At 73.2% G+C, this 57,497-nt stretch carries 52 protein-coding genes (2 of these 52 only partly in view); 37 read left to right on the top strand and 15 right to left on the bottom strand.

The features are described from left to right. The 4 genes from macS to ABD979_RS12535 form a co-directional block, all read left to right on the top strand. Window positions 1–583: the end of a MacS family sensor histidine kinase gene (gene macS, locus ABD979_RS12550; RefSeq protein ID WP_345507815.1), read on the top strand. Its footprint begins 641 nt before the window's first position; only the last 583 of its 1,224 coding nucleotides appear in the window; its start codon lies beyond the left edge, outside the window; the stop codon is at window positions 581–583. A 17-nt stretch (window positions 584–600) separates the two neighbouring features. Then, on the top strand, window positions 601–1,368 hold the full coding sequence (locus ABD979_RS12545) for a response regulator (RefSeq protein ID WP_345507814.1): 768 nt from the start codon (window positions 601–603) through the stop codon (window positions 1,366–1,368). Between the two features lie 106 nt (window positions 1,369–1,474). Beyond that, entirely contained in the window at window positions 1,475–2,830 is a 1,356-nt protein-coding gene (locus ABD979_RS12540; protein WP_345507915.1) for a class II 3-deoxy-7-phosphoheptulonate synthase, read from the top strand. Window positions 2,831–2,832: 2 nt separating this feature from the next. Next, complete coding sequence (locus tag ABD979_RS12535) at window positions 2,833–3,897, top strand: threonine aldolase family protein (protein WP_345507813.1); 1,065 nt, start codon at window positions 2,833–2,835, stop codon at window positions 3,895–3,897. A gap of 18 nt (window positions 3,898–3,915) precedes the next feature. On the opposite strand, the gene ABD979_RS12530 is transcribed toward ABD979_RS12535, so the two are convergent. The 3 genes from ABD979_RS12530 to ABD979_RS12520 all read right to left on the bottom strand — a co-directional run bounded on the left by ABD979_RS12530 (window position 3,916) and on the right by ABD979_RS12520 (window position 8,062). Beyond that, window positions 3,916–4,815, bottom strand: coding sequence for a DMT family transporter (locus tag ABD979_RS12530; protein WP_345507812.1), 900 nt, complete (start codon window positions 4,813–4,815; stop codon window positions 3,916–3,918). Between the two features lie 9 nt (window positions 4,816–4,824). Further along, window positions 4,825–6,855 (bottom strand): Stk1 family PASTA domain-containing Ser/Thr kinase, encoded by a 2,031-nt coding sequence (pknB, locus tag ABD979_RS12525; RefSeq protein ID WP_345507811.1) that lies wholly within the window; start codon window positions 6,853–6,855, stop codon window positions 4,825–4,827. Between the two features lie 94 nt (window positions 6,856–6,949). Beyond that, window positions 6,950–8,062 carry a LysM peptidoglycan-binding domain-containing protein gene (locus tag ABD979_RS12520; protein WP_345507810.1) on the bottom strand — a complete coding sequence of 371 codons (1,113 nt, stop codon included), beginning with the start codon at window positions 8,060–8,062 and terminating at the stop codon, window positions 6,950–6,952. 452 nt (window positions 8,063–8,514) lie between these two features. Between ABD979_RS12520 and ABD979_RS12515 the strand changes: the two genes are divergently transcribed. Continuing rightward, window positions 8,515–8,883, top strand: coding sequence for an Rv2175c family DNA-binding protein (locus tag ABD979_RS12515; protein WP_345507914.1), 369 nt, complete (start codon window positions 8,515–8,517; stop codon window positions 8,881–8,883). Between the two features lie 50 nt (window positions 8,884–8,933). Here ABD979_RS12515 and ABD979_RS12510 read toward each other — a convergent pair whose 3' ends face one another. Next, a complete protein-coding gene (locus tag ABD979_RS12510) occupies window positions 8,934–10,040 on the bottom strand; it encodes a polyprenyl synthetase family protein (protein ID WP_425583970.1) in 1,107 nt (368 codons plus the stop codon). A gap of 105 nt (window positions 10,041–10,145) precedes the next feature. Here ABD979_RS12510 and ABD979_RS12505 point away from each other — a divergent pair, with 105 nt between their 5' ends. Further along, complete coding sequence (locus ABD979_RS12505; RefSeq protein WP_345507808.1) at window positions 10,146–11,054, top strand: methylenetetrahydrofolate reductase; 909 nt, start codon at window positions 10,146–10,148, stop codon at window positions 11,052–11,054. Between the two features lie 51 nt (window positions 11,055–11,105). Here the strand turns inward: ABD979_RS12505 and ABD979_RS12500 are convergent, their stop codons facing one another. After that, entirely contained in the window at window positions 11,106–11,669 is a 564-nt protein-coding gene (locus ABD979_RS12500) for a hypothetical protein (RefSeq protein WP_345507807.1), read from the bottom strand. A 126-nt stretch (window positions 11,670–11,795) separates the two neighbouring features. Then, window positions 11,796–12,563 carry a DUF4126 domain-containing protein gene (locus ABD979_RS12495; protein ID WP_345507806.1) on the bottom strand — a complete coding sequence of 256 codons (768 nt, stop codon included), beginning with the start codon at window positions 12,561–12,563 and terminating at the stop codon, window positions 11,796–11,798. 554 nt (window positions 12,564–13,117) lie between these two features. Between ABD979_RS12495 and ABD979_RS12490 the strand changes: the two genes are divergently transcribed. The 6 genes from ABD979_RS12490 (at window position 13,118) to ABD979_RS12465 (ending at window position 21,026) form a co-directional block, all read left to right on the top strand. Further along, a complete protein-coding gene (locus ABD979_RS12490) occupies window positions 13,118–13,708 on the top strand; it encodes a DUF6504 family protein (protein WP_345507805.1) in 591 nt (196 codons plus the stop codon). Window positions 13,709–13,861: 153 nt separating this feature from the next. Next, on the top strand, window positions 13,862–14,323 hold the full coding sequence (locus tag ABD979_RS12485; RefSeq protein ID WP_345507804.1) for an SAV_6107 family HEPN domain-containing protein: 462 nt from the start codon (window positions 13,862–13,864) through the stop codon (window positions 14,321–14,323). 137 nt (window positions 14,324–14,460) lie between these two features. Further along, complete coding sequence (locus ABD979_RS12480; RefSeq protein ID WP_345507803.1) at window positions 14,461–18,348, top strand: DNA polymerase III subunit alpha; 3,888 nt, start codon at window positions 14,461–14,463, stop codon at window positions 18,346–18,348. A gap of 129 nt (window positions 18,349–18,477) precedes the next feature. Continuing rightward, window positions 18,478–19,242 (top strand): class I SAM-dependent methyltransferase, encoded by a 765-nt coding sequence (locus tag ABD979_RS12475; protein ID WP_345507802.1) that lies wholly within the window; start codon window positions 18,478–18,480, stop codon window positions 19,240–19,242. A 45-nt stretch (window positions 19,243–19,287) separates the two neighbouring features. After that, entirely contained in the window at window positions 19,288–20,547 is a 1,260-nt protein-coding gene (gene dinB, locus ABD979_RS12470) for a DNA polymerase IV (RefSeq protein WP_345507801.1), read from the top strand. A gap of 74 nt (window positions 20,548–20,621) precedes the next feature. Continuing rightward, window positions 20,622–21,026, top strand: coding sequence for a DUF3040 domain-containing protein (locus ABD979_RS12465; protein WP_345507800.1), 405 nt, complete (start codon window positions 20,622–20,624; stop codon window positions 21,024–21,026). A 217-nt stretch (window positions 21,027–21,243) separates the two neighbouring features. Here the strand turns inward: ABD979_RS12465 and ABD979_RS12460 are convergent, their stop codons facing one another. Then, window positions 21,244–21,618: a DUF456 family protein gene (locus ABD979_RS12460; protein ID WP_345507799.1), complete on the bottom strand. Its 375-nt coding sequence runs from the start codon at window positions 21,616–21,618 to the stop codon at window positions 21,244–21,246. A 71-nt stretch (window positions 21,619–21,689) separates the two neighbouring features. Next, entirely contained in the window at window positions 21,690–21,914 is a 225-nt protein-coding gene (locus ABD979_RS12455) for a DUF7455 domain-containing protein (RefSeq protein WP_345507798.1), read from the bottom strand. Window positions 21,915–22,285: 371 nt separating this feature from the next. Between ABD979_RS12455 and ABD979_RS12450 the strand changes: the two genes are divergently transcribed. The 7 genes from ABD979_RS12450 (at window position 22,286) to ABD979_RS12420 (ending at window position 29,960) form a co-directional block, all read left to right on the top strand. Then, the gene (locus tag ABD979_RS12450) at window positions 22,286–24,418 is read left to right on the top strand and encodes a DNA gyrase/topoisomerase IV subunit B (protein ID WP_345507797.1); all 2,133 of its coding nucleotides are present in this window, start codon (window positions 22,286–22,288) and stop codon (window positions 24,416–24,418) included. A 116-nt stretch (window positions 24,419–24,534) separates the two neighbouring features. Beyond that, window positions 24,535–25,728, top strand: coding sequence for an AAA family ATPase (locus ABD979_RS12445; RefSeq protein ID WP_345507796.1), 1,194 nt, complete (start codon window positions 24,535–24,537; stop codon window positions 25,726–25,728). A 22-nt stretch (window positions 25,729–25,750) separates the two neighbouring features. Next, window positions 25,751–26,635 (top strand): DUF58 domain-containing protein, encoded by an 885-nt coding sequence (locus ABD979_RS12440; RefSeq protein WP_345507795.1) that lies wholly within the window; start codon window positions 25,751–25,753, stop codon window positions 26,633–26,635. Further along, on the top strand, window positions 26,622–27,104 hold the full coding sequence (locus ABD979_RS12435) for a hypothetical protein (RefSeq protein WP_345507794.1): 483 nt from the start codon (window positions 26,622–26,624) through the stop codon (window positions 27,102–27,104). The genes ABD979_RS12440 and ABD979_RS12435 overlap by 14 nt, the downstream gene beginning before the upstream one ends. Next, complete coding sequence (locus tag ABD979_RS12430) at window positions 27,095–28,084, top strand: VWA domain-containing protein (RefSeq protein ID WP_345507793.1); 990 nt, start codon at window positions 27,095–27,097, stop codon at window positions 28,082–28,084. The genes ABD979_RS12435 and ABD979_RS12430 overlap by 10 nt, the downstream gene beginning before the upstream one ends. Further along, entirely contained in the window at window positions 28,081–29,091 is a 1,011-nt protein-coding gene (locus ABD979_RS12425; RefSeq protein WP_345507792.1) for a VWA domain-containing protein, read from the top strand. The genes ABD979_RS12430 and ABD979_RS12425 overlap by 4 nt, the downstream gene beginning before the upstream one ends. Then, complete coding sequence (locus ABD979_RS12420) at window positions 29,088–29,960, top strand: tetratricopeptide repeat protein (protein WP_345507791.1); 873 nt, start codon at window positions 29,088–29,090, stop codon at window positions 29,958–29,960. Before ABD979_RS12425 ends, ABD979_RS12420 begins: the two co-directional genes overlap by 4 nt. A 19-nt stretch (window positions 29,961–29,979) precedes the next feature. On the opposite strand, the gene ABD979_RS12415 is transcribed toward ABD979_RS12420, so the two are convergent. Genes ABD979_RS12415 through ABD979_RS12405 form a run of 3 tightly spaced genes read right to left on the bottom strand, consistent with a single transcriptional unit; the run spans window position 29,980 to window position 34,193 of the window. Continuing rightward, a complete protein-coding gene (locus tag ABD979_RS12415) occupies window positions 29,980–30,972 on the bottom strand; it encodes a ferredoxin family protein (RefSeq protein WP_345507790.1) in 993 nt (330 codons plus the stop codon). Next, window positions 30,969–33,518, bottom strand: coding sequence for a DNA gyrase/topoisomerase IV subunit A (locus ABD979_RS12410; protein WP_345507789.1), 2,550 nt, complete (start codon window positions 33,516–33,518; stop codon window positions 30,969–30,971). The genes ABD979_RS12415 and ABD979_RS12410 overlap by 4 nt, the downstream gene beginning before the upstream one ends. A 54-nt stretch (window positions 33,519–33,572) precedes the next feature. Continuing rightward, complete coding sequence (locus ABD979_RS12405) at window positions 33,573–34,193, bottom strand: nitroreductase family protein (protein ID WP_345507788.1); 621 nt, start codon at window positions 34,191–34,193, stop codon at window positions 33,573–33,575. 55 nt (window positions 34,194–34,248) lie between these two features. Here ABD979_RS12405 and ABD979_RS12400 point away from each other — a divergent pair, with 55 nt between their 5' ends. The 4 genes from ABD979_RS12400 to ABD979_RS12385 all read left to right on the top strand — a co-directional run bounded on the left by ABD979_RS12400 (window position 34,249) and on the right by ABD979_RS12385 (window position 39,506). Next, the gene (locus tag ABD979_RS12400) at window positions 34,249–36,948 is read left to right on the top strand and encodes a bifunctional acetate--CoA ligase family protein/GNAT family N-acetyltransferase (protein WP_345507787.1); all 2,700 of its coding nucleotides are present in this window, start codon (window positions 34,249–34,251) and stop codon (window positions 36,946–36,948) included. A 96-nt stretch (window positions 36,949–37,044) separates the two neighbouring features. Next, window positions 37,045–37,644: a DUF5998 family protein gene (locus ABD979_RS12395; RefSeq protein WP_345507786.1), complete on the top strand. Its 600-nt coding sequence runs from the start codon at window positions 37,045–37,047 to the stop codon at window positions 37,642–37,644. 3 nt (window positions 37,645–37,647) lie between these two features. After that, window positions 37,648–38,802, top strand: a complete 1,155-nt coding sequence (locus ABD979_RS12390; RefSeq protein WP_345507785.1) for an alkaline phosphatase family protein — start codon at window positions 37,648–37,650, stop codon at window positions 38,800–38,802. An 11-nt stretch (window positions 38,803–38,813) separates the two neighbouring features. Further along, entirely contained in the window at window positions 38,814–39,506 is a 693-nt protein-coding gene (locus ABD979_RS12385; RefSeq protein WP_345507784.1) for a thymidine kinase, read from the top strand. 67 nt (window positions 39,507–39,573) lie between these two features. On the opposite strand, the gene sepH is transcribed toward ABD979_RS12385, so the two are convergent. Continuing rightward, window positions 39,574–41,106 carry a septation protein SepH gene (gene sepH / locus ABD979_RS12380; protein WP_345507783.1) on the bottom strand — a complete coding sequence of 511 codons (1,533 nt, stop codon included), beginning with the start codon at window positions 41,104–41,106 and terminating at the stop codon, window positions 39,574–39,576. A gap of 161 nt (window positions 41,107–41,267) precedes the next feature. Between sepH and ABD979_RS12375 the strand changes: the two genes are divergently transcribed. The 3 genes from ABD979_RS12375 (at window position 41,268) to ABD979_RS12365 (ending at window position 44,026) form a co-directional block, all read left to right on the top strand. Then, the gene (locus ABD979_RS12375; RefSeq protein WP_345507782.1) at window positions 41,268–41,906 is read left to right on the top strand and encodes a trimeric intracellular cation channel family protein; all 639 of its coding nucleotides are present in this window, start codon (window positions 41,268–41,270) and stop codon (window positions 41,904–41,906) included. Between the two features lie 111 nt (window positions 41,907–42,017). Then, window positions 42,018–43,133, top strand: coding sequence for a ferrochelatase (locus ABD979_RS12370; RefSeq protein ID WP_345507781.1), 1,116 nt, complete (start codon window positions 42,018–42,020; stop codon window positions 43,131–43,133). 8 nt (window positions 43,134–43,141) lie between these two features. Further along, window positions 43,142–44,026 carry an inositol monophosphatase family protein gene (locus ABD979_RS12365; RefSeq protein ID WP_345507780.1) on the top strand — a complete coding sequence of 295 codons (885 nt, stop codon included), beginning with the start codon at window positions 43,142–43,144 and terminating at the stop codon, window positions 44,024–44,026. 21 nt (window positions 44,027–44,047) lie between these two features. On the opposite strand, the gene ABD979_RS12360 is transcribed toward ABD979_RS12365, so the two are convergent. Further along, complete coding sequence (locus tag ABD979_RS12360; RefSeq protein ID WP_345507779.1) at window positions 44,048–44,233, bottom strand: hypothetical protein; 186 nt, start codon at window positions 44,231–44,233, stop codon at window positions 44,048–44,050. Between the two features lie 343 nt (window positions 44,234–44,576). Here ABD979_RS12360 and ABD979_RS12355 point away from each other — a divergent pair, with 343 nt between their 5' ends. The 5 genes from ABD979_RS12355 (at window position 44,577) to ABD979_RS12335 (ending at window position 47,559) form a co-directional block, all read left to right on the top strand. Beyond that, window positions 44,577–44,876: a DUF4193 domain-containing protein gene (locus ABD979_RS12355; RefSeq protein WP_345507778.1), complete on the top strand. Its 300-nt coding sequence runs from the start codon at window positions 44,577–44,579 to the stop codon at window positions 44,874–44,876. 74 nt (window positions 44,877–44,950) lie between these two features. Next, a complete protein-coding gene (dut, locus tag ABD979_RS12350; RefSeq protein ID WP_345507777.1) occupies window positions 44,951–45,487 on the top strand; it encodes a dUTP diphosphatase in 537 nt (178 codons plus the stop codon). Window positions 45,488–45,583: 96 nt separating this feature from the next. Then, the gene (locus ABD979_RS12345) at window positions 45,584–46,363 is read left to right on the top strand and encodes a DUF3710 domain-containing protein (RefSeq protein ID WP_345507776.1); all 780 of its coding nucleotides are present in this window, start codon (window positions 45,584–45,586) and stop codon (window positions 46,361–46,363) included. A gap of 46 nt (window positions 46,364–46,409) precedes the next feature. After that, on the top strand, window positions 46,410–46,802 hold the full coding sequence (locus ABD979_RS12340) for an OB-fold nucleic acid binding domain-containing protein (protein ID WP_345507775.1): 393 nt from the start codon (window positions 46,410–46,412) through the stop codon (window positions 46,800–46,802). After that, the gene (locus ABD979_RS12335) at window positions 46,795–47,559 is read left to right on the top strand and encodes a DUF3159 domain-containing protein (RefSeq protein WP_345507774.1); all 765 of its coding nucleotides are present in this window, start codon (window positions 46,795–46,797) and stop codon (window positions 47,557–47,559) included. Before ABD979_RS12340 ends, ABD979_RS12335 begins: the two co-directional genes overlap by 8 nt. Before the next feature lie 31 nt (window positions 47,560–47,590). Here ABD979_RS12335 and ABD979_RS12330 read toward each other — a convergent pair whose 3' ends face one another. Then, window positions 47,591–48,274 carry a potassium channel family protein gene (locus ABD979_RS12330; protein WP_345507773.1) on the bottom strand — a complete coding sequence of 228 codons (684 nt, stop codon included), beginning with the start codon at window positions 48,272–48,274 and terminating at the stop codon, window positions 47,591–47,593. Window positions 48,275–48,300: 26 nt separating this feature from the next. Then, a complete protein-coding gene (locus ABD979_RS12325) occupies window positions 48,301–48,963 on the bottom strand; it encodes a potassium channel family protein (protein WP_345507772.1) in 663 nt (220 codons plus the stop codon). Between the two features lie 216 nt (window positions 48,964–49,179). Between ABD979_RS12325 and ABD979_RS12320 the strand changes: the two genes are divergently transcribed. From ABD979_RS12320 to acnA, 6 genes are all read left to right on the top strand, one after another. Further along, entirely contained in the window at window positions 49,180–51,141 is a 1,962-nt protein-coding gene (locus tag ABD979_RS12320; protein WP_345507913.1) for an APC family permease, read from the top strand. Further along, window positions 51,138–52,394: a class I SAM-dependent RNA methyltransferase gene (locus ABD979_RS12315; RefSeq protein ID WP_345507770.1), complete on the top strand. Its 1,257-nt coding sequence runs from the start codon at window positions 51,138–51,140 to the stop codon at window positions 52,392–52,394. Before ABD979_RS12320 ends, ABD979_RS12315 begins: the two co-directional genes overlap by 4 nt. A 109-nt stretch (window positions 52,395–52,503) precedes the next feature. Continuing rightward, entirely contained in the window at window positions 52,504–52,914 is a 411-nt protein-coding gene (locus ABD979_RS12310; protein ID WP_345507769.1) for an acyl-CoA thioesterase, read from the top strand. Window positions 52,915–52,984: 70 nt separating this feature from the next. Next, window positions 52,985–54,829, top strand: coding sequence for a DUF222 domain-containing protein (locus ABD979_RS12305; RefSeq protein ID WP_345507767.1), 1,845 nt, complete (start codon window positions 52,985–52,987; stop codon window positions 54,827–54,829). Between the two features lie 32 nt (window positions 54,830–54,861). Beyond that, window positions 54,862–55,332 (top strand): type VI secretion system tube protein Hcp, encoded by a 471-nt coding sequence (locus ABD979_RS12300; RefSeq protein WP_345507766.1) that lies wholly within the window; start codon window positions 54,862–54,864, stop codon window positions 55,330–55,332. A gap of 450 nt (window positions 55,333–55,782) precedes the next feature. Continuing rightward, on the top strand, window positions 55,783–57,497 hold the 5' portion of the coding sequence (gene acnA / locus ABD979_RS12295) for an aconitate hydratase AcnA (RefSeq protein ID WP_345507765.1). The gene runs 1,090 nt beyond the window's last position; the window shows 1,715 of its 2,805 coding nt (coding positions 1–1,715); the start codon lies at window positions 55,783–55,785; the stop codon falls past the right edge of the window.

Genomic DNA, 57,497 nt, shown 5'->3' with positions numbered 1-57,497 from the left:
CATCGGTGGCGAGACGGCCCGCCTCGGCGCCATGGCCGCCGAGCAGGAGCGCATCCTGCGCACCCTGGTCAGCCAGGCCGACCTCACCGAGGTCGACCACGCCGTGAGCGGCGAGACCGACCTGCGGGCGCTGCTGCGGCACGTCGAGGGCGCCGGCGTGCAGCTCGTGGCGCCGGCCGAGCCGGTGCTGCTGCCGCGGCGCGTCGCGGACGAGCTCGTCGCGGCCGTGGAGGCGGCGCTCGACAACGTGCGCCGCCACGCCGGCGAGGGGGCACGGGCCTGGGTGCTGCTCGACGACGCGGACGACGAGGTCGCCGTCACGATCCGCGACTCGGGCCGGGGGGTGCCGGCCGGCCGGCTCGAGGAGGCCGTGGGCCAGGGCCGGCTCGGGGTCTCGTCGAGCATCCGTGGACGGCTGGCCGACCTCGGCGGCAGCGCCAGCATCACCTCCGGCGCCGCCGGGGGCACCACCGTGGAGCTCAAGGTGCCGGCCGGACCGGCCGCGGGTGCGGCGCGGGAGCGCTCGAGCCACGACCATGGTTCCGAGGCCGTCTGGCGCCCCGGGCGCCGGCGGGCACCGTGACACAGGAGGAGGCGGCCATGCCGCAGCAGGGGAGCAGCGCGGGGACCGACGCGGGCCATGACGCCGGCGGTGGCGCGGGCGGTGGCGCGGGCAGCGGCTCGGAGGGCGCGCCGGCCGAGCACATCCGGGTCGTCGTCGCCGACGACCACCCGATGTGGCGCGACGCCGTGGCGCGCGACCTGGCCGACGCCGGATTCGAGGTCGTGGCGACGGCCGACGACGGGCGCTCCGCCCTGGCCCGCACCCGCGCGACGGTGCCGGACGTGCTCGTCGTCGACCTCAACCTGCCCGGCCTGAGCGGCGCCGAGGTGTGCGCCGCCCTCGCCGCGGCCGAGGTGCCGACGCGCATCCTCATCCTCTCGGCGAGTGGCGACCACCAGGACGTGCTCGAGGCCGTCAAGGCCGGGGCGCTCGGCTACCTCGTCAAGTCGGCCGGCCGCGAGGAGTTCCTCGCCGCCGTGCGCGCCACCGCCGCCGGTGAGCCGGTCTTCACCGCCGGGCTGGCCGGCCTCGTGCTGGGGGAGTTCCGCCGCGTCAAGGCCGCCGGTCGCGCCAACCCCACCCGCCCGGTGCCCGAGCTGACGGACCGCGAGACCGAGATCCTCAAGTACGTCGCGACCGGGATGGGCTACAAGGAGATCGCGGCGACGCTCTTCCTCTCGCACCGCACCGTGCAGAACCACGTGCAGAACATCTTCGGCAAGCTGCAGATGCACAACCGCGTCGAGCTCGTGCGCTTCGCGATGGAACGCGGGCTCGACCTCGCGGACCCGCCCGGGCCCTGAGCCGGCGCCGCGGCGGGGTTTCGGATCGCGGACCCGTGCAGGGGGCACCTCCACCGGCGTCTACGCTGGGCGGGTGAACACGAGGACCGTCACCGCCGATGCCGGCCTGGAACCCGAGGACGGGTCCGAGGCCCTCGCTGCCCTCACGGCAGCAGCCGCCGAGCTCGAGGCCAGCCAGCAGCCGAGCTGGCCCGACACGGCCGCGCTCGCCGAGGTGATCGAGACCCTCGCCACGTACCCGCCGCTCGTCTTCGCCGGCGAGTGCGACATCCTCACCGACCGGATGGCCCAGGCCGCCGTCGGCGAGGCGTTCGTGCTGCAGGGCGGCGACTGCGCCGAGACCTTCGCGTCGGCCACGGCCGACAACATCCGCGACCGCATCAAGACGATCCTGCAGATGGCGGCCGTGCTGACCTACGGCGCGTCCGTGCCGGTCGTCAAGATCGGGCGGATGGCCGGGCAGTACGCCAAGCCGCGCAGCTCGACCGTCGAGACCCGCGAGGGCGTCACCCTGCCCGCCTTCCGCGGCGACATGGTCAACGACTTCGCCTTCCACGAGAGCGCGCGCATCCCCGACCCGCAGCGCCTCGTCCGCGCCTACCACGCGAGCTCGGCGACGCTGAACCTCGTGCGCGCTTTCACGACAGGCGGATTCGCCGACCTGCGTCACGTGCACGACTGGAACCGCGGCTTCGTCGCGAACGCCGCCAACCAGCGCTACGAGAAGATCGCCAAGGACATCGACAAGGCGATGAAGTTCATGGCGGCCTGTGGTGCCGACTTCGACGCCATGCGCACCGTCGAGTTCTTCGCGGCCCACGAGGCGCTGCTGCTCGACTACGAGCGGCCGCTGACCCGCATCGACTCGCGCTCGGGACGGCTCTACGACACGTCCGGGCACTTCGTCTGGGTCGGCGAGCGCACCCGCCAGCTCGACGGCGCCCACGTCGACTTCGTCTCGCGCGTCAGCAACCCGATCGGCGTCAAGCTCGGCCCCAAGGCCGACATCGACGAGGTGCTGCGGCTCATCGACAAGGTCGACCCGAACCGCACGCCCGGCCGGCTCACCTTCATCACGCGGATGGGCGCGGGCACGATCCGTGACGCGCTGCCGGCCATCGTCGACAAGGTGACCGCGTCGGGCGCCACGGTGACGTGGATCTGCGACCCCATGCACGGCAACACCTTCGAGAGCCCGTCGGGCTACAAGACGCGCGACTTCGAGGACATCGTCGAGGAGGTGCGCGGCTTCTTCGAGGTGCACCAGTCGCTCGGGACCGTGCCCGGTGGCATCCACGTCGAGCTGACGGGCAACGACGTCACCGAGTGCCTCGGCGGCGCGGAGAAGATCATCGACTCCGACCTCGAGAAGCGCTACGAGTCGGTGTGCGACCCGCGCCTGAACCACCAGCAGTCGCTCGAGCTCGCCTTCCTCGTCGCCGAGATGCTCTCGCAGGCCTGAGGGTGACGACGACGCCCTACCGGGCCGACCTGCTGAGCGACACCCTGACCCGGCCGACCCCGGCCATGCGCGAGGCGATGGTGCGGGCCGAGGTCGGTGACGACGTCTTCGGCGAGGACCCGACCCTGCGGGCGCTCGAGGAGCGGGTGGCCGACCTGCTCGGCCACGAGGCGGCGCTCTTCACGCCGTCCGGGTCGATGGCGAACCAGCTCGGCGTGCGCCTGCACGTGCGCCCCGGCGAGGAGCTCGTCGGCGACTCGCTCGCGCACGTCGTGCGGGCCGAGCTCGGGGCGGCGGCGGTGCTCTCGGGCATCTCGTCGCGCACCTGGGTCTCCGCGCGCGGCCGCTTCCGGGCCGCCGACGCCGCCTCGCTCATGATCACCGGCGTCGGTCCGTACCAGGTGTGCACGTCGCTCGTGATCGTGGAGAACACGCACAACTTCGGGGGCGGCACCGTGCAGTCGCTCGACGAGATCCGTGCGGCGCGGGGGCTGACGCGCGAGCGCGGCGTCGCGATGCACCTCGACGGCGCGCGCCTCTTCAACGCCTCGATCGCCTCGGGTGTGCCGGTCGGCGACTACGGCCGTGAGTTCGACACGGTGTCGATCTGCCTGAGCAAGGGCCTCGGTGCTCCGGTCGGCAGCGTCCTCGTGGGGTCCGCCGATGCGATGGCGGAGTCACGGATCTGGCGCAAGCGCTTCGGCGGTGGCATGCGCCAGGCCGGGGTCCTCGCCGCCGCGGGGCTGTACGCGCTCGACCACCACGTCGACCGTCTCGCCGACGACCACGCCCGGGCGCGCCGCGCGGCGACGGCCATGGCCGAGGCCGCGCCCGGCTCGGTCGACCTCGACACGGTCGAGACGAACATCGTGCTCGTCGACGTCGCCGCCGCCGGGTGGACGTCGGCGGACTTCGTCGCGGCCGCGCTCGAGCAGGGCGTGCGCACGTATGCCGTCGGGCCGGCCTCCGTGCGCCTCGTCTGGCACCTCGACGTCGACGACGCCGCCACCGACGCCGCCGTCGACGTGCTGACGCAGCTCCTGGGCAGGGCCGCCGTCCACGCCTGACGGCGCGGGCCGCGCGCGTCAGACCTCGTGGTGGAGGGCCTCCACCGGGAGCTCACCGGGTCGGCGGCGCGCGAGGAGCTCGACGGCATACATGGCCGTGAGCACGAGGCCACCGCCGACGACCATCCGCCACGTCGGCGTCTCGGAGCCGAGCGTCACGGCGAAGAACGCGGCGAAGACGGGCTCGACCGTCATGATGATCGCGGCGCGGGTGGCCGGCAGGTGGGCCTGGGCCCACGTCTGCACCCAGAGCGCGAGGATGCTCGCGAACACCACCATGTAGAGCACCGAGGCCCAGTGCGCCGGCGTGCGGGGGAGCACGATGCCCCCGGGCAGCGCGCCGACGAGGCAGATCACCGCGATGACGACCACCTGCACGACCGAGAGCCCGGTCGCGATGCGCGAGGCGCTGTAGCGGCCGAGGCCGACGATGTGCAGGGCGTAGCAGACGGCTGCGAGCAGCGTGATCGCCTCGCCCGCCCCGACGGAGAAGCCGTTGAGCGAGAGCAGCGCGAGGCCCGCCGTCGCGATGCCGACGGCGACCCACGTCGAACCGGGCACCCGCTCGCGCAGGATGAGGGCCGTGAAGACCGGCGTCAGCACGACGTAGCTGCCCGTGACGAAGCCCGACACGGAGGCGGGCGTCGTGGCGAGGCCCTGGGTCTGGAAGATCTGGGCGAGGCCGTAGAGCAGGCCGAGCCCGACGCCGATCGCCACCTCGCGGCGGGTCAGCGACCGGACCGGCCCCCAGAAGAGCACGAGCATGACGACGGCGGCGATGGCGAAGCGGACCGCGAGGAAGTCGACCGGGGGCACGTGCTCGACGAGGTCGTGGATGAGGAAGAACGTCGAGCCCCACACCGCCGTCAGGGCGAGCAGGAGCAGCGTCGCGAGGCGCGTGCGCGCCGCGGGGGTCACGGGCCCGCCTCAGACGATCGTCAGGACGACCGTGCTGCCCCTGGGCAGCGACGTGCCGGTGCCGGGATCCTGGGCCCGGACCTTCTTCTCGAAGAGCTGGCCGAAGGGGTAGCGCTTCTCGACCGTGAAGCCGAGGCCGGTCAGGGTCTTCTCGGCCTCGGTGTCCTGCTGGTCGACGACGTTGGGCACGGGGACCATGACCGGGCCCTTGGAGACGACGACCGTGACGGTGTCGCCGCGGTGCAGCGTGCCCGTGGCCGGGGTCTGCGAGACGACCTGGCCCGTCGGCACCGTGTCGCTGTTGACGTCCGGGGCGCGCACGGCCCTGAGCCCGGCCTTCGTGATGGCCGCGGTCGCTGCGTCGGCGCCCGAGCCGGTGACCTTCGGCACGTCGATCGGCTCGCGGCCCCTGGACACGACGACCGAGACGGCGGTGCTGCGGCGCACCGAGGCGCCGGGCGCGGGGTCCTGGGAGATGACCTGGCCGGCGGGCACCGTCTCGCTCCAGGCCCTGGTGGTGTCGCCGAGGCGGAGGGTGAGCGGGGTCAGGGCCCGCCCGGCGGCGTCGAGCTCGGTGCCGACGAGGGTCGGGACGGCGTAGCGCTCCTTGCCCTTGGAGAGCACGACCCGCACGGTCGACGCCTTACCGAGCTCGCTGCCGGGAGCGGGCTCGACGCGGAGCACGATCCCCTTGGCCTTGGTCTCGGAGAACTCCTCGGTGGTGTCCATGGCGAGCGACGCCTGCTCCATGACGGAGGCCGCCTGCGCGACCTGCTGCCCGACGACGGCCGGCACGACGGTGCTGCCGCCGGGGCCGGCCGTGAACCACCAGCCGCCGACGCCGCCCGCGACGACGAGCAGGGCCGCGGCGAGCCACAGCGGCCACCGGCGGCGGCCTGCGCCGTCCGCCCCACCCCGGCCGGCTCCGCGGTCGATGGGCATGGCGGTCGTGCGTTCGACGACGGGGCCGTCGTCGTGCACGGGCAGGCCCGCGAGCGGCGAGCGCGTGGCCGGGCGGTCGGCAGCGGGGGAGAAGCGCGCGGTGTGCTCGAGCCCGTCGGTGCGGTCGGACGAGCGAGGGGGCTCGAAGCGGCCGGTGGCACCGGTCGCCGAAGCCGCGGAGGTGGCGGAGGCGGCGGATGTCGCGTCGGTCGAGTCACTCGCGGTGCCGCGGCGGTCGAGCTCGCCGGGCGTCAGCCCTCGGCGCACGGAGCGCAGCGCGGCGACGAACTCGGCCGCGGAGTCGAACCGGTCCTCGGGCTCGACCGCCGTCGCGCGGGCGACGAGGTCGTCGAGGTCGGGCGGCACGCTCGAGACGACCGCGGACGCCGTCGGGATCGAGCCGTGCACGTGGTTGTAGGCGATCTGGATCGGGGTCGCACCCGTGACGGCCTTGCGCCCGGTCAGCATCTCGAAGAGGAGGAGCCCCGCGGCGTACACGTCGCTGCGCTGGTCGGCCACGCCGCGCTCGACCTGCTCGGGCGAGAGGTAGGAGACCGTGCCGAGCAGCACGCCGGTCTGGCTCGTCGTCGTCTGGTTGGTGATGGCGCGGGCGAGGCCGAAGTCGGCGACCTTGACCTCGCCGTCGCGGCGGACGATGACGTTCTCGGGCTTGACGTCGCGGTGGATCATCCCGGCCGTGTGGGCCGCGCGGAGCGCGAGCAGGATCGGCTCGAGGATGGCGAGCGCCTCGCGCGCCGTCAGCGGCGCCTCCTCGTGGATGACGTCGCGCAGCGTCTTGCCCTCGACGAGCTCCATGGCGAGGAACACCTCGCCGTCGTCCTCGCCCTGGTCGAAGACGGCGACGACGTTGGGGTGGCTGAGCCGGGCGGCGGAGCGGGCCTCGGCCCGGAACCGGTCGACGAAGACCGGGTCGGTGGCCAGGCCGGGCCGCATGATCTTGAGCGCGACCTCACGGTCGAGGCGTGCGTCGAGCGCCACGTAGACCGAGGCCATGCCTCCGGCTGCGAGGTGGGAGAGGATGCGGTACCTGCCGTCGATCACCCGACCGACGAGAGCGTCCGCCACGCTGGACGTCACGCACGGAAGTTTACGGGCAGACCGGGCGCATCCCGTGCAGGCCAGCCGTCGGCCGGGTGGGGAGGCGCTGCGCCACCCCACCCGGCCGCCCGGTTCACATCCGGTCGTAGATGGCGAGGACGTTGGCGACGTAGCGCTTCGTGTCCGAGTACATGCCCTTGGTGCGCACCGAGTAGATGCCCTGGTAGTAGCCGGCGATGGCCTGCTCGCGGGAGTCGGCCATGGCCTGCAGGGCCCGGAGGATGAGCACGCCGCCGGTGACGTTGTCCTTGACGTCGAAGCGGTCGAGGTCGCGCCCGGCGAGCTGGGAGGCCCACGTCTCGGCCACGGGCATGAGCTGCATGACGCCGACGGCGTTCGTGTACGACACGGCGCGCTGCGACCAGCCCGACTCGAGGTAGCCGATGGCGAGGGCGAGCTTGGGGTCGACGCCGTGGCGGGTCGCCGTCGCCCGGATGATCGCTGCCGTCTCGGTGCGGTTCGGCACGGTCATCGCGGCCAGCCTGGCCTTGCTCTCGGCCACGGCCTGGGCCGTCTTGTTCGGGTAGGTGTAGCCGCCCGGGGGCGTCGTCGGCGTCGTCGGCGTCGTCGGCTTCGGGGTGGAGGCCGTGCCGGGGATGACGATCCTCTGGCCGACGTAGATGCGGCTCGCGTTCGCCAGCTTGTTCGCGGCGAGCAGCTTGGTCAGCGAGACGCCGAAGCGCTGGGCGATGACGCTCATGCTGTCGCCGGCCTTGACGACGTAGACCGAGTCGGCGGCGCCGGGCTTGGTCGTGCCCGGCTTGCTCGGCTTGGCGGGGGTGGCCGGGGTCGTGGACGCCGCGCCGGGGATGGTGATCCGCTGGCCCACGTAGATGAGGCTCGCGTTGGCCAGCTTGTTGGCGGCGAGCAGCTTGGTCAGCGACACGCCGTAGCGCTGGGCGATGACGCTCATGCTCTCGCCCGCACGCACGACGTGGATGACGGTGCCGGTGCCGCTCGCGGCCGCCGGACGGCTCGTGCCGGGCTTCGCGGCAGCGCCGCGGGAGGGGGTGGCCGACGGGCGGCCGGGAACGAGCAGCTTCTGGCCGGCGTGGATCACCGAGCCGCCGTGCGCCAGTCGGTTCTTCTCGACGAGGGCGGCGATGCTCGTGTGGTTGGCGACGGCGAGGTTCCACAGGGTGTCACCGGGGCGGACCGTGACGGTCTTCCACGGGGTCGCAGCCACGGGGGCGACTGCAGCATGGGCAGGCGGCGCAAGGGCAGCGGCGTCGGCGAAGGGCATGGGGGTGAGGTCCTTTCCTGGAGCCCGGGCGAGGTGCGTGGTGGAGGGGCTGGGGGAAGGTGGAGGTGGACGGTCGCAGGGGAGCGGCCGCGGGGTGGAAGGAGGGGAATGTCCAATTCGCCGGGTCTATGACGAAGTGTGACGGTTGTGAGTGGAGTGGCGCCAGTGACGATAACGCATAATTGAGCACTAAAGTAAAAATACAGCGGTGTAATTCACGCCCCCGGGGCGTCGTCGGCACCGGCTACCCGCCGCCGGATGCCGGGTGGTGCGCACGGGTGCGCGCGTGCGGTCCCGACGGTGGCAGACTGCGCAGCGTGAGTGACCAGTCCCCGGCGCAGACCGACCCGACCCAGCAGCCCGACCAGCAGGCCGACCAGCAGGCCGACGAGCCCGTGCGGTCCGGCGGCGACCTCGAGTCGCTCGTCGGGCAGTGGCTCACCGTCCCCGACATCGCCGAGCGCCTCGGCGTGCCGCTGTCGCGGGTGCGCCAGCTGCTCGCCGACCGCGAGCTGCTCGGCGTCCGCATCGGCGAGCGCCGGGTGATGGCGGTGCCCGAGAAGTTCCTCGACGAGACCGGCCCCCGTCCCGAGCTGCGCGGCACCTTCACCGTGCTCGCCGACGGCGGCTACGACGACGAGGAGATCATCACCTGGCTCTTCACGCCCGACGCGACCCTGCCCGTCGAGGGCGCTCCCATCGACGCGATGCGGGCCGGGCACAAGACGGAGATCCGCCGCCGCGCGCAGGAGCTCGCCCTCTGAGAGACCGGTCGTGAGAGACCGGTCGTGAGCGACCGGCCCGGTGCGTCGGGTCAGGCGTGCCGGGCCGTGGAGACGGCGATGAGGGCCTCGAGCACGTCGAGCGCCGCCCCGTCGTAGTCGCCCGTGTCACGCGCCCGGCGCACGGCCGCCTGGGCCTCGCCGGCCAGGGTCTCGATGAGGCTCTCGACGCGGTCGACGGCGCCGGTCGCGACGAGCACGCGCCGGATCTCCTCGACGCCCGCGAGGTCGAGGTCGTCGCGGCCGAGCAGGCGCTCGACGACCTCGCGGTCGGCGTCGGTCGCGGCGTCGAGCGCGTGCGCGACGAGCACGGTGCGCTTGCCCTCGCGCAGGTCGTCGCCGGCCGGCTTGCCGGTCGCCTCGGGGTCGCCGAAGACGCCGAGCAGGTCGTCGCGCAGCTGGAACGCCTCGCCGAGGGCCAGGCCGTAGTCGGACAGCGGGGCCAGCGACCGGTCGGGAGCCCCGCCGACGAGGGCGCCGATGAGGAGGGGGTGCTCGATGGTGTACTTCGCGCTCTTGAAGCGGATGACGGTGCGGGCCGAGGCGACCCGGGCCTCGAGGTCGAGCCCCTCCCAGCCCCGGGCCGACTCGAGCAGGTCGAGGAACTGGCCGCCCATGAGCTGGGTGCGCATCGTGTCGAAGAGGCGGCGGCCGCGGGCCAGCTCGTCGGCGGGCAGCCCGCAGGTGGCATACATCTCGTCGCACCACGTCAGGCACAGGTCGCCGGCGAGGATCGCGGTGCCCTCGCCGAAGCGGTCGGCGTCGCCCAGCCAGCCACGCCGGGCGTGCAGCGCGGCGACGGCCCGGTGCGCGGACGGCATACCTCGTCGGGTGTCGCTGCGGTCCATGACGTCGTCGTGCAGCAGCGCGGCGCCCTGGAAGAGCTCCATGCTGGCGGCGAGCCGCACCAGCGCGTCCGAGTCGGCGCCTCCGGCGGCGCGGTAGCCCCAGTAGAGGAATCCGGCGCGCAGGCCCTTGCCACCGCCCAGCAGGCCGGACACGGCCGCGACGAGCGGCGCGGTCTCGTCGCCGATGGCGGCCAGCGACTGCGACGCCCCCGCGATCTGCCCGTCGATCGCCTGCTGCACCCGACGGCGCAGCACGTCGAGGTCGGTGGGGGTCTGCACGGGGTCCTCCATCGAGTCGCGGGAATCGTGGTCAGCCTACGCGGCGACGGTGACGGCCCGTGCACAGCCCGTGAACAGCGCACGCGTCCGGCGACCTCGCGTCCTAGGGTGTGCGGCATGGCACACGGCACGGCGTCCTCGATGGCTCGGGCGGAGCGGTTCACCCGGTCCATCCCGGCGCTGATCGCCGCCGACACCCCGACGTTCAGCTTCGAGTTCTTCCCGCCGAAGGACGACGCGGCGGGGGCCCAGCTGTGGGACGCCATCCGCCGCCTCGAGAAGGTGTCGCCGAGCTTCGTGTCCATCACGTACGGCGCCGGCGGGGGCACGCGCGACCGCACCGTGCGCCTGACCCAGCGGGTGCTCGAGGAGACGTCGCTGACGCCGATGGCGCACCTGACCTGCGTCGGCCACTCGGTCACCGAGCTGCGCGGCATCGTCGGGTCGTACGCCGCTGCCGGCGTGCGCAACATCCTGGCCCTGCGTGGCGACCCCCAGGGCGGCCTCGGCGAGCCCTGGGTCGCCCACCCGGAGGGTCTGGACCACGCGGACGAGCTCGTGCGGCTCGTCCGCGGGCTCGGCGACTTCACCGTCGGTGTCGCGGCGTTCCCCGACGGTCACCCCGAGTCGGGCGACGTCGCCGAGGACGCCGAGACGCTCGTGCGCAAGGAGCGCGCCGGCGCGGAGTTCGCCATCACGCAGATGGTCTTCGACGTCGACCACTACCTGCGCCTGCGCGACGAGCTCACCCGGCGCGGCTCGGCGCTGCCCGTGGTGCCGGCCATCATGCCCATCACCAACGCGCGCCAGGTGGTGCGCATGGCCCAGCTCGCCGGCCAGCCCATGCCCTCGGCGGTGACCGACCGGCTCGAGCGCCACGGCGACGACGCGGACGGGGTGCGGGCCGAGGGCATGGCCATCGCGAGCGAGGCGTCGCGGCGGCTCCTCGACGAGGGAGCCCCCGGCATCCACTTCATCACGATGAACCGCTCGTCGGCCGCCCTCGAGGTCTTCCACAACCTCTGACCGGGCGGCCGGACGCCCGGTGCCCGGGTGCTGGCGCTCAGGTGGTGGCGCTCAGGTGGTGGCGCTGCCCGACGAGGTCGCCGTGCCCGTGGGTGAGGTGGGTGAGGTGGGTGACTCGCCCTGCGGACCTCCCTGCCCGTGCGGGCCGTCGCCGTCGTGGTCGCCCCTCCCGCCGGGGCCACCCGGACCACCGGGGCCACCCTCCTGCACGGCGGTCACGGTGAACGACGCGTCGACCTGCACCGTCACGTGCGTCCCGTCGGCCCGCACCAGGTGGGCCTCGTAGACGCCGTCGGAGTCGGTCTCGACCCGCTCGACGGTCGCGGTCGGCTCCTTGGCCCTGGCGGCCGCGGTCACCTTGGCGGCCGTGTCGCCGGTCAGCAGCTTCTCGTCCGAGCGCATCGGCTGGCTGGGGTCGGCGCCGCCGGAGGCCTCGGGGCTGCGCTGGCCGCCGGGACCCCCGCCGAGGCCCTCGCCGAGCTGCGCGTAGCGGCCCGTCGACGCCGGGCCCGTGCTGGCGCTCTCGTCGGCGCTGGCGAGGGCGGCCCCGCCGAGCGCGAGCGCCGACGCGGCCACGATGCCGGCCCCGGCCAGCGTGATGGTCTTCTTCTTCATGGGTTTCCGCTCCTTCGGTGGACTGGCCTCGTGCCAGTGGTCCCACCGTCGGACGGCGCGCTGTGTGGCCACCCGCCGCGGCGTCGCACCCGGCTGTGAGAACGCGTCCTTCCTGTGGGCGGGCGCTCAGGCGTCCTGGTCGAAGGGGCGTTCCTCGGGGCGGGCAGCCGGCGGTCGGGGGGTGTCCGCGGGTTCCCGCTCAGGTATGCCGGTGTGCTGGCGGGCGCGTCTCCCGCGCCGGTCGGGCCGTCCGCGCGGGCCGCCCGGCCCGCCCGGCCCGTCCCGCCCGGTGCCCGGGGTGCTGATGCCGACGCGCTCACCCCAGGCGTCGTAGCGCTGCTTGTACCGCCGGAGGCGTCGGGTGAGGGTGACGACGAGGTACGCCCCGAGCAGCAGGAGCACCAGGGCGATCCCGGCCGCCCACCACGGGTGGGCGAGGGCGAGAGCCGTCACCCCGGTGACGGTCACGTCCTCCGTCGTGCTGACGAGGACGTTGCTCGCCGGTTCGGGGGAGGTGTTGACCACGGCGCGCAGGCCGGCCTTGATGCCGTGGGAGATGAGCGCCGTCACCCCACCGGTCGCGGCGCCGACAGCCGCGTCGAGGCTCGCCGTCTCGTGGCCGATGAGGTAGCCGATCGTCGCGCCGACCGCCGGGCGCACCACGGTGTGCACGGAGTCCCAGACCGAGTCGACGTAGGGGATCTTGTCGGCGAGCATCTCGATGACGAAGAGGACGGCGGTGCCGACGAGCACGTCGGTGCGCGCGAGGGCGTCGGGGACCTGGCCCAGGCCCCAGATCCGGTCGGCGAGGCCGAGGACGAGCACGACGGCGTACGCGTTGATGCCACTGCCCCACCCCGTGGTGAAGGCCAGGGGGACGAGCTCGGCGCCCATGCCGCTCCTTCGGGTCCGGTGCCGGTGCGGTGCGCCGGCGACGTGACGGCTGCTCGGGCCGGCGGCTCGAGCAGGTCGTCGCTGCCGACGGTGTCGCATGACCCGGCATCGCGCAACGGGGGCGCCCTGCGGGACGCCGGTCGCGGGAGCTGCGGGGGTTCGAGGTGGGCATGACGACGGGCCCGATCCGTGGGCGGACAGGACCCCTGAGCCTCTCCGTTCGCGGACCGGACCCGCGTGTGCGCCACTCTTCCGGGAGCGCGGCCGGCAGGCCTGAGCACGGGTACTCAGGTCGGCGTCGGGGAGGTCGGGCACGGGCTTGCGACGGGCTTCCTGCGGGCTTCCGACAGGCGTCCGGCGGAGGCCCGACGGTCGTCTTGACACGGTGTCGGCGGCAGGGGTTACTGTTGTCGTATCGAACAGGTGTTCGAGAAATTCAGTCCAGTCGTCGGTTGGTGTCGGCCGCTCGTGTGGGGCGCGAGCGTGTCGGGTCGTGATGTCGGCCTCGACGTGTCCGAGGGAGACGTGTCGCGGTGCGTAGGTTCAGGGATTCCGTGCAGGTGAGGCTGCGGGAGCAGCAGCAGGAGCACGAGCAGGAGCAGCAGCGGTCCTGGGAGCACTCTCAGGAGCACTCTCAGGAGCGGTCCCGGGAGCAGCTCCGGGAGCAGGAACGGTCAGCAGTCGGGGCCGGCCGGTCCGGGGGTGGGGACCGGTCCGCCCGGTCCGCCCGGTGGCGCGGCGCGAACGCGCAGTCCGTCGCGAGCGGGCGGGCGATGCCGAGCGGTGGACCGCTCCGGAGCCTCGACGGGGGAAGCGGCGGCGGTGTCGCCGGGAGCCGGCTCGACGAGGAGTCCGGCACCGCTGAGCCGGCCCCCGAGGCCTTCATCTGGCGTGGACGTCTCTACGTCGTGCGCGGGGTGCTCGCCCAGTGGCGCGAGCGGCGGGCGTGGTGGCACGACGCGCTCGAGGCGGAGGAGGCGCAGGTGCAGCCGGGGCAGACGCTCGCCGCCGCGGCGCGCGAGCAGCACGTCTGGCGGGTCGAGGCGAGCCCGGGGTGGTCGTTCGCCCCCGGGGTCTACGACCTCGCCCACGACGAGTCCGCCCGGGCCGACGACCGCTGGTCGCTCGTCCGCGTCGCCGACTGACCGGAACGCTCCGGAGCTCACCTGCTGCCCCCTGCCCCCGGGCCTCAGACCCTGGGGCTTCAGGTCCTCGGGCTTCAGGCCCAGGCCCTCGAAAACCTCAGATCCCGGTCCGGACCCCGGTCCGGACCTGCCGAACCCAGAGAGGAGACCGTCGTGACTGCTGGCCACCTGCGCCGCCCGCCGATCTCGGTCGCCGTGATCGACCTGCTCGAGCGAGCCCGCACCACGTTGGAGTGCGCCTGCCGCACGAGCGATGCCTCGGAGCGCCACCGCGACGCCCACCTCGGAGCGCTGCGCGCGGCCGCGGCCCTCGTCGCCGCCCGCACCGTCCCGACCCCGCGCTCGCGGCCGCGCAGCGTGTGGCAGGTGCTGCCCGGCGTCGCGCCCGAGCTGGGGGAGTGGGCCGGCTTCTTCGCGGCCTGCTCGGCCCAGCGGTCGGTCATCGACCGTGGCGGACACCTCAGCATCCGCGAGGCCGACGACCTGCTGCGCCAGGCCGAGATGTTCCTCGAGATCGTCCAGGACCTGCTCGGGATCCCGCAGACGGTCCCGCTGCCGCAGTCGATCACCCCGGTCTCGGTCAGCTCCGGGACGAGGAGCCGGGCGACCGGGTGACGAGCAGCATGACGACCCCCCACCCCGTCCCCTCGTCCCCACACCCGGACCCACGCCCACACCCAGACCCACACCCGGACCCGGACCCGGCACGGCGCCTGCACCGGCCGGCGCCCGGCCGCTCGGGGGAGAGCTTCGTGCACCTGCACGTCGCCTCCGGCTACTCGATGCGCTACGGCACGGCCAAGCCGCACGACCTCGTCGAGCGCGCGGCCGCCTTCGGGCAGCCGGCGCTCGCCCTCACCGACCGCGACGGGCTCTACGGCGCCGTGAAGTTCGTCCGCGCCTGCATGGAGCACGGCGTCGCACCCGTCCTCGGCGTCGACCTCGCGCTCGGTCCGGAGCCGGCGGAGGTCCGTCGGGCACCGTCCGTGCGCACCCCCGTGCGCGGCGGTGCGCTCGTCGACCCGCGGCTGCCCCGGGTCACCGTGCTCGCACGCGGGGCCGGCGGTGGGCTGCAGCCCGGTGAGGGGTGGGCCGCCCTCTGCCGGCTCGTCACGGCCACGCACCTGCGGGGGGAGCGGGGCAACCCGGTCACCACCGCGTCCCTGCTCGCCGAGCACGCCGGTGCGAGGCCCCGCCCGGACGCGGCCGGGGCTGAACCGGGCCGCGGCGCGTCGCCCGCCGCCGACGCCGCCGACGCCCGGCTCGTCGTGCTCCTCGGCCCGGACTCCGACGTCGGCCGCGCCGTGCTCGCCAAGCGGCGCGACCGCGCCCGGGCAGCCCTCGAGCGCTGGGTCGCCCTGCTGCCGCGCGGCGCGGTCGCCGTCGAGGTCGTCTGCCACGGTGGGCCGGAGCACCTGCCCGGCAGCCTCGGGCAGGCCGGCCGGATGCTCGCGCTCGCCCGCGAGGTCGGCGTGCCGAGCGTCATCACCGCCGCGGTGCGGCACGCCGACCCGCAGGATGCCGCGATCGTCGACGTGCTCGACGCGGCCCGGCGCCTCGTCGCGCTCGACGAGCGGCACCTCGACCGGGTCACCACGGCCGGCCACCTCTCGCCGACCCCGGTCATGCACGCGCTCGCGCTCGACGTCGTCCAGGTCTCGGGCCCCGGGCTCGCCGGCGGCGGTGCGAGGGCGCGCGAGCAGGCCCGCGCCCTCGTCGCGCGCACGACGGCCCTCGCCACCGAGTGCATCCAGGACCCGCGGGCCGACCTCGGCATCGGCTCGGTGCACCTGCCCGAGCCCGGCGTTCTCGGCATCCGGGCCGGCACCAACCCGCACCACGTCCTCGCCCGCCGGTGCCGCGAGTCGATCCCGGGTCGCTACCCCGGACGGTCCGAGCCCGAGCTCCGGGCCGTCAGCGACCGGCTCGAGGACGAGCTCGGCGTCATCGGCGGGCTCGGCTACGCGACGTACTTCCTCACCGTCGCGCAGGTCTGCGACCTCATCCGTGAGATGGGGGTCCGGGTCGCGGCGCGCGGCTCCGGTGCCGGCTCGCTCGTCAACTACCTGCTCGGCATCTCCGGCGTCGACCCGATGCGCCACGGCCTGCTCATGGAGCGCTTCTGCTCCCCGCTCCGCGCCGAGCTGCCCGACATCGACATCGACGTCGAGTCGGCCCGCCGCACCGAGATCTACGAGCGCATCCTCGACCACTTCGGCGGCGAGCGGGTCACCTGCGTCTCGATGATGGACACCTACCGGGTGCGCCACGCGATCCGTGACGCCGGCGCCGCGCTCGGACTGCCCCCGCCCGAGGTCGACGCCATGGCCAAGGCCTTCCCGCACATCGCCGCGCGCAACGTGCGCCACGCCCTCGCCGAGCTGCCCGAGCTGCGCGCCAGCGGCCTCGACGTGCCCCGCCTCCAGCTGATGTTCGACATCGTCGAACGGCTCGACGGGCTGCCCCGGCACGTCGCGCTGCACCCGTGCGGGGTCGTGCTCTCCGACTCCGTGCTGCTCGACCGCACCCCGGTCGAGGCGAGCTGGCTGGGCTTCCCGATGAGCCAGTTCGACAAGGACGACGTCGAGGAGATGGGCCTGCTCAAGCTCGACGTGCTCGGCATCCGGATGCAGTCGGCGATGGCGCACGCCGTCGCCGAGGTGGCCCGGGTCGACGACACCGGCATCGACCTCGACGACGAGGCGCAGGTGCCCTTCGACGACGAGGAGACCTTCGAGCTCGTCCGCTCGACGCGGACGCTCGGCTGCTTCCAGATCGAGAGCCCCGGCCAGCGCGAGCTCATCGGCAAGTTCGGCCCCCGCAGCTTCGACGACCTCATCATCGACATCTCGCTCTTCCGGCCCGGGCCGGTCAAGAGCGACATGATCATCCCGTTCCTCAACGCCCGGCAGGGGTGGAAGGACCCCTCCTACCTGCACCCGACGCTCGTCCCCGCGCTCGAGGAGACCGAGGGCGTCGTCGTCTTCCACGAGCAGGTGCTCATGATCGTCGCGGAGACGACCGGGGTGACGCTCGCCCAGGCCGACGAGGTGCGCCGCACCCTCGGCACGCCGGCCGGCCAGGCGCAGATCGCGCAGTGGTGGCGCCCGGCCGCGCTGGCCCGCGGCTACGCCCCCGAGGTGGCCGACAAGATCTGGGAGGTGCTCAAGGCGTTCGCCTCGTTCGGCTTCTGCAAGGCGCACGCGGCGGCGTTCGCGCTGCCGACCTACCAGTCGGCGTGGCTCAAGACGCACCACCCGGCCGCCTTCCTCGCCGGCGTGCTGACCCACGACCCCGGCATGTACCCCAAGCGGCTCATCCTCGACGACGCCCGCAGCTTCGGCATCACGGTGCTCGGGCTCGACGTCAACGTCTCCACCGGCACCTACCGCTTCGAGCGCACCGAGGACGGCGGCGAGGCGATCCGGCTCTCGCTCGCCGACGTGCACGGCATCAGCGAGGCGGAGGTCGCGCAGATCGTGGCCGGCCAGCCCTACTCGAGCCTCTCCGACTTCTGGCAGCGCGCGCACGTCTCCCGGCCTGTCGCGGAGAAGCTCGTGCTCGCGGGGGGCTTCGACGCCCTGCACGACATCGACCTCGGCGGCCCGTCCCGCCTCGACGAGGGCAGCTCGGGCGTCGTGGGGCGGGCCCGCCACGGGCTCGGCCGGCGCGGGCGGATCACCCGCCGCGACCTGCTGCTCCACGTCGCCGAGCTCGACCGGTGGTCGTCGTCGCAGCGGCGCTCGACCCGTCGGGTCTCCGCAGCGGGCCGGGCGTCCCGGCGGGTGACGTCCGTCTCGGCGACCGGCGACATCCGGGCGCTCGCGGCGGCGCAGTCCCAGGCGTCGGCCGGGGCTCCTGCGCACGTCGCGACCCAGCTGACGCTCGACCTCGGCGACACACCACGCCTGTCGGCGACGAGCGGGCTGCCCGAGATGACCGGTCCCGAGCGGGTGCGGGCCGAGCTCGAGGTGCTCGGCCTCGACGCGAGCGGCCACGTCGTCGACTTCTACGGTCCGCTGCTCGACGCGCTCGGCGTCACCCGCGGCCGCGACCTCCTCTCCGGCCGCAGCGGCCGCGAGGTCTGGGTCGCGGGCGTCAAGGTCGCCACCCAGACCCCGCCGATCCGCACCGGGCGCCGCGTCGTCTTCCTCACCCTCGACGACGCCACCGGGCCCGTCGACCTCACCTTCTTCGAGGACGTCCAGGGTCCGTATGCCGCCACCGTCTTCCACTCGTGGCTGCTGCTCTGCCGCGGGTTCGTCCGGCGCACCGGTCCGCGGGGGATCTCGATCCGCGCCACCGGCGCGTGGGAGCTCTCCGGGCTGCAGGACGCGTGGACCGCCGGCGGCATCTCGGCGGTCCGCGACGCGCTCGACGCCGCGGACCGGTCGGCCTGGGAGCGGGCCGCGGCGCTCGCCGGTCCCGACGGGTCCCCGCGGGGCGTGGGGGAGGGCCCCGACGGTCGCCGGGTGCTCGTGCACGCGTCGGGGTTCAAGCAGTCCCCGTACGCCGACATCAAGCCGGCGGGCGACGACGTCAGAGGGGGCCGGGCCACCGGGTCGCTCGTGCCGTCCGACACCGCGGGCGGGCCGCCACGCAAGCTGTGGCACGCGAGCCCGGGAAGCTCGGGGCACTAGGGTGAAGACGATCCTGAACCGCTCGTGCCGCCCCGGCCACCCGATGACGCGGGGCCGGTCGGCACCGGCAGCGCAGCGGCCCCGACCCCGGGTCCGGCCCTGCCCCACGGCAACCCCACGGAGGACCCTGTGCCCGACGAGCACCGCCCCCAGCGACGTGGAGGCGTCCGCCCGACGGCGGTCGTCTCGGCCGTGGCACGCCTCGCCGACGAGCGCTCCGCGCACCTCGGCCGACCGCTCGAGGTGCTCGACCTCGGCGGTGGCACCGGCGGGGTGGCCGTCCCGCTCGCCGAGGCCGGGCACCACGTCACCGTCGTCGACCCCAGCCCCGACGCCCTCGCGGCGCTCGCCCGGCGGGTGCGCGAGGCCGGCATCGTCGACCGGGTCACCGCGGTGCAGGGCGACGGCGACTCGCTCGACGTGCTGCTCGCCGGCCGCCGGGTCGACCTCGCCTGCTGCCACGGCACCCTCGAGTTCGTCGACGACCCCGCGGCGACCCTGCGGGCCGTCGCGCAGGCGCTGGGCGACGACGGCGTGCTCTCGCTGCTCGTCGCCGGTCGCCTCTCCGTCGTCTTCGCCAAGGCCGTCGCGGGCGAGTTCGCCCAGGCCCGGGCCGCCCTCGTCGACCCGTCCGGGCGCTGGGGGAGCACCGACCCGCTCCCGCGCCGCTTCGACGTCGACCAGCTCGAGGCGCTGCTCTCCGACGCCGGCTTCCACGACGTCGTCGTGCGCGGCACCAACATCCTCGGCCACCTCGTGCCCGCCCAGCTCGTCGACACCGAGGCCGACCGGGCCGCCCTCGCCGAGCTCGACGAGCTGCTCGTCGCCGGGCCGGGGCGCGAGTTCCTCCGGACGCTCGGCAATGCCCTGCACGTCACCGCACGCCGCGGCTGACGGCGGCGCGCCCCGTCGCCCCGCCCGCTGCCGGGGGGTGACCCGGTGAGCCGCCGCCAGTTCACGGCGCCGACGCGCGGCAGCTCCGAGCCGCCGGACGACACGGGCTGCACCGTGCTGCACGTCGACATGGACGCCTTCTACGCCTCCGCCTCGCTCATCTCGCGACCCGAGCTGCGGGGTCGTCCCGTCATCATCGGTGGGGCGAGCGGGCGCTCCGTCGTGCTCTCGGCCACCTACGAGGCGCGCGCCTTCGGCGTCACCTCGGCGATGCCGATGGCCCGCGCGCAGCGGCTCTGCCCCCAGGCCGTCATCATCGAGCCGGACCACCGCCGGTACGCCGCCATCTCCGAGGCCGTCATGGCCACCTTCGCGACGATCACCGACAGCGTCGAACCGCTCTCGCTCGACGAGGCGTTCCTCGACGTGGCCGGCGCCGTGCGCCGTCTTGGCCGCCCGACGCAGATCGCCGAGCAGCTGCGCGACACCATCGCCGACGAGCAGGGCATCACCTGCTCGGTCGGGGTGGCCTCGACGAAGTTCGTCGCGAAGCTCGCCTCCAACCTCGCCAAGCCCGACGGCCTCATCGTCGTGCCCCGCGACGAGGTCGTCTCCTTCCTCCACCAGCTCCCCGTCGGGGCGATCTGGGGGGTCGGCGACAAGACCGAGGAGCACCTGCACCGACTCGGCCTGCGCACCGTGGCCGACCTCGCGCACACGCCCGTCGAGACCCTCCAGCGGGCCCTCGGCGACGTGTCGGGCCGCAGCCTGCACGACCTCGCGTGGGGCCGCGACCCGCGCTCGGTCGTCCCCGAGCGGCGGGAGAAGTCGATCGGGGCCGACGAGACCTTCGCGCACGACATCGACGACCCCGTGCGCATCCACCGCGAGCTGCTCCGCCTCGCGGACCGCACGGCCGCGCGGGCCCGGTCCGCGGGGATGACGGGACGCACCGTCTCGATCAAGGTGCGCTTCGCCGACTTCACGACGATCACGCGTGCCAAGACGCTGCGCCACCACACCGACGTCTCGCGGGACATCTTCGCGACGGCGCGCGAGCTCTACGACCGGCTCGGCCTCCAGCGCGCCCGGATCCGGCTCGTCGGCGTGCGTCTCGAGGGGCTCGTCCCGTCGTCGGTCGCGCCCATCCAGGCCACCCTCGACGAGCCGGAGCACGGGTGGCGGGAGGCCGATCGGGCGGTCGACCGGGCGAGCGCGCGCTTCGGCGCGGGGTCGGTGCGGCCAGCATCACTCATGCCCGACCGACCCTCGGGTTCCCAACGGGAGCGGCGCGACTTATCCTGAGGGAAAGAAGTCCGCGTCGGCCGTTTCCGACATACGATTCGGGCACAGTCGATTTCGCACCAGGGAGGTGCCGGGTGGCACTTTCGGAACACGAGGAAGCCCTCCTTCAGCAGATGGAGGAGGCTCTCTACGCCGAAGACCCACGCTTTGCCTCGCGCATCGAGAAGACGAAGTCGCGAGGGCTGGGCCGAGGTCGTGTTCTGGCCGGCATCGTGGCCGGCGTCGCCGGTCTGGCGCTCGTCGTCGTCTCGGCGATGAGCAGCTACATCTGGCTCGGTGCGGTCGGCTTCGCCGTCATGGTGGCCGGGATCGTCTACGCGATCACGCCGTCCAAGACGAAGCTGGCGGCCGTCGGCACCGACGGGCAGCCCAAGCCGCGCGCCGGCGGCAAGGCCAAGGCGAACGCCTCCCGTCAGGGTGGCAGCTTCATGGAGCGCCTCGAGGAACGCTGGGAGAAGCGCCGCCGCGACCAGTGGTGAAGACGCCGCCGGTGACCAAGCCGCTGCTGTCCACCTGCTGGTGACCACTCGTCGGCGTCCGGTCGGTGACCGGCCGTTGAGGCGTGTCCAGGGTTGCCGGTGATCAGGGCCTCGTCGCATAGACCGCGACGGCCCACGTCGCGATGACGGCGAACGCCGTCGCGAGCTCGATGCCGACGTTGAGGGCGACCGCACGGATCGCCGCCACGGTGGCGCGTCAGGCGCCGGCGTGCTCCCGGCGTCGCACCCGCTCGATGGCGTAGACCGCGAGCACGAAGCCGAGCGGTGCACCGACGCCCGGCACGACGAAGAAGCCGACGACCGCGACCGCGAGGGCGACCGCCACGACGGCGCCTCGCACGCCGGCGGTCTTCATCCCGCGCCCGGGCACCGTGTACTGCGTCACGAGGCCCACGGCATACCAGAGCGTGGCGAGGCCGAGGACGAGCCAACCCGGCCCGTCCTGACGTCCGAGCGCCCACACGAGCGTCGAACCCCAGACCAGCAGGAGTCCCGGGAGCACCGGGACGACGATGCCGACGGTCCCCACGAGCATCGCGAGCAGGACGAGGACGTTCGTCGCGGTGATCATGGGTGCGCCGTCGGCGGCGTGCGGGTCTGGATGGGGTCAGGAAGGGCCGGGTCGGAGGTCGCCTGCAGTGCTCAGCGTTCGTCGACGGGCGAGGAGCCCGGGATCTCGTTGAGTCGGTCCGTCTCGTCGCGGATGTCGAGAGCCTTGTCCTTCAGCGCCGGGAGGTGCTCCCGTCCGTGGTGCGCGCAGAAGAGCAGCTCTCCGCCGGAAACGAGGCGGGCGCGGATGTAGGCCTGAGCCCCACATCGGTCGCAGCGGTCAGCAGCAGTCAGTTCGGGTGCCAGTGCTGTCGTCATGTCTTCGCCTCTTTCCTCCCTCGGGGGTCTCCCGTCAGGGAAACCCTGCCATGTGCCTGCGACACTCGATGGTCCATCGGGTGGACCGGGTGTGCGTCGCGGACGTTGCAACAGTCAATCACGTGGAATCCTTCCCGATCGGCAGGCTCGGTCGGTGAGACACCCCACGGCTCGACATCGTTATGTGTCGGTGATTCGGCGCCGCCGCCCGATACGGATGCCATACCCGGTCTGCATACCTCATCCGCGTGCCCCCGGGCGGGGCCGCGAGCCTCCCGGGGGCCGTCACCGCCGGTGGTTAGGCTGCCTCTGCCAGCACGCACCCGTGGCGAACCGCTGGCCGCTTCCCGACCGAAAGAGACCGACACACCGTGGCCCCCGCCTCCCGACCCGCCCCCTCCGGCACCGGCGACTACACCGCGCGACACCTCCAGGTCCTCGAGGGCCTCGAGGCGGTGCGCAAGCGCCCGGGCATGTACATCGGCTCGACCGACCAGCGCGGTCTCATGCACTGCCTCTGGGAGATCATCGACAACGCGGTCGACGAGGCCCTCGCGGGCGTGTGCACGGGCATCGAGGTCATCCTCGGCAGCGACGGCTCGATCGAGGTGCGCGACAACGGCCGCGGCATCCCCGTCGACGTCGAGCCGCGCACCGGCCTCTCCGGCGTCGAGGTCGTCTTCACCAAGCTGCACGCGGGCGGCAAGTTCGGCGGGGCGTCGTATGCCGCCACGGGTGGCCTCCACGGTGTCGGCGCGTCCGTCGTCAACGCCCTCTCGGCCCGCCTCGACGTCGAGGTCGACCGCGGCGGCAAGACGTACGGCATGAGCTTCCGCCGCGGCGAGCCGGGCACCTTCACCGACCGCTCGCCGGTGCACTCGCCCGAGGCGGAGTTCACCCCGTACGAGAAGAAGAGCGCCCTGCCGGTCGTCGGCAAGGCCAAGCGCGGCGTGACCGGCTCGCGGGTGCGCTTCTGGCCCGACCGCCAGATCTTCCTCAAGGACGCCGAGCTCGACTACGACGCGATCCTCGGGCGGGCGCGGCAGACCTCCTTCCTCGTGCCCGGCCTGCGCCTCGTCATCCGCGACGAGCGTCGCCTCAGGGGCACGCCCGGTGAGGAGGGCCCGATCGAGGAGGTCTTCCAGCACGACGGCGGCATCACCGACTTCGTCGAGTTCCTCGCGCCCGACACCCCCATCACCGACGTGTGGCGCCTCGAGGGCTCCGGCACCTTCACCGAGACGGTCCCCGTCCTCGACGTCAACGGCCACATGACCCCGACCGAGCTCGAGCGCGAGTGCGGCGTCGAGGTGGCGCTGCGCTGGGGCCAGGGCTACGACACCAGGCTCTCGTCGTTCGTCAACATCATCACGACGCCCAAGGGCGGCACCCACGTCACCGGTTTCGAGCAGTCGATCGTCAAGGTCTTCCGCAAGCAGATCGAGGTCAACGGGCGGCGGCTCAAGGTCGGCAACGACAAGCCCGAGAAGGACGACATCCTCGCCGGCATGACGGCCGTCGTCACGGTGCGCCTGGCCGAGCCGCAGTTCGAGGGGCAGACCAAGGAGGTGCTCGGCACCAATGCCGTGCGCGCCATCGTCGCCAAGGTCGTCGAGAAGGAGCTGACCGAGCGGCTCACGTCGCCCAAGCGCGGCGACAAGGCGCAGGCGGCGCTGCTGCTCGAGAAGGTCGTCTCAGAGATGAAGTCGCGCATCAGCGCGCGGCTGCACAAGGAGACGCAGCGGCGCAAGAACGCCCTCGAGAGCTCGACCCTGCCCTCGAAGCTGCGCGACTGCCGCACCACCGACGTCGAGCGCTCCGAGCTGTTCATCGTCGAGGGCGACTCGGCCATGGGCACCGCCAAGGAGGCCCGTAGCTCGGAGTTCCAGGCGCTGCTGCCGATCCGCGGCAAGATCCTCAACGTCCAGAAGGCCTCGGTCAGCGACATGCTGAAGAACGCCGAGTGCGCCTCGATCATCCAGGTCATCGGCGCCGGGTCGGGCCGCAGCTTCGACCTCTCGGCCGCGCGCTACGGCAAGGTCATCATCATGACCGACGCCGACGTCGACGGCGCCCACATCCGCACCCTGCTGCTGACGCTCTTCTTCCGCTACATGCGCCCGCTCGTCGACGCCGGGCGCGTCTACGCCGCGATGCCGCCGCTGCACCGGATCGAGGTCATCAACGCCGGGGCCAAGAAGAACGAGCTGATCTACACCTACAACGAGGTGGAGATGCGCCGCACCCTGACGCGCCTGGAGAAGTCGGGCAAGAAGGTGAAGCAGCCGATGCAGCGCTACAAGGGTCTCGGTGAGATGGATGCCGACCAGCTGGCCGACACGACGATGGACCCGCGCCACCGCACGCTGCGCAAGGTGACGATGCGTGACCTCGAGGCCGCCGAGCGGGTCTTCGAGCTGCTCATGGGCAACGAGGTCGCTCCCCGCAAGGACTTCATCATCGAGTCCGCCGCCGAGGTCGACCGGGAGCGCATCGACGCCTGACGGGGGCCGTCAGGGCCGGCGCCGCCGTGGGTGCGCCGGCCCGATCGGGTGGCCGCAGTGCTTACGATGTGCGTGCCGACGCTCCCGCGCGCCGGTACGCGTCGAGAAGGGGATCGATGGTGGGCAACGTCAACGCCGAGGAGTCGGCGACCGACGAGCAGCAGGCCGCGCAGCACGACCACGTGACCGCGTCCTTCGCGGTCGCCGTGCCCGGCACCACCGCGCCCGAGGAGCCGGAGCAGCTCGCCGGCGCCCCGGCCTCGCCGAACGACGACGTCGCCGTCGCGGGCATCGACAGCGTGCCCGAGCGCACGGTCCCCGCCCCGGCGCGCTACCTCACGCGCGACGAGCTGCGCTGGGCCGCTGAGAAGGTCGAGGCGATCTCCACGGCGTTCGCCTCGCGCGTCGTGGGGCAGGCGCGCCTGCAGGAGACCCTGCTCATCGCGCTCCTGACCGGCGGGCACGTGCTCCTCGAGAGCGTGCCCGGCCTGGCCAAGACGACGGCCGCCCAGACGATCGCGCAGGCCGTCGGCGGGCGCTTCCACCGGATCCAGTGCACCCCCGACCTGCTGCCGAGCGACATCGTCGGCACGCAGGTCTACAACCAGCACGCCGGCACGTTCGAGACCCAGCTCGGCCCGGTCCACGCCAACTTCGTGCTGCTCGACGAGATCAACCGGAGCAGCGCGAAGACGCAGTCGGCGATGCTCGAGGCGATGCAGGAGCGGCAGACCTCGATCGGCGACCGCAGCTACGCCCTGCCCGACCCGTTCCTCGTGCTCGCCACGCAGAACCCCATCGAGCAGGAGGGCACCTACCCGCTGCCCGAGGCGCAGATGGACCGCTTCATGCTCAAGGACGTGCTCGACTACCCGTCGCCGGCGGAGGAGGCCGAGGTGCTGCGCCGCATCGACTCCGGAGTCTTCGGCGCACCGGCCGAGCCGGTCGTCTCGACCGACGACGTCAAGCGGCTGCAGGGCCTCGTCTCCCGGGTCTACATCGACCCGGCCATCGTCAACTACATCGTCGGCATCGGCTACGTCACCCGTCACCCGCACGACTACGTCGAGCCACGGCTCGCCGGCTACGTCGAGTTCGGCGCGAGCCCCCGCGCGAGCATCGCCTTCACGAGTGCCGCGCGGGCCCGGGCCCTCGTTGACGGGCGCAACCACGTGGTGCCCGACGACGTCAAGGCGCTGACGCACCGCGTGCTGCGCCACCGCGTCACCCTCGGCTTCGAGGCGGCCGCCGACGAGGTGGCCGTCGAGAGCATCATCGACGCCATGGTCGCCGGGATCCGCACGCCCTGACGGGGCCGGGCGAGGACGTGACATGACGACGCTGCTGACGCGGGTGAAGAGCAAGCTCTTCGTCCACGCGCGTCGTCGCTCGCGCAGCCTCCTCGAGGGCGAGTACGCGTCGGTCTTCCACGGCCGCAGCCTCGACTACGACGACCTGCGCGACTACGTGCCGGGCGACGAGGTGCGCGACATCGACTGGCGGGCGACCGCGCGCCACCAGTCGCCCCTCGTCAAGCGCTACGTCGCGAGCCGCAAGCAGAACCTCATGCTCGTCGTCGACACCGGCCGCGGCATGGCGGCCTCGACCCGAAGCGGCGAGCCCAAGTCGGCCGTCGCGATCGCGGCCGCCGGCCTCGTCGGCTACCTCGCGCATCGTCACGGCGACCTCGTCGGCCTCGTCCGCGGGACCGCCACCTCGACGGTCGCGCACGAGCTGCGTGGCAGCGAGGCGCACCTCGAGCAGCTGCTCCGGGCCGTCGAGTCCGCCACCCGGGTCGACGGGGAGCAGAGCAACCTCGCGACGCAGCTGCGCTGGGTCGTGCGCACCGTCCGCCGCCGACTCGTCCTGCTCGTCGTCGCCGACGACAAGGACCTCGACCCCGAGCTCGACGACCTGCTCCGTCGCCTGCACGCCCAGCACGAGATCCTGTGGCTCACGGTGGAGGACGCCGACCCGACCTCGATCGGGGGCGAGCGCACGGCATACGACGTCGCGGACGCCTACACGCTGCCGACGCTCGTGCGCCTCGACCCGAAGGTGCGCCAGGCGTACGCCGCGACGGTGGAGGCCCGCGTGCGTCGCACGACCGAGCTGCTCGACCGGCGCGGCATCAACCACGGCCGGCTCGGCTCGTCCGACGAGGTCGTCACGACGGTCTTCGCCCTGCTCGAGAGGCAGCGCCGTGCGCGCCGCTGACGCCCCGCCGCCGGGCTTCTACGCCCCCGACCCGTATGCCGCCCACTGGCTGTGGGTGGGCATCGGCGCGGTCGCGCTCGTGGCCGCCTGGTACGCGTGGGTCTGGTGGTCGACGCGCGAGCGCCCGGTCGTGGTGCCGCCCCGCGTCACCCCCGACCGCCTGAGCCGGCTGCGCGCCGACTACACGCGCCAGATCGACCTCGTGCTCGACCGCGCGGCGTCCGGCGAGATCACGCAGCGTCGCGCGCACCAGCAGCTGAGCGTGCTCGTGCGCCACTTCGTGCAGGAGGTCTCGGGCATCCACGCCCCGACGATGACCCTGACCGAGCTCAACGCGTCGGGGTCCCGCCTGACGCCCGTCTCCGAGGTCGTGGGCGCGCTCTACCCGGGCGAGTTCGGTCCCCGTGAGACCGCGACCCTCGTGGGCGCCGGCACCGTGGCCAAGGCGGTGGTCGCGCGATGGAGCTGACCGGTCTCGACCTCAGGTGGCCCGGGCTGCTCGCCGTCGGCGCGCTCGTCGCCGTCGCGGTGGCGTATGCCGTGCACCGCGGGCTCGCGCGCCGGTCGGCCCGAGCGGCGGCGGCGGTCGCCAACAGCGACACCCTGACCGCCCTGCCGGAGTTTCGTCGGGCGCTGCGGCTGCACCGGATCCGCATGACCGTGCTCGCCGTCAGCGCCGTGCTGCTCGGCGGGGCCGCGCTCGTCGGCGCGGCCCGCCCGCTCGACACGACCGTCGAGAAGCCGCAGACGCGCAGCCGCGACATCATGCTGTGCCTCGACATCTCCGGGTCGATGGCCGCCTACGACGCCACGCTCGTCACGACCTTCAAGACCCTCGTCAAGAGCTTCGAGGGCGAGCGCATCGGCCTCGTCATCTTCAACAGCTCGGCCGCCACCGTCTTCCCGCTCACCGACGACTACGACTTCATCAACGACGAGCTCGACGACGCGTCCAAGGCCCTCGGCGGCGACCCCGAGTTCGAGTCGTTCTTCGCCGGCACCTTCAACGGCCGAGGCACCTCGCTCATCGGCGACGGGCTCGCGACGTGCGTGTCGAGCTTCGACAAGGTCGACCTCCAGCGGGCCCGGTCGGTCGTCTTCGCCACCGACAACCACGTCGCGGGCCGACCCGTCATCGAGCTCGACGAGGCGGGCGAGCTCGCCAAGGCCAAGGGGGTGCGCGTCTACGGGCTGAACCCCGAGGAGAGCGGCCCGGACGACGAGGCCGTCGAGATGCGCGAGGTCGTGACCGGCACCTCGGGTCGCTACTACCCGATGAGCGACCAGTCGGCCATCAGCGGCATCGTCGACTCCGTCCAGGCGCAGGAGGCCACCCTCATCGACGCGGCGTCGCGGGCCCTCTACACCGACGACCCCAAGGTGCCGATCGCGTTGGCGGGGGTCGGCCTCGTCGGGCTCATCGGCGCGAGCCGGAGGTGGGGGTCGTGAGCTTCCTGCCCGTGGCCCCGTGGCCGGTGCTGCTCGTGCTCGTCGTCGCGGCGCTCGCGGCCGTGTGGTGGAACCCGACGTCGCGCTCGGTGCCCGGCGAGTCGCGCAGCACGCACTGGCGCCTCACGGCGGTGGTGCTGCTCCTCGGCGTCGCCGCGGTGCGCCCGGCGGTGGCGGGGGAGCAGGTCGACACGACGGCCGCCAACCTCAACGTCTACTTCGTGGTCGACACGACGAGCAGCATCATCGCCGAGGACTACGGCGACGGGGCGCCGCGCGTCAGCGGCGTGGCGAGCGACATCGCCGCCATCGCGGAGGCCCTGCCCGGTGCCCGCTACTCCGTGCTCACCTTCGACCAGGCCGCCCGCGTGCGCCTGCCGCTGACGACCGACACGACCGCGCTCGACGCGGCCGTGGAGACGCTGCTGCCCGAGTCGTACGAGGCGTCGCGGGGCACGTCGGTGAGCGAGGCGAACGACCGGCTGAAGACGCTGCTCCAGCAGGCCGACGCGCGCACCCCCGAGCGGGGCCGCGTCGTCTACTACTTCGGCGACGGCGAGCAGACGGCCCCCGACGCGCCCGCGCCCTTCGACATCGACCGCTCGCTCGTCAACGGGGGAGCGGTGCTCGGCTACGGCACGGCCGGGGGCGGTCGGATGAAGGCGACCCGCTCGCGCTTCGACACGAGCAACGACTACATCAAGGACCCCGCGACGGGCGAGGACGCCCGGTCGGTCATCAGCGAGGACACCCTGCGTGACATCGGCACCCAGCTCGGGCTGCCCTACCTGCACCGCGAGTCCGGCGACCCGATCGCCCCGGCCGTCGCTGGCGTCGACCTCGACCGGTTCGGCACGAGCGAGCAGATCGAGAAGCAGAAGGTGCGCGGGCGGCGCGAGCTGTACTGGCCCCTCCTGCTCGGGGTCGCGGGCCTCGCGGCCTGGGAGGTCGGAGCCGGCGTCACCGCCCTGCTGCAGACCCGGCGACGGAAGGGGACGAGCCGGTGACCGTGCTCGACGACCGCCCGGCCCGATCGGGCGACGGCCACGAGCCGGACGCCGGAGCCGCTGCGGCCACCGGGGAGCGGTCGCCCCGCCGTGGGGCGTGGAGGCGTCGGACGCGGCGCCCGCTGCCGCCCCGGCTGCGCCGCCGACGCCGCCGGCTGCTCCTCGCGTCGGCGCCCGTCGTCGTGCTGCTCCTGCTCGCCGCCGTGCGCCTCGTCTCGCTCAACCTCGTCGCCGCCCAGGCCATCGACGGCTACGCGGCGGGCGACAAGCCGCGGACCCTCGCGTGGGGCGAGCGGCAGGGCTGGGTCAACGTCGTCGAGACGTTCCGCAGCCCCTTCGCCGTCGGTGACGCGCACGTGCTCTCCGGCCACTTCGAGCTCGCCCGCCCGTGGTTCGAGCAGGCCTTCGAGCAGGTGCCCAAGGGGGGACTCGACGACTGCAAGGTCCGCGTCAACCTCGGCCTCACCTACGAGGCGCTCGGCGACCAGGCCCTGGCCCGGGAGCGCACCGACGAGTGGAAGCAGTTCTACGACAAGGGGATCGCCATCACGAGCGAGCGCCCGCCCCTGTGCGAGGCCCCGGAGGGTGGCCAGACCGGTGAGCAGCTGAAGTCGGCGCAGCAGCGCATGGAGCAGAAGAGCTCGGGCGCGCAGCCCGACCAGCCCCCGCAGCCGCAGGAGCAGCAGGACCAGCCCGCTCCCGACCAGCCGACCCAGCCCACGCCGGCGCCCGGCAGGACCCCGAGCCAGGACGAGCAGGACTACCTCAAGGAGCAGCAGCGCCGCAACACGATCGAGCGCAACCAGCAGCAGGGCCAGGACGACGCCTCGCCGGGCGACGGCGGGCCGACCTACCCCAAGCCCTGGTGACCACCGGCGGGCACCAGGTCTAGAACCACGCCTCCAGCAGGGTGGCCGCGTGCTCGTGCACCTCGACGGCCTTCTTGCCGCACGACTCCGGGCGGGTGCGCCCGGCGCTGCGACGCGTGACGCCGATGCGCCAGCGGCGGCGGTCGGCGTGGGTGACGATGACCTCCCACCCGTCGTCGGTGGCCTCGGCCGGCCCGGCCCAGAGCGCGCCGAGGCGCGTCTCGCCCAGGTGCTCGCGCACGAACGACTCGGCGCACTGCGAGGCGGCCGGCAGGCCCGAGCGCCCACGGTCGTGGGTCGGCCCGAGCAGCTCGAGGGGCGTGTGGCCGGTCGTGCTCGCCGACAGCACCCACTCCGCCGCCACGTCGTCGAGCCGGGCATAGGTCTGGCCCCACGGCAGCAGCACGGCCGTGGGCGCGAAGCGGTGCCCACCGGTGTGCGAGACCTCCCACACCCGACCGGGGGCGCGACGCGCGGCGTGCGCAGCGAGCGGCCGGCCACGCACGGCGCAGCACACGTCGCGGCGGCCGTTCGTGCAGACGAGCAGGGTGGGCTCGCCCTCGCGGGCGCCCGGCAGCGAGGCCTCGACGAGCGCCCGGTTGCCGCGGGCCAGGGCGGCCCAGTCGATGCCGAGCAGGTCGCCGACGCGCGGCAGGTCGGCGACGAGCAGCCAGGCCTCGTCGGGCAGGCTGCCGGCGTGGGCGAGCAGCACCCGGCGCGGGCCCTCGTGCACCGGGTGGCCGCCCGGGCGGCGGATCAGCATGAAGCGACCGCCCGCCCGCGTCGTGCGCGCCTCCAGCTCGCCGGCCAGCTCGACGTCGAGGTGCGACTCCCGGGCCGCGTCGCGACCCCACGGGCCGGGCTGCTCCACGACGACGAAGAAGGCCGCGGCGGCCGCCGTGCCGTAGGCGCTCGTCCCGTCGTGGTCGAAGAGCACCGAGCACGCGTCGGAGGCCGGTGTGCCGTGCCCCGTCGTGGCCGGGTGGCGGTCCTGCTCGTCGGCGGTGGTCACTCGGTGCCTCCCGGCCCTGCGCCCTCGGTCGCGGGTGCCTCGCCGTCCTGACCGCCGTCCTGACCGACGGTCTGACCGCCGGGCGTCGGGTCCGACGCGGGCGGCGGCCCCGCCACGTGGGCGATGACCGTCGTCGTGGGCAGGCCCGAGCCGTCGCGGCGCCCGTCGGCCGACGGCAGCTCGATGGCGACGCCGTTCGCGGCGGCCGCGCGCACCGGCGTGTTGCCGGCGAAGGCGAGCACGAGGGTGTCCTCGCCCTTGAGGAAGCGGTGGCAGCGCACGCCACCGGTGGCGCGCCCCTTGGCGGGGTACTCGGCGTACGGCGTGACCTTGAGCGACCCGCCCTCGGTGCCCGGCAGGGCTCCCGACGAGCCCGACGACGTGATGACGACGCCCTCACGGGTCGGGTCGACGACGCCGAAGAAGGTGGCGCGCCCGAAGCCGCCCAGCTTGATGCCGGCCATGCCAGCGGCCGAGCGGCCCTGCGGTCGCACGGACTTCGCCGGGAAGCGCAGCAGCTGGGCGTCGCTGGTGAGGAAGACCAGGTCGAGGTCGTCCCGGTCGGCGACGGCGGCCCCGACGACCCGGTCGCCGTCCTTGAGGCTGATGATGTCCCAGTCGTTGGTCTTCGGGGCGTCCGGCGTGACGCGCTTGACGACACCGCTCGCGGTGCCGAGTGCGACGACCGGCGCGTCCGCACCGATCGGGACGATGGTCAGCGGCTCCTCGCCCTTGGCGAGGTCGACGTAGGCCGCGAGGGGCGCGCCACCGGAGAGGGCGGGCGCGCCGTTCGTCGGCGGCAGCGTCGGCAGGTCGAGGGCCGAGAGGCGCACCATGCGACCGGCGCTCGTGACGAGGCCGAACTCCCCGCGGGCCGTGGTGCGCACCGCGCCGACCACGACGTCGTGCCTGGCGCGCGACCCCTCGGCCGTCACGGGCTCGGCCGAGCCGGTGCGCGCGAGCAGCCCGGTGCCGCTCAGCAGCACCCAGCAGGGGTCGTCGGCGACCTCGAGCGGCGTCGTCGAGGTGGCGGCCGCGTTGGCGCCGGAGCTCTCGAGGAGCACGGTGCGCCGTGGCGTGCCGTGCGCCTTGGCGACGTCGGCGAGCTCGGTGCTGACGAGCTTGAGCAGCAGCTTCTCGTTCTCGAGCAGCGCCCGCAGCTCTTCGATGGCGCGCTCGAGCTCGGCCTTCTCGGTCTCGAGCTCGATGCGCGAGAACTTCGTCAGGCGCCGCAGCTGGAGGTCGAGGATGTAGGTGGCCTGGGCCTCGGACAGGTCGAAGACCTCCATGAGGCGGGTGCGCGCGGTCGCGGCGTCGTCGGAGCCGCGGATGACCTGGATGACCTCGTCGATGTCGACGATGGCGATGAGCAGGCCCTCGACGAGGTGGAGGCGCTCCTCCCGCTTGGCGAGCCGGTGCTCGGTGCGCCGGCGCACGACCGAGGTGCGGAAGTCGACGTAGACCTTGAGGAGGTCCTTGAGGCCCATCGTGCGGGGCTGGCCCTCGACGAGCGCGACGTTGTTGATGCCGAAGTTCTCCTCCATCGGCGTCAGCTTGTAGAGCTGCTCGAGCACGGCGTCGGGGTTGAAGCCGTTCTTGATCTCGATGACGAGCTGCAGCCCGTTCGCGCGGTCGGAGAGGTCCTTGAGGTCGGCGATGCCCTGCAGCTTCTTGCCCTGGACGAGGTCCTTGATCTTGTCCATCACCTTCTCGGGCCCGACGAGGTAGGGCAGCTCGGTGACGACGATGCCCTTGCGGCGCGGCGTGATCGACTCGATGCGCGCCGTCGCGCGGGTGCGGAAGCTGCCGCGCCCGGTGAGGTAGGCGTCGCGGATGCCCTCGAGGCCGACGATCCTGCCGCCGCACGGCAGGTCGGGGCCCGGCACGAACTTCATGAGGTCCTCGAGCGAGCAGGACGGGTTGGCGATGAGGTGCCGCGCCGCCCCGATGACCTCGACGAGGTTGTGCGGGGGCATGTTCGTGGCCATGCCGACGGCGATGCCGGCCGCGCCGTTGACGAGCAGGTTCGGGTAGGCGGCGGGGAGCACCTCGGGCTGCAGCTGCGTGTCGTCGTAGTTCGGCACGTAGTCGACGGTGTCCTCGTCGAGCCCCGAGACCATGAGCAGCGCGGCGGCCGCCATGCGGGCCTCGGTGTAGCGGGCCGCGGCGGGCCCGTCGTCGAGCGAGCCGAAGTTGCCGTGGCCGTCGACGAGCGGCAGGCGCAGCGTGAACGGCTGGGCCATGCGCACGAGGGCGTCGTAGATGGCCTGGTCGCCGTGCGGGTGGTACTTGCCCATCACCTCGCCGACGACGCGCTGGCTCTTGACGTGCCCGCGGTCGGGCCGCAGGCCGAGCTCGTTCGCGCCGTAGAGGATGCGCCGCTGCACCGGCTTGAGGCCGTCGCGGGCGTCGGGCAGGGCCCGGGAGTAGATGACGCTGTAGGAGTACTCGAGGAAGGCGTTCTGCATCTCCTCCTCGACGTCGATGCCGACGATCTTCTCCTCGAAGTCCTCGGGAGGAGGCGGGGTGGTCGTTCGTCGGGCCATGCCGGGGGGTGCTCCTTGCCTAGCGGGTCAACGCCCCATCTTCGCGCAGGCCGCTCACGCGTCCTCACCTGCCACGCCGAAACGACCCCAGTGGGCCACCTCGCTCCCGGTGCGCCGGTGCCGGCGCAGGCTCGGGCTCCTGGGTCCGGGCACGGCATACCCCATCGCGACGACGCCGACGACAGTGCGGCTGCCCGGGATGCCGAACGCGGCGTGCACGGCGGCGTGGCGCTCGGGCGGCACCCCGAAGAAGAGGCTGCCCAGGCCCTCGTCGGTCGCCGTGAGCAGCAGCAGGAGCGAGGCCATGCCCGTGTCGACGTCCCAGTAGGGCACCGGCCAGCGGGCCTCGTCGCGGTCGGTCCAGCCCTTGTCGGGGGCGGCGTAGCGGTCGAGGTAGGCGTCCTTGTGCGAGAGGCAGAGCACGAGCACGGGGGCGTTGCGGATGCCGTCCAGCCAGGCGTCCGTGGCTACGCCGGGCTCGGTCGTGGCCGCCCAGAACGCGTCGCGCTCGGCGGGGGCCGTGAGGACGACGAAGTCCCAGCCCTGGCTGAACCCGGCGCTGGGGGAGCGCACGGCGTTGTCGAGGCAGCGCTGCACCACCTCACGGGCCACCGGGCGGTCCGGGTCGTAGCGGCGGACCATGCGGCGGGTGCGGACGACGTCGGTGAACTCCATGCGAGCAGACTGCCATCCGGGTGGCCCCCGCAGCCCGACGTGACACCATGAGCGCATGACGGCTGACGGGTTCAGCGACGACACGGGTGCACTCGAGCGGGTCTCGGCCCGGGCCACGGGGGCGCCGGTCGAGTGGGAGGCCGACGTCGTGCTCCGCGACGGCACCGTCGCGCACGTGCGGCCGATCTCCCCCGACGACGCCGAGGGCATCCGGCACTTCCACAGCCGGCAGTCCGCCGAGTCGATCTACCTGCGCTTCTTCGCGCCGCTGCGCGAGCTGAGCGAGCGTGACGTCCACCGGTTCACGCACGTCGACCACCACGACCGGGTGGCCCTCGTCGCGACCCTCGACGGCGAGATCATCGGCATCGGGCGCTACGACCGCATCGACCCGGGCTCGGCCGAGGTGGCCTTCAACATCTCCGACCACTACCAGGGCAAGGGCATCGGCTCGGTGATGCTCGAGCACCTGGCTGCCATCGCGCAGGAGATGGGGATCAACCGGTTCGTCGCCGAGGTGCTGCCCCAGAACCGCAAGATGCTCACCGTCTTCAAGGAGGCGGGCTACGAGGTCACGCACCACATCGAGGACGGCGTCGTCGAGGTGAGCTTCGACATCTCGCCGACCGAGCAGAGCAAGGCCGTGCAGCTCTCGCGCGAGCACCGCGCGGAGTCGCGGAGCATGCACACGATCCTCTTCCCCGAGCGGGTCGCCATCATCGGTGCGAGCCGGCGCGCGGAGTCGATCGGCGCGCTCGTCATGCGCAACATCCTCGAGGCCGGCTTCCAGGGCGAGCTCTACCCGATCCACCGCGTGGCCGACCAGATCCAGGGCGTGCCCGCCTACCCCTCGATCCACGACGTGCCGCACCCCGTCGACCTCGCCATCGTCGTCGTGCCCGCCGCCCAGGCGGTCGACGTCGTCAAGGACTGCGGCAAGGCCGGGGTCAAGGCGCTGCTCGTGCTGTCGGCGGGGTTCGCCGAGGCGGGCGAGGAGGGCGTGCGGCTGCAGGAGAAGCTGCGCCGCCGGGTGCGCCGCGCCGGCATGCGCATCGTCGGGCCCAACAGCTTCGGCATCGTCAACAACGACCCCTCGGTGCGGCTCAACGCCACGCTCGCGACCGTCATCCCCGAGAAGGGGCGCCTCGGCCTGTTCGCCCAGAGCGGCGCCCTCGGCGTCGCGGTGCTCGCCTCCGCCGCCCGGCGCGGCCTCGGCATCTCGGTGTTCGCCTCCGCGGGCAACCGCGTCGACGTGTCGGGCAACGACCTGATGCAGTACTGGATCGACGACCAGGAGACCGACACCGTCGGGCTCTACCTCGAGTCGATGGGCAACCCGCGCAAGTTCTCGCGGATCGCCCGCCACCTCGCGACGGTCAAGCCGGTCATCGTCGTCTCCTCCGGAGTCTCGAGCTTCGCGGCCCCGCCCGGGCACCGCACCCGCGTCACCAACGTGCCGCCGCAGGCGTTCCGGGCCCTGCTGCGCCAGGCCGGTGTCATCCGGGTCGAGAACGTGCACCAGCTCTTCGACGTCGCCCAGCTCACCCTGCACCAGCCGCTGCCGAAGGGCGACCGCGTCGCGATCGTCGGCAACTCGGACGCCCTCGGCGCCCTGAGCGCGAGCGCCTGCCTCAGCTGGGGCCTCAAGGTGACCCACGGCCCCGTCTCGCTCCAGCCGCAGGCCTCGGCCGAGGAGTTCGCCGCAGCCCTGGACGCCGCCTTCGCCGATCCCGAGGTCGACAGCGTCGTCGCGGCATTCATCCCGCCGCTCGTCACGCCGGACGAGGACGTGCACGAGGCCGTGCGCAACATCGTCGCCGACCACGAGAAGCCTTGCGTGGCAACCTTTCTCGGCATGCGCGGTGTCGGTGACGGGCTGTCCTACGAGCAGCACGGGCAGCGACGGTCGGTGCCGGCGTACTCGATGCCGGAGGACGGCATCCGCGCCCTCAACGCGGTGACCCGCTACGCGCAGTGGCGCCAGCGCGACCGGGGCACGCAGGTCTCACCCGTCGGGATCGACCGGCTGCGGGCGGAGCGCCTGCTCGAGGGCTACCTCGCGGGCTACCCCGAGGGGAGGGCGCTGACGCGCGAGGAGACGCGCGAGCTGCTCGGCGCCTACGGCATCCGGGTGTGGCCGGCGGTCGAGGTCACCGACGCGACGAGCGCGGTCGCGGCCGCCGACGAGCTGACCTACCCCGTCATCCTCAAGTCGACCTCGCCCATCGTGCGCCACCAGCCGGGCCTCGTCGGCGTGCGCGGCGACCTCGTCGACGCCGAGTCGGTGCGCGACGCGCACGCGTCGCTGAGCGAGCGCCTCGGCCCGCTGGGCGCCGACCGCTTCGTCGTGCAGCGCATGGCGGTGCCGGGGGTGTCGTGCGTCATCCGGGCGAGCGAGGACCCGCTCTTCGGGCCGGTCGTCAGCTTCTCCGTCGCCGGGCCGCCCACCGAGCTGCTCGGCGACGTGGCGCACCGCATCCCGCCGCTCACCGACGTCGACGTCACCGACCTCATCGACGGCGTCAAGGCCGCGCCCCTGCTCGGCGGCCACCGCGGCGCCGCGCCGGTGCACCGCGCCGCCCTCAGCGACCTCGTGGCCCGGCTCTCGGTGCTCGCCGACGACCACCCCGAGCTCGCGTCGGTCGAGCTCAACCCGGTCAACGCGTGGACGGGCGGCGTCGACGTGCTCGGCGCCGAGGTCGTCGTGCGTCCTGCGCTCGTGCGCAAGGACCCCGGCCGCCGCCGGATGACCTGAGCATCGCCCCGGGCGAGGGGTCGACGGGGGTGGCGGCCGGTCGGGCCTGTGGGCGGCGCGGGCCGGCTGACGGCCGGCAGGTGCAAGGATGGGGCCATGCGACACGCCAGCCCCGGCACCGGCCGAACCCTTCCGACGGACCTCACCGAGGCCATCACCCGGGCCGGGTACTACCCCGCGCTCGTGTGCGACGTCGTCGAGTCGGCGCTTGCCGACGAGGAGGTCGTCTCGCACCTCGTGCACCAGGAGACGACGTTCGACCACGAGACCGTGCGCCGCCACGTCACCGTCCTCGTCATCACGCCGAAGCGCCTCGTCATCGCGCACGCCGACGACCACGCCGAGTCCGAGGACAAGCTGATGGCGACCGCGACGACCGAGACGGTCCCGCTCGCGGCGGTGCGGGGCGTCATGCTCACGCACGTCGTGGCGCAGCCCGACACCTTCACGCCGGGCACCCACGGGCGCGACCTCACGCTCACGCTCGGCTGGGGCGCCGTCAGCCGGCTCGACATGCTCCCCGCGCAGTGCGGCGACCCCGACTGCACGGCCGACCACGGCTTCGAGGGCACCATCGCCTCCGACGACATCTCGCTCCGCGTCAGCTCTGCCGCCGACGGCGAGGACGCCGTCGGCCACGCCATGAGCTTCGCGCGGACCCTGTCGGCGAGCATCGGCGGCGGCTCGCTCCTCTGACGCGTGACCACCCTGCCTGACGCCGCGCCGCGTCCCCCCGACTGGTCCGCCGGCACGCTCGCCTCCGTGCTGCCCTCGGTCGCCGACCGCCTCGGCGTGGGCCGGTATGCCGGCCGCGACGTCTTCGACCTCCCCGCAGTGCCGCGTACCGTCGTCGTGCTCGTCGACGGGCTCGGGCACGACCTGCTGCGCCAGCGCAGCGGGCACGCGCCGTTCCTGCGCAGCCACCTCGGCGCGGCGAAGCGGGTGCCCTGCGGCTTCCCGTCCACGACGGCGACGTCGATGGGCACCTTCGGCACGGGCCTGCCGCCGGGCGCGCACGGCCTCGTCGGCATGCAGGTGCTCGACCCCGACACCGACCGGCTGCTCAACGAGCTGTCGTGGGAGGACGGTCCCGACCCGCGCCGCTGGCAGCCGAACGAGACGGTCTTCGAGGCCGCCGAGAACGCCGGCGTCACCGTGACGATGGTCGGGCCGCACTACTTCGACGGCTCCGGCCTGACGACGGCCGCGCTCCGCGGCGCCGGCTTCCGGGCCGCGCGCAGCATCGACGACCGCGTCGACGCCGCGGTGGCCGCCGTGCGCGCGACGCCCCGTTCGCTCGTCTACCTCTACTGGGGCGAGGTCGACAAGGTCGGCCACGTGCACGGATGCCAGTCGTGGCAGTGGGGCGACGAGGTCGAGTCCGTCGACGCGGCCCTGCGACGGCTCTGCGCCCGGGTGCCGGACGACACGTCGGTCGTCGTCACGGCCGACCACGGCATGGTCGACGTGCCGTTCGCCGACCGCGTCGACCTCGCGCACGAGCCCGCCCTCATGTCGGGGGTGCGCCACCTCGGCGGCGAGGCGCGCAACCTGCAGCTCTACACGGATCCCGGTGCGGCAGCCGACGTCGAGCAGGCGTGGACGTCGCGCTTCGGCGAGCGGGTCCGCGTGCTGACCCGTGAGCGCGCCGTCGACGAGGGCTGGTTCGGCACGGTGCGTCCCGACGTGCTCCCGCGCATCGGCGACCTGCTCGCCGTGACCACCGGGACGTTCGCGATCGTCCACTCCGGGCTCATGCGCCGGGAGGTCGTCGCGCTCCTCGGCCTGCACGGGTCGACGAGCGAGGCCGAGATCGCCGTGCCGGTCGTCGTCGTGCCGCCGCGTCGTGGCTAGGGTGGTGCCTCGTGGCTGAGCTCGTCTTCTTCTCCGGGACCATGGACTGCGGCAAGTCGACCCTCGCCCTGCAGATGGACCACAACCACCGCGTGCGGGGGCGGGTGGGCCTCATCTACACGAAGATGGACCGTGCCGGCAGCAACGTGCTCAGCTCGCGCCTCGGCCTCTCGACGGGGGCGCTCGAGGTCGGCGACGACCTCGACTTCTGGGAGTCGACCGTCGGCCGGGCCACGGCCGGCACGCGCATCGACTACCTCATCTGCGACGAGGCGCAGTTCTACACCTGCGACCAGGTCGAGCAGCTCGCGCGCATCGTCGACGAGATGGAGGTCGACGTCTTCGCCTTCGGGATCACGGCCGACTTCCGCACCGAGCTCTTCCCGGGGAGCAAGCGCCTCATCGAGCTCGCCGACAAGGTGCAGGTGCTGCAGGTCGAGGCGCTGTGCTGGTGCGGCCGCCGCGCGACGACCAACGCCCGCGTGCTCGACGGCGTCATGGTCGTCGAGGGGGAGCAGGTCGTCGTCGGCGACACGAAGCCGGGCACGACGGGTCTGGTGGAGTACGAGGTGCTGTGCCGACGGCACTACATGCGGCGGATGACCTCGCACGCGGCCAAGGCCGCCGCGATCTCGCCCGAGGTGCTGCCCTTCGACCTCGACGTCTGCCCCCTGCCGCCCCTGCCGGTCACCCAGGCGGACTGAGACCGGCCGGCAGCCGAGAGCCCCCGAGGAGCCCGTCGCGGCCACTCGGCAGGGGGAGCGCGGTGGGTCAGTCGCTCTTGCGGCCGAACATGATGTCGTCCCAGCTCGGCACGCCGGGACGGCCCGACTTGCGCGCGGCCGGCTTCGGCTTCGGGATGCCGGGGCGCGGGCGGTCCTTCGACGACGCGGCTGCCGCGGCTGCCGGAGGAGCCGGAGCAGCCGGAGCGGCAGCGGCTGCCGGGGTGCGGCGCTCGATGACGTCGTCGTGCTCGGGCTCCGTCGCCCGCGCGGCGTCCGAGCCCGCCGGGCTGCGCTCCTCGTGGGGCGCGGCGTCGGCCAGCAGGTCGGGCAGGATGTCGGGACGGTCGTCGACGTGGGCGTCAACTGCCGGTGCGTCGTCAGTGGCGTCGTCGTCCTCGTCGCCGGCGGACTCGGCCTCGGGGGCGGCCCCCTCAGGTGCGACGTCCGTCACGTCGTCCTCGGCCGGCTCCTCGACGGGCGGGCTGGTCTCGGCGATCGGCTCGGCAGGCTCTGCGAGGGCTTCAGCAGGCTCTGCAACGGCCTCGGCAGGCTGGGTGACGGCCGGCTCGGTGACGGTGGGCTCGGGCGGGAGGGTCTGGCGCACCGGCTGGGTGGCCTCGGTGCGGCGGGCCTGGCGCTGCGCGGCCTCGACGCCGATGCGGTCCTCGGCGGCGCCGGTCTTGACCACCTCGGGGTCGTCCTCGGGGTGGGTGTGCGCGGCGGGCGGCAGCTCCTCGCGCGGGTCGCGAGCCAGCTCCTCGAGCGGCAGCGCCTCCTCGGGAGCGGTCTCGAGTCCCGGCACGTCAGCCGACTTCGGCCGACGGCGGCGGCCCCGCTGGGCGCTGCGCTCGCGCATGGCGGCCATCAGGTCGACGGTCTCGCCCTCGCGGCGGCGCACCGGGGCGGCGGCCGACACGCCACCCTCGGCCTCGACGTCGTAGACACGGCTGGGCCGGCTCGGGGCCGACAGGTGCGGGGCCGGGATGGGGCCGGGGGCCTGCTGGTCCTCGTCCTCGCTGAGCCACCTCGCCTCGTCGTCCGTCGCCGACACCGTGCGGGCGAGCGGGTCGAAGTGCCAGGCGGCCTCGCGCTCACGGCCTCCGGCGGCGAAGAGGAGCAGCACGGTCCAGGCGCCCTTGTCGGTGCGGCGCGAGTCCCAGCGGGCCGAGCCCGCGTCGATGGCGCGGGTGCGCAGGCGCTCGGAGACGCGGGCGTCGAGGGTCTGCGCCGTGCCGCCGGTCGCTCCCCGCGAGCGCAGGCGCACCTGGCGGGCGAGGCCCGCGACGTGCTCGCGCTCGGCGAGGATCGGGCCCTCGTAGCGGTGCACCTTCTCGACGGGCCAGCCCGCGCGCTCGGCGACCTCCTCGGCCGTCAGGCCGGCCCGGATCATGGCCTGGACGTCCTTGGGACGCAGCCCCCCGGAGCTCTCGATCTGCAGCTGGCCCAGGCGCGGACGGTCCCGACGCGCGGCCGCACGCAGCGGCTCGTCGAGCGGGACGGCATACCTGTTGCCCTCGTCGTCGGCCAGCAGCAGGTGCGATCCGTCCTCGTGGACGCCGACGAGCCTGAGGTGCTGCATGGATGGGTCTCCCGGGTAACGAGTCTGCGTGTCGTGCGGTGGTCGTGCCCCGCTGCCGGGCGTCGCTCACGGCAGCGCGGCGGGTGCTGTGCAGTCGAGCATGCCACCGGCGCGGGCACCCGCCAAAGCGACCACGCCGCACAGGTACCGTTTGCTCTGGCATGCCCACCACCTTCGCGTCCGCCCAGCTCGCCCTCGACATCGTCGGCGTGTTCGTCTTCGCGCTCTCCGGCGGCCTCGTGGCGGTCAAGAAGCGCTTCGACCTCTTCGGCGTCATCGTCCTCGCCTGCGCGGCGGCCCTCGGCGGCGGCATCGTGCGCGACCTGCTCATCGGCGACATCCCGCCCGTCGGCATCAGCGACTGGCGCCTCCTGACGGCGGCCGCCCTCGGCGGCCTCGTCACCTTCCTCTTCCACCCCGGCGTCGAGCGGATCACCCGCTTCGTGCGGGTGCTCGACGCTGCGGGCCTCGCGGCCTTCGCGGTCGCGGGCAGCCTCAAGGCCGTCACGACGGTGGGCGTCTCGCCCATCGCGGCCGTGCTCGTCGGCGTCATCACCGCGGTCGGTGGTGGCGTGCTGCGCGACCTGCTCGCGGGGCAGGTGCCCGAGGTGCTGCGCCGCGAGCTGTATGCCGTGCCGGCCATGCTCGGCGCCGTCATCATCGTCGTCGCCGCCCGCGTCGGGTCGCTGCAGGACTGGGTGCTGTGGACGGCGGTGGCGCTCGTCTTCGCGGTGCGCATGCTGGCCGTGCGCCTCGACCTCAACGCGCCGACGCCCCTCCGCTCGACCCCGGGCCCCTAGACCGCCCCACCCGGGCCCACCTGGGACCTGACCCGGACCCGACTCGGGTCCCCGTGACGGTCCCCAGCCAGACACCACCCCCCACGACCGGATCGACCAGATGGTGGAGACATGACATCGCAGACCAACCCCCCGACCACCGCCGACCTCTCGCCCTACGACGCCGTGCTGCTGCTCGGCTTCGGCGGGCCCGAGGCCCCCGAGGAGGTCATGCCGTTCCTGCGCCGCGTGACGGCGGGCCGCGGCATCCCCGACGAGCGCCTCGAGTCGGTGGCCGAGCACTACCACCACTTCGGCGGCCGCAGCCCGATCAACGACCAGAACCGGGCCCTGCTCGCCGCGCTGCGCGCCGAGCTCGACAGCCGTGGCATCGACACCCCGATCGTCTGGGGCAACCGCAACAGCGAGCCGTTCATCGACGACGCGCTGCGCGAGGCCCACGCGGCCGGGCAGCAGCGCCTCGTCGCGCTGACGACGAGCGCCTACTCCTCCTACTCCTCCTGCCGGCAGTACCGCGAGAACCTCGCCGACGCCCTCGACACGGTGACCCAGGAGGGGCTCTCGTTCGAGATCGACAAGGTCGCCCAGTACGCGCCCCGCCCGGGCTTCGCCGAGGCGAACCTCGGCGAGCTGGTGCGGGCGCTGCGGGCCCTCGACGGGGCGCCCGACGCCGAGATCGCGCTGCTCTTCGTCACCCACTCGATCCCCGACGCCATGGACGACACGTCCGGCCCGGGCGACGGCGAGGGCAACCTCTACCAGCGCCAGCACCTCGCCCTCGCGGCGCGCCTGACGCAGGAGGCGAACCGCGTGCTCGGCCGCGACCTCACGGGTGAGCTCGTCTTCTGCTCGCGCTCGGGCCCGCCGACCCAGCCCTGGCTCGAGCCCGACGTCAACGACCGCATGCGCGAGCTCGCGACCGCGGGGGTGCGCACCGTCGTCACCGCCCCCATCGGCTTCGTCAGCGACCACATGGAGGTCGTCTACGACCTCGACACCGAGGCCCAGGAGACGGCCGACGAGCTCGGCCTCACCCACGTGCGGGTGCCCACCGTCGGCACCGACGCCGCCTTCGTGCGCGACCTCGTCGACGCGCTCCTCGAGCGCGCGGCCGAGGCCCGCGGCGAGGACGTGCCGCTGTTCGAGGGCCGGATGCCGTCGAGGTGCGCGGTCGGGTGCTGCCCCAACCTGCGCCAGGCCCGTCCCGCCCTCTGCGGAAGCGACTGAGGAGCGTCATGACGACAGCACGCAGCGACCACGGCCGTCAGGACGCACCCGAGCTGCCCGCCGGCACCACCGTCGAGGAGCTCGAGCGGCTCTGCATCCGGTTCGCCGTCGAGGCCGGCCGGTTCATCCGTGACGAGCGGCCGCCCCGCATGGGTGTCGCGGCGACGAAGTCGACCGAGACCGATGTCGTCACCGTCATGGACCGCCGCTCCGAGGAGCTGCTGCACCGCCTGATCCAGCAGGCGCGGCCCGACGACGGCATCCTCGGCGAGGAGGGCGCCGACGTCGCCGGCAGCACCGGACTGACGTGGGTCATCGATCCCATCGACGGCACCGTCAACTACCTCTACGAGGTGCCGGCGTATGCCGTGTCCGTGGCGGTCGTCGTCGGCGACGCCCGCACCGAGCAGGGCTGGGCGCCGGTCGCCGGTGCGGTGGCCGATCCGTCGCTGCGGCTCGTGCACCACGCCGGGCGCGGCACGGGGGCGCGGACCCGCCCGGAGGGTGACCTCGACGTCGCCGCGACGGCGTTGACCGTCTCGGGGGAGGACCGCCTCGCCCGCACGCTGCTCGCGACGGGCTTCGGCTACGCCCCGGAGGTGCGGGCCCGACAGGCCGACGTGATGCGGCGCGTGCTGCCCCGGGTGCGCGACATCCGCCGCATCGGCAGCGCCGCGCTCGACCTCGTGCGGGTGGCCGAGGGTTCCGTCGACGCCTACGCCGAGACGGGCCTCAACGCGTGGGACCTCGCGGCCGGATGGCTCATCGTCGAGGAGGCCGGTGGCGTCGTCGTCGGGGCCCAGGGCCGCCCGGGGAAGGAGCTCACGGTCGCGGCGGGGCCGGCGCTCGTGGAGCAGGTGCGCACCCTCTTCACCGACGGCACGCCCGACTGAGTCCGTCGCCGGACGTGGCGCTCAGGCCGCGTCGAAGGCCTCGAGGCCGGGCACCCGCACGCCGTTCTCGGCGGCGAGCCGGGCGAACGACTCGAGCTCGCCGGTGTGCACCTGGATGCGGTACTCGTCGTCGGCGGCGCGCGCCTCGGCCAGGTCGCCCAGGGCGTCGTTGACCCGCTGCCTCATCTGCTCGACGAACTCGGTCATGGTGCCACCTCCGGGCTTGGGGAACGTTGGGTCGGGTCCGCAGACACTACCGCGCCGTCATGCCCCCACCGTGCACCGAGGATGGCAGCCGGATGGCAAAGGGACGGTGAACGGTTGGTCCGGAAAGGGCAGGAGGTGCCACCGGGCGCCGGGCCCGTCTCAGGGGCTGGCGGGCGCAAGGTGACAACACGGCGGCGATCGGGCATCATGCGCGCACGCGGCAGTTTCGTGGGGGAAGACAGCGCCGTCGACCACGCGGGTTCCACGGGAACAAGCACGGCCCCACGAGCGTTCTTCGCGTCACAGACCGCAAGGCGCAGTTCGAGTAGAAGTGAGACAACAGATGGCAACCGATTACGACGCGCCACGCAAGACGGACGACGAGCTGAGCGAAGACTCCATCGAGGAGCTCAAGTCCCGGCGCGTCGACAAGACGTCGTCCAGCGTGGACGTTGACGAGACGGAGCAGGCCGAAGGGTTCGAGCTCCCGGGCGCCGACCTCTCCGGCGAGGAGCTCTCGGTCCGGGTCCTGCCCAAGCAGGCCGACGAGTTCACTTGTGGGCGTTGCTTCCTCGTGCACCACCGCAGCCAGCTCGCCAAGGAGAGCAACGGCATGATGATCTGCACGGAGTGCGCCGCCTGAGCGCATCCCCACGCCGTCCGGAGCCCGGGCGGCACCCGCAGGCAGCAGAGCAGGAGCAAGTAGGGTCGGTCCTCGTGACCGACCCTTGTGCTGTCCCGGACCGTCTCGCGGGCGACGCCGTCGTGCGGGTGCGCCGGCTCGACCCGGACCTGCCGCTGCCGGGCTACGCGCACCCCGGCGACGCCGGGGCCGACCTGTGCTCGAGCACCGAGGTCACGATCGCCCCGGGGGAGCGGGCCCTCGTGCCGACCGGCCTGGCCATCGCCCTGCCGCCGGGGCACGCCGGCTTCGTGCACCCCCGCTCGGGCCTGGCCGCGCGCCACGGCATCTCGATCGTCAACGCCCCCGGCACCGTCGACGAGGGCTACCGGGGCGAGATCCTCGTCAACCTCGTCAACCTCGACCCCCGCGAGCCGTTCACCGTGCACCGGGGCGACCGCATCGCCCAGCTCGTCGTGCAGCGCGTCGAGCAGGTGGCCTTCCTCGAGGTGGATTCGCTTGACGCGACCAGTCGGGGGGACACTGGACACGGATCCACCGGAGGGTTCGGTGGGCCCGGACCCGAGGGCGCCGCCTCGCCGATCGCGGGGGACTCACCCGCCGGGGCCTGATCATCGGATACGGTTCGCCGGGCGCTGCGTCAGCGCCGCGACGACCCCGGGCGGCATCGCGCCACGCGGGACGCAGGACTCAAAGGACGGAATGACGTGGGACTCTTCAGCCGAGGCAAGTCGAAGGACCGCCCGGACGCCGACGGCGTGGACGTGAACGACGACCTCGACCGTGACGAGCACGACCCCGAGGCCGATGCGACCGGCGCCGCCGACGACGCGGACCGCGTGGCCTCCGTGCCCGGTGCCGGCACCGACGGTCCCTTCGACCGCGCCGCCGTCGAGGACGACAGCGACTACCTCAACCTCGGCTCCATCTGGCTGCGCGGCCAGCAGGGCATGGAGCTGCGGCTGGAGATCAACGAGCAGGAGCAGCAGATCACGGGGGTCACCGCCGTGATCGGCGAGTCCGCCGTGCAGCTGCAGGCGTTCGCCGCGCCGCGCACCGAGGGCGTCTGGATCGACATCCGCAACGAGATCGCCGACAGCATCGTCGGGGCGGGAGGCACCGCCGAGGTGCTGACCGGGGACTTCGGCGAGGAGCTGCTGACCCGGATGCCGCAGACCGGCCCCGACGGCCGCACCGTCTTCATGCCGGCCCGGTTCGTCGGCGTCGACGGACCGCGCTGGTTCCTCCGCGCCGTCGTCTCGGGCCGCGCCGCCATCGAGCCGGAGGCCGCGGCAGCCGTGCACGACCTCATCCGCACCGCCGTGGTCGACCGGGGCGGCGAGGCCATGCCGCCGCGCGAGCTGCTGCCGCTGCGCCTGCCCGACGCCGAGGGTGCCGAGCAGGCCCAGGGCGAGGAGCCGGGTGCTCCGACCGAGGGTGACCTCAACCCCTTCGAACGCGGACCCGAGATCACCGAGGTCCGCTGATGGAGGGCGTGGGCCGCCTGGCCCCGGGTGACCCCGGGACGTCCGCGTGAGCGCGGGCAAGCCCGGCGCGCTGCGCCGGCTGAGCGAGCGCCTGACGCGCACGTCGCACGAGATCGAGGCGGCCCAGCTGGCCCGCGAGTCGAGCGACCTCGGCGTCATCCACATCGCGGCGGCGCCGCTGCGCACCCGCGTCACCGTCTGCGGCGAGGTGCGCTCGGTGACGCTGCGCCCGCGCGAGGAGACCCCGGCGCTCGACGTCGAGGTGTGGGACGGCACCGAGTCGCTCCACCTCGTCTGGCTGGGTCGCCGCCGCATCGCCGGCATCGTGCCCGGCATCAAGGTGCAGGCCACCGGCCGCATCACGACCCGACGGAAGGTCGCCACGATGTTCAACCCGGCCTACGAGATCGTCGGCCGCGCGGGGCAGCCGCATGCCTGAGGCGGACGGCGGCGCCGTGGTGCCCGGGGCGGCCGACTCGCGCGAGCCGGGCGACGGTATCGCGCGTGAGTCGGGCGACGGCGTCGCGCGCTCCGAGGCCGACCTGCGCCGCTACGACACCGTCGAGGAGCTGCTGCGCGACAAGCTGTCCGAGGCCATCGGCGGCTGGCGCGGCGCGGCCGAGTCGGCCGTGCCGGTCCTCGCCTTCACCGTCGCGTGGTCACGCACCCAGGACCTCCGCACCGCGCTCGTCGTCGCCGGCGCCTGCGTGGGGCTCCTGCTCGTGCTGCGCCTCGTGCAGCGCCAGGACCCCCGCTTCATCGTGTACGCCGCCGTGGGGATCGGCATCTCGGCCTTCTTCGCGCTGCGCTCGGGCAAGGCGGAGGACGCCTTCCTGCCCGGCATGCTCCAGAACGCCGGCCTGCTCGTGCTGCTCGTCGTCACGAACCTCACGCGGTGGCCGCTCTTCGGCTTCATCGTCGGCGTGGCCGAGCCCGAGGCGTTCGCGGCCGACCCCACGTGGTGGCGGCGCCACCCGGGGATCATCACGGTCGCGGCCCGGCTCGCGTGGGTGCTCGTCGCGCTCAACGTCGTGCGCCTCGCGATCATGGTGCCGCTCTACCTCGCCGAGCAGGTCGCCGCGCTCGGCGTCGCCAAGATCGTGCTCGGCTGGCCGGCCTACCTGCTGGCGGTGACCGCGATGGGCGCGATCCTCGTGCGCGGTCGCACCCCGATCGACCCCGGCCGCGTGGCCTGACGCCATCGGCGGCCGCGCTCGGGCGGTTCGGTCAGTTCGCCTCGGCGCGGTGGCGCTCGCCCGGGGCGACGAGGTCCTGGAGGCGGTCCTCCTGCTCCGTCGTCGTGATGAAGAGCAGCTCGTCGCCGGCCTCGATCGCGTCGTCGGGCGTCGGGGCGAGCGGGCGCTCCTCGCGGATGATCGCGACGAGCACCGTGTCGACCGGCCAGTCGACGTCGCCCACGCGGCGGCCCGCGAAGGGGCTGCCCTCGGGCAGCGTGATCTCGACCATCGAGGCGCGGCCCTGCTGGAACTCGAAGATCCGCACGAGGTCGCCGATGCTGACGGCCTCCTCGATGAGGGCCGTCATGAGTCGCGGGGTCGACACCGCGACGTCGACGCCCCACGACTCGTCGAACATCCACTCGTTCTTGGGGTTGTTGACGCGCGCGACCGTGCGGGGCACGCCGAACTCCGTCTTGGCGAGGAGCGAGAGCACGAGGTTGGCCTTGTCGTCACCGGTGGCGGCCACGCAGACGTCCGACTCCTCGAGCCGGGCCTCCTCGAGCGCGGCGAGCTCGCAGGCGTCGGCGAGCAGCCACGACGCCTCGGGCACGCGCGAGGCCTGCACGTCGTCGGCGTCCTTGTCGATGAGCAGCACCTGGTGACCGTTGCCGAGCAGCTCACGGGCGATGGAGCGTCCGACGCTCCCGGCTCCGGCGATGACGACGCGCATGCGGTGTTCTTCTTCCTCGTACCGGGTCAGTGGGCCGCGGGCGGCTGGTCGCAGAGGCGCTCGACGCGCGCGAGGTCGTCGCGCGGCACGGTCAGGTGCACGAGGTCGCCCTGCTGCACGACCATGTCGGGCCGGGGCAGCGTGCCCTCGCCGAGCCGGGTGACGTAGGCGACGCGGGCGCCGGTCTGCTCCTCGACGACGGTGAAGGGGTGGCCCACCCAGGCCTCGGCCATCGGCACCTCGGCGATGACGATCTTGCCGCTCGGGTCGGTCAGCTCGGGCACGGCGCCCTGGGGGAGCAGCCGCTGGATCATCTGGTCGGCCGTCCACCGCACCGTCGCGACGGTGGGGATGCCGAGCCGCTGGTAGACCATGGCGCGCTGCGGGTCGTAGATGCGGGCCGCGACGTGCTCGACGCCGAAGGTCTCGCGCGCCACGCGCGCGGCCAGGATGTTCGAGTTGTCGCCGCTGCTCACGGCGGCGAAGGCGTACGCCTCGCGGATGCCTGCGGCGATGAGCGTCTCGCGGTCGAAGCCGATGCCGGTCACCGTCTGGCCGTCGAACGACGTGCCGAGGCGGCGGAAGGCGGAGGCGTCGGCGTCGATGATGGCGACGTCGTGGCCACCGCGCCCGAGCGTGCGCGCGAGCGTGGAGCCGACGCGGCCGCAACCCATGATGACGAAGTGCACGGACGCGACGCTACACCGTGGCGCAGCCGCCCACGGTGCGGGCCGCACCAGCGCGCCGGACCGCGAAACGGTCGGGACGGCATACCTGCTCGGCGGGCGGCGCGCGCGGGTGGGCGCACGCGTGGGAGGCGGTCGGTGCACGCCCCCGAAACGTTCTACAGTGTCGTCGTGCCAGGTACCGGTTCGCTGTTCAAGCGCCTCCTCCTCGGTCGCGCGATGCGCAGCGACAAGCTCGGTGAGACGCTGCTGCCCAAGCGGCTCGCGCTGCCGATCTTCGCGAGCGACGCGTTGTCGTCGGTGGCCTACGCCCCCGACGAGATCATGCTCATGCTCGGCCTGGCCGGCGGCGCGTTCGCCATGACGCACAGCTGGCAGATCACCATCGCCGTCGTGCTCGTCATGGTCGTCGTCGTCGCGTCGTACCGCCAGAACGTGCACGCCTACCCCTCGGGGGGCGGCGACTACGAGGTCGCGACCGTCAACCTCGGGCCCAAGGCGGGGCTGACGGTCGCGAGCGCGCTGCTCGTGGACTACGTGCTCACCGTGGCGGTCTCGGTCAGCTCGGGTGTCCAGAACGCCGGGACGGTCCTCGACTTCGTGCGCGGCAAGGAGGTGCTGGTCGGGGTCGTCATCATCGTCTTCCTCACCGCGATGAACCTGCGCGGCGTGCGCGAGTCGGGCAAGGCGTTCGCCGTGCCCGTCTACCTCTTCATGGTCGCCATCATCGGGATGGGCGTCTACGGCTTCATCCAGAAGGCGACCGGCGGGCTCGCCCCGGCCGAGAGCGCCGGGCTCACGCTCGTGCCCGAGGGCGGCGAGGAGCTCACGGGGATCGCGGCCGGCTTCCTCCTGCTCCGCGCCTTCTCGTCGGGCTGCGCCGCCCTGACGGGCGTCGAGGCGATCAGCAACGGCGTGCCGGCCTTCAAGAAGCCCAAGAGCGACAACGCCGCCACGACGCTGCTGCTCATGGGCGCGCTCTCGATCACGATGCTCGCCTCGATCATCACGCTGAGCCAGTGGACCGGCATCAAGATCGCCGAGGATCCCGCGTCGCAGCTGCTGCGCGACGGCCGGCCCGTCGGCGACGACTACGTCCAGCACACCGCGATCGGCCAGCTCTCCGAGGCGGTCTTCTCGAACTTCCACGTCGGCGTCGTCTTCGTCTCGATCGTGACCGGCCTCATCCTCTTCCTCGCCGCCAACACGGCCTTCAACGGCTTCCCGGTGCTCGGCTCGATCCTCGCGCGCGACGGCTACCTCCCGCGCCAGCTGCACACCCGCGGCGACCGGCTCGCCTTCTCCAACGGCATCCTCATCCTCGCTGCGGCGGCGATCCTGCTCGTCGTCGTCTTCCGCGCCAACGTGAACGCGCTGCTGCAGCTCTACATCGTCGGCGTGTTTGTCTCGTTCACGACGAGCCAGACCGGCATGGTGCGGCACTGGACGCGCCACCTGCGCCTCGAGCGCAACCCCAAGGAGCGCGCCCGGATGCAGCGCTCGCGGGTCATCAACGCGGTCGGGGCCGCGATGTCGGCCACGGTGCTGCTCGTCGTGCTCATCACGAAGTTCCAGCAGGGTGCGCGCTACGCGATCCTCGCCATGGCGGTGCTCTTCGTCCTCATGCTCGGCATCAAGAAGCACTACTCGCGCGTGCGCGACGAGCTCGCCATCGACTGGGACGTCGAGCGTCCGATGCTGCCGAGCCACGTGCACGCCATCGTCTGCATCTCCAAGGTGCACAAGCCGACGATGCGCGCGCTGTCGTACGCGCGGGCGAGCCGCCCCACCTACCTCGAGGCGGTCACCGTCGACGTCGACCCCGAGGAGACCCAGGGCCTGCTCGACGAGTGGGACCGCCGCGACATCCCGGTGCCGCTCAAGGTGCTGAGCTCGCCCTACCGGCAGATCACCAAGCCGATCCTCGACTACGTGCGCTCGATCCGCAGCGGCAACCCGCGCGACATCGTCACCGTCTACCTGCCGGAGTACGTGCTCGGCAAGTGGTGGGAGCAGATCCTGCACAACCAGAGCGCGCTGCGGCTCAAGGCGCGGCTGCTCTTCACGCCGGGCGTCATGGTCGTCAGCGTGCCGTGGCAGCTGCAGTCGTCCGAGGGCGCCGAGCGCGACTGGATCGACGAGCCGCCGATCCCGGGCTCCGTGCGCGGCGGTGCGCTGTGAGCGAGCGCCGTCCGCGTGAGCGGGCTGCCGGCGGCGAGTCGCTCGTCGGCAGGGAGTGGACCGTCGAGGTGGGCGCGGTCGCCCACGGCGGGCACTGCGTGGCGCGCCACGAGGGCCAGGTCGTCTTCGTGCGCCACACCCTGCCCGGTGAGCGCGTCGTCGCCCGGGTCACCGAGGGGCGCGTCGGCGACTCCTTCGTGCGCGCCGACGCCGTCGAGGTGCTCGAGGCCGCCCCCGGTCGGGTGCCCGCGCCGTGCCCGTATGCCGGCCCCGGCCTCTGCGGCGGCTGCGACTTCCAGCACGCCTCGCCCGACACGCAGCGCGCGCTCAAGGGCGCGGTCGTGCGCGAGCAGTTCGCCCGGGTGGCCGGCCTCGACGTCGAGGTCGAGGTGCAGCCCGTGCCCGGTGACGCCGACGGTCTGCGGTGGCGCACCCGCGTCGAGTTCGCGGTCGACGAGGCCGGTCGGGCCGGCCTGCGCCGGCACCGGTCGCGCGAGGTCGTGCCCGTCGAGGACTGCCTCATCGCGACGCCCGGCGTCATCGACAGCGGCGTGCTCGACACCGAGTGGCCCGACGTCGAGTCGGTCGACGTCATCGACGCGGCGCACCCGGACGAGCCGGTGCTCGTGCCGCTCCCACCGGCCGAGGGGTCGGACGGCAGCGGCGGCCTGGTCGGCGAGCTCGCGCGCGACGGTGACTGGGAGGGTGAGTACGTCGTCGGGGCCCGGGGTTTCTGGCAGGTGCACCCGGGCGCGGCCACGACGTTCCTCACGCGGGTCGTGGCGCTGCTCGGGGCCGGGCCGGGTGACCGGGTCGTCGACCTCTTCGCCGGTGCCGGCCTCTTCACGATGCGCCTCGGCGAGCTCGTGGCACCCGACGGCTTCGTGCTCGGCGTCGAGGGTGACCGCCGCGCCGTCGAGAACGGCGAGCGCAACACCGAGCACCTCAAGAACGTCGAGTGGCGCGCGAACCGGGTCGACCGAGAGCTGCGCTCGCTCGTGTCTCAAGGCGTCACGGCCGACCTCGTGGTGCTCGACCCGCCCCGCACCGGAGCCGGCAAGGGGGTCATGGCCCTCGTCGGCGAGCTCGGTCCGCGCCGCGTCGTCTACGTCGCGTGCGACCCGGCGGCGCTCGCGCGCGACGTGCGGGCGGCGGGGGAGCAGGGCTACGCGCTCACCTCCCTCGAGGCCTGGGATGCCTTCCCGATGACCCACCACGTCGAGTGCATCGCCGTGCTCGAGCGCTCGAGCTGAGCGGACGCGACGTGCTGAGGGCGGGGGCCACGTCGGGCCGGCGTCGTCGTCGGGGGTCGGCAGGGGCCCCGCGTGCGAGCACCGGGGCGAGGCACGGGACGATGGGTGCGTGACGTTCAGCTACCCGGTCGCCGTGAAGTTCTCCGAGATCGACCTCGCCGGAGTCGTCTTCAACTCGCACTACCTGACGTGGTGCGAGGACGCGAAGATGGCCTTCCTCGACGACCTCGGCTACGGCCCCTACCGGTTCGCGGAGTCCGACCGGCTGGCGCTCGTGCGGCACGCCGAGATCGACTGGACGGCGAGCCTCAAGCCGCTCGACCACGCCGACATCCGGGTCGTCGTCGAGCGCATCGGGTCCTCGTCGTTCACGCTGCGCCACGAGATCTGGCGGCGGGGTGAGGTGCCGTTGCTCGCCGCCACCTGCGTCATCACCTACGTGTGGTTCGACACGGTGGCGGCAGCGAAGGCGCCGCTCGACGCGGACTTCCGCGAGGCGCTCGAGGGCGCGCGCGCCTGAGGCGACGTCCTCGGCCGAGGGCTGTGGACGACGGCCGTGGTCTGTCGGTGGTTCGTACTAGTGTTCGAACATGGCAAGGACGTCAGCATCGGAGGCGACCCGCGAGGTCTCGCCGGGGGCCGCGCTCGAGGTGCTGACGGGGATCCCGGCAGCCGTGTTCGACGCCCTGCCGCTGACGGCACAAGCGGCCGTCGTGGCGCGGATCGTGCCGGAGGCCGTGCGCACGCTCGACCAATCCTGCGCCGAGGCCGTCCTGGTCGTGACGCAGCGCGCGGTCAACGCGCTCGACGCGCTGCAGGAGCTGGCGCTGGCGGCCCTGGTCCGGGGTGAGGAGATCGACTGCTCCGACCTCGCCGACGACGGGGGAGACGGCAGCGAGTATCGGCCGTCCTCGGTCAAGCTCGTCGCCTCGAGCGTCGCGCCGCTGCTTCGTGCCACTCCCCGTGCCTGCGAGGCTCACGTCGTGCGGGCGCTGTGCCTCGCCGACGACCTGCCGCGCACGGTGGCGCTGGCGCTCGAGGGGCAGCTCGACCGACGCCAGGCCGACGTCGTCGTCGACCACGCGCAGCTCGTGGCGGTCCCGGCCCGTACGATCTTCGACGCCGCGGTCACGTGCGATCCCGACGTGACCTCGCTGACGCCCCACTGGTTGCGGCGGGTCTGCGAGCGCGCGGCGCTCGCCGTCGACCCGGCGGCCATGGAGCGACGGGCCCAGCTCGGCCTGCGCGACCGGTTCGTCCGGGTGGAGCCCGGCACCGACCCCGGCATTGCCTGGTGGAGGGCGTCCCTGCCCTCGATGCAGTCGGCGCAGGCGTGGGCGGCCGTCGACGAGATCGCGCACGAGTACGTCCGGGCCGATCCAGGTCTCACCATCGACCAGGCGCGGGCCGACGCGCTCGTCGACCTGCTCCTGGGCCGGGCCGGCGTCACGACGACCGTGGAGCTGATCCTGCCGGCTTTCGTCGGGGACGCCGGCGCTTCGTCCGCTCCGGGCTCGGCTGCCGACGACGGAGTCACCTCGGGTGCCGGCGTCGTCGCGAGTCCGGAGGTCGCCCCGGGTCCGGCAGACCCGGACGTCGACCGCGTGACGCTTCCAGAGGCCTTCCGGCGCTCGGAGCGCACTGCATCGAGGATCGCGGAGAGCGCGTCGTCGTGGTTGACCGGGCACGGGCTCGAGCACGTGGCGGGCGCGCCCTTCGCGAGCGAGCAGGCGCTCGCATCCGAGCTGTTCGGCCCGGCCGGCCTCGTCGACGGCGAGCCACCACCACCGCTGCCGGCCGACACGCTCGCGCACGTCCTCATGCTCCATGAGCACGAGTCGCGTCGGCGTGGGTGGGAGCAGCTCGCGGCCCGGATGCTGGCCGAACACGGCCTGCACCTCGGCCGGTGGCGCCCGCCCGAGCTGGGGGTTCGGGATCCGCGGGGCGGATGGATCCTCACCGAGGCGCTCGTCGCGGTGCTCACCGACCCCGACGTCGTGCTCCGTCTGTCACGCGCGGACGCCAGGACCGGCGTGACGTCGGCCCGTGAGCCCAGCCGGTACCGACCCAACGCGGCGCTGGCCAGGGCGGGTGCGGGACCGCGACCTGCTGAGCCTCTGCCGCACGCACCACGGCTTCAAGCACCACGCCGGCTGGACGCTCGCCCTGTCGCCCACGGGGGACTGCACCTGGACCTCGCCGACCGGACGCACGTACGTCACGCACCCGGCCGACGTCCGGCTGGATGCTGCGTGAGCCCAAGGTCGATGTTCCGGGGAAGTCGTTGGTCGGGGGAGTCGTGGGCCGGGGGAGTCGTCGGCCGGGGTAGTCGTGGAGCCGCGCAGTCGACGAGCCCGGGAGTCCGTGAGTCCGCCTTTCCGTGGGCGGCGGCGCCACCGCTCGAAAGCCAGGTGGGCCCTCTCGCCCGGTGCTAGCGTCGAAAGGGTCCGCACGACGTGGAGGCGACATGGATGCGTTCATGAAGTTCGACGGCATCGAGGGCGGCAGCCAGAGCAAGGAGCACCAGGGCGCCGTCGAGGTCCTCTCGTGGGACTGGGGCATCACCGCGACCACGAGCGCACCCACGGGCGGCGGAGCGGGAGCCGGCAAGGCCCGCGCGCACGAGTTCCAGATCATCCACCGCTACGACCTCGCCTCGCCCCTGCTCGCGGCCAGCGCCGCGTCCGGCAAGCACCTCAAGGAGGCGATCCTCACCGTCGCCCGACCGGGTGCCGACGAGGGCTTCGTGACGGTGACGATGAAGGACCTCGTCGTCACCGAGGTGCTGGTCTCGGGCGACGAGGACGAGCTCAACGAACAGGTCAGCCTGCAGCCCTCGTGGATCAGCATCGACTACGCCGAGCCGGGGCACGGCGGCGGACCCACGGGCCGCACGTCGCGGTTCACATGGGACGTCCGGTCGAACAAGATGGGCTGATGGCCGGTGCCGAGACCGGTCTCGGCGCTCGCCAGGCTCGAGTCCGGGCGACCCGCTGAGGCGGTGCAGGCCGACCGGAGCAGCCTCGAGGCGCACGAGGAGGACCCGCCGACGTGGGCCAACCTCGCGACGGCGTTCCACACGCTCACCGCCGAGCGCCGGCACGAGGACGCCCTCGACCTCATGCGCCGCCGGCCTGCACGACGTGGTCCTTCGACGGGTCCACCTGCGTCTCGAGGCGGGGGAGCCGGTGGCCGGGCTGGTGTGGTCGGCGCGACGTCCCGCGTCGACGGATCCGCGCGCCGCCGGGGCAGACACGGGCTTGGGAGCCCGCAAGGATGGGCGGGTAGGGGTGGACTGACAAGAGGCGGTGCGTGTGGTTAGATATATCTTGACGTCAAGATAAATTGAGCACCGCGATCCACCATTCGCTGCTGGAAGGAGCCCGTCGTGGGCAGTGTTGACAGCTTCAAGGCCAAGGGGACCCTCGAGGTCGAAGGCCAGTCCTACGAGATCTACCGCCTGGCCCAGGTCGAGGGGCAGCAGACGCTGCCCTACAGCCTCAAGGTCCTCCTCGAGAACCTGCTGCGCACCGAGGACGGCGCCAACATCACGGCCGACCACATCCGGGCCGTCGGCGCGTGGGACGAGACCGCCGAGCCCGACACCGAGATCCAGTTCACGCCCGCCCGCGTCATCATGCAGGACTTCACCGGCGTGCCCTGTGTCGTCGACCTCGCCACGATGCGTGAGGCCGTCGCCGACCTCGGTGGCGACGCCGCGAAGATCAACCCGCTCGCGCCGGCCGAGCTCGTCATCGACCACTCGGTCATCATCGACGTCTTCGGCCGCGCCGACGCCTTCGAGCGCAACGTCGAGATCGAGTACCAGCGCAACAAGGAGCGCTACCAGTTCCTGCGCTGGGGCCAGACGGCCTTCGACGACTTCAAGGTCGTGCCCCCGGGCACCGGCATCGTCCACCAGGTCAACATCGAGCACCTCGCCCGCACCGTCATGGTCCGCGAGATCGACGGCGAGCGCGTGGCCTACCCCGACACCTGCGTCGGCACCGACTCGCACACCACGATGGTCAACGGCCTCGGTGTGCTCGGCTGGGGCGTCGGCGGCATCGAGGCCGAGGCGGCCATGCTCGGCCAGCCGGTCTCGATGCTCATCCCGCGCGTCGTCGGCTTCAAGCTCAAGGGCTCGATCCCCGTCGCCGCGACCGCCACCGACGTCGTGCTCACGATCACCGAGATGCTGCGCAAGCACGGCGTCGTCGGCAAGTTCGTCGAGTTCTACGGCGAGGGCGTCTCGCAGGTGCCGCTCGCCAACCGCGCGACGATCGGCAACATGAGCCCGGAGTTCGGCTCCACCTGCGCCATCTTCCCGATCGACGACGTCACCCTCGACTACCTGCGCCTGACCGGCCGGTCCGACGAGAGCGTCGCCCTCGTCGAGGCCTACGCCAAGGAGCAGGGGATGTGGCTCCAGGCCGGTCCCGACCAGCCCGAGGCCCGCTACAGCGAGTACCTCGAGCTCGACCTCTCGACGGTCGTCCCGTCGATCGCCGGCCCCAAGCGCCCCCAGGACCGCATCGCGCTGACCGACGCCAAGGAGGCCTTCCGCAAGGTGCTGCCCACCTACGTCGCGCACGACGAGGGTGACGCGGGCGCCGCCTCGTCCTTCCCGGCGAGCGACCCCACGCCCCAGGGCACCGTCGAGGGCACGAACGGCGGCTCGAAGCCCGCCGACGAGGGCGACGGCAACGGTCGTCCCTCCAAGAAGGTGTCGGTCACCGACGCCGAGGGCCGCGAGTTCGAGATCGACCACGGCATCGTCTCGATCGCCTCGATCACGAGCTGCACCAACACCTCGAACCCGTCGGTCATGATGGCCGCCGCCATGCTCGCCAAGAGCGCGGTGGAGAAGGGCCTGTCGGTCGCCCCCTGGGTCAAGACGTCGATGGCGCCGGGCTCGAAGGTCGTGACCGGCTACTACGACAAGGCCGGCATGTGGCCCTACCTCGAGAAGCTCGGCTTCCACCTCGTCGGCTACGGCTGCACGACGTGCATCGGCAACTCGGGCCCCCTCAACGAGGAGATCTCGCAGGCGATCAACGACAACGACCTCGCCGTCACCTCGGTGCTCTCCGGCAACCGCAA

The sequence above is a fragment of the Terrabacter aeriphilus genome, from assembly GCF_039542985.1.
Taxonomy (GTDB): Bacteria; Actinomycetota; Actinomycetes; order Actinomycetales; family Dermatophilaceae; genus Terrabacter; species Terrabacter aeriphilus.
Note: the sequence above shows the minus strand (reverse complement) of the source record. Positions and strands in the feature narration are given on the sequence as shown.

Excerpts from the sequence above, each read along its gene's own strand:
- ABD979_RS12545 (WP_345507814.1), top strand. The coding sequence starts at position 601 with ATGCCGCAGCAGGGGAGCAGCGCGGGGACCGACGCGGGCCATGACGCC.
- ABD979_RS12510 (WP_425583970.1), bottom strand. The coding sequence starts at position 10,040 with ATGGAGGACCCCGTGCAGACCCCCACCGACCTCGACGTGCTGCGCCGT.
- ABD979_RS12505 (WP_345507808.1), top strand. The coding sequence starts at position 10,146 with ATGGCACACGGCACGGCGTCCTCGATGGCTCGGGCGGAGCGGTTCACC.
- ABD979_RS12500 (WP_345507807.1), bottom strand. The coding sequence starts at position 11,669 with ATGAAGAAGAAGACCATCACGCTGGCCGGGGCCGGCATCGTGGCCGCG.
- ABD979_RS12495 (WP_345507806.1), bottom strand. The coding sequence starts at position 12,563 with ATGGGCGCCGAGCTCGTCCCCCTGGCCTTCACCACGGGGTGGGGCAGT.
- ABD979_RS12460 (WP_345507799.1), bottom strand. The coding sequence starts at position 21,618 with ATGATCACCGCGACGAACGTCCTCGTCCTGCTCGCGATGCTCGTGGGG.
- ABD979_RS12455 (WP_345507798.1), bottom strand. The coding sequence starts at position 21,914 with ATGACGACAGCACTGGCACCCGAACTGACTGCTGCTGACCGCTGCGAC.
- ABD979_RS12445 (WP_345507796.1), top strand. The coding sequence starts at position 24,535 with ATGGTGGGCAACGTCAACGCCGAGGAGTCGGCGACCGACGAGCAGCAG.
- ABD979_RS12440 (WP_345507795.1), top strand. The coding sequence starts at position 25,751 with ATGACGACGCTGCTGACGCGGGTGAAGAGCAAGCTCTTCGTCCACGCG.
- ABD979_RS12430 (WP_345507793.1), top strand. The coding sequence starts at position 27,095 with ATGGAGCTGACCGGTCTCGACCTCAGGTGGCCCGGGCTGCTCGCCGTC.
- ABD979_RS12410 (WP_345507789.1), bottom strand. The coding sequence starts at position 33,518 with ATGGCCCGACGAACGACCACCCCGCCTCCTCCCGAGGACTTCGAGGAG.
- ABD979_RS12405 (WP_345507788.1), bottom strand. The coding sequence starts at position 34,193 with ATGGAGTTCACCGACGTCGTCCGCACCCGCCGCATGGTCCGCCGCTAC.
- ABD979_RS12400 (WP_345507787.1), top strand. The coding sequence starts at position 34,249 with ATGACGGCTGACGGGTTCAGCGACGACACGGGTGCACTCGAGCGGGTC.
- ABD979_RS12395 (WP_345507786.1), top strand. The coding sequence starts at position 37,045 with ATGCGACACGCCAGCCCCGGCACCGGCCGAACCCTTCCGACGGACCTC.
- sepH (WP_345507783.1), bottom strand. The coding sequence starts at position 41,106 with ATGCAGCACCTCAGGCTCGTCGGCGTCCACGAGGACGGATCGCACCTG.
- ABD979_RS12375 (WP_345507782.1), top strand. The coding sequence starts at position 41,268 with ATGCCCACCACCTTCGCGTCCGCCCAGCTCGCCCTCGACATCGTCGGC.
- ABD979_RS12370 (WP_345507781.1), top strand. The coding sequence starts at position 42,018 with ATGACATCGCAGACCAACCCCCCGACCACCGCCGACCTCTCGCCCTAC.
- ABD979_RS12365 (WP_345507780.1), top strand. The coding sequence starts at position 43,142 with ATGACGACAGCACGCAGCGACCACGGCCGTCAGGACGCACCCGAGCTG.
- ABD979_RS12360 (WP_345507779.1), bottom strand. The coding sequence starts at position 44,233 with ATGACCGAGTTCGTCGAGCAGATGAGGCAGCGGGTCAACGACGCCCTG.
- ABD979_RS12355 (WP_345507778.1), top strand. The coding sequence starts at position 44,577 with ATGGCAACCGATTACGACGCGCCACGCAAGACGGACGACGAGCTGAGC.
- ABD979_RS12335 (WP_345507774.1), top strand. The coding sequence starts at position 46,795 with ATGCCTGAGGCGGACGGCGGCGCCGTGGTGCCCGGGGCGGCCGACTCG.
- ABD979_RS12330 (WP_345507773.1), bottom strand. The coding sequence starts at position 48,274 with ATGCGCGTCGTCATCGCCGGAGCCGGGAGCGTCGGACGCTCCATCGCC.
- ABD979_RS12320 (WP_345507913.1), top strand. The coding sequence starts at position 49,180 with ATGCGCAGCGACAAGCTCGGTGAGACGCTGCTGCCCAAGCGGCTCGCG.
- ABD979_RS12305 (WP_345507767.1), top strand. The coding sequence starts at position 52,985 with ATGGCAAGGACGTCAGCATCGGAGGCGACCCGCGAGGTCTCGCCGGGG.
- ABD979_RS12300 (WP_345507766.1), top strand. The coding sequence starts at position 54,862 with ATGGATGCGTTCATGAAGTTCGACGGCATCGAGGGCGGCAGCCAGAGC.